Source organism: Streptomyces sp. IBSNAI002, assembly GCF_052244475.1.
GTDB lineage: Bacteria > Actinomycetota > Actinomycetes > Streptomycetales > Streptomycetaceae > Streptomyces.
The window spans coordinates 1,407,217-1,462,911 of record NZ_JBQPXG010000002.1 but is presented as its reverse complement, the minus strand read 5'-3'; the positions used below and the strand labels follow the sequence as shown (position 1 = coordinate 1,462,911).

Below are 55,695 nucleotides of genomic sequence, written 5' to 3'. Positions count from 1 at the left end.
GCCGGCCACCGGCACCACCGAGGAGGAGCTCCTACCAGTACCTGCCGTTGCGAGCTCCTCGTCACTGGCAGACCGCGTTGATGCTGCACGACGGTCGACGAACTCGGCCCTCGCGGCGGGAACGGTCGCCGGCGGGCAGATCGACCTCCTGGACGAGCGACTCCTACTCCTTCGGAGGCAGTACCTGTACACGCCCCCAGAAACCATGCTGACCCAGCTGCTGGAGGAGCTCGACGACGTCGAGGCCCTGGTGCGCGAGCGGCAGACAACCTCCGTACACGTCCGCCTGACCGAGATGACGGCCCTCTTGGCCACGCTGATCGCCGACTCCCTCATGAAACTCGGAGACCTGCGCCGCAGCGGCGTCTGGTACGAGACCGCCCGATTCGCCGCGGAAGAGAGCGGCAACCGGGACCTACGCGCTCGGGTCCGGGCACAAGCCGCGATGCTGCCGTACTACTACGGCCCCCTCGATACCGCCATCGCACTCGCCCGCGAGGCACGACTCCTCACCCGGGGCCGGCCGACCGCAACAGCAGCATTCGCCACGATGGCGGAGGCGAGGGCACTGGCCCAGATCGGCGACGGCGCCCAAGCCGAGCTCCGGCTCCGAGAAGCGGCGACGCTCTACGAACGCCTTGCCACCGGGGCCGATGACGATGCTTTCGCCTTCCCCCGGCGCCGGTACCTGCTCTACCTCAGCGGCACGTACACCGCCCTGGGCCGGAGCTCGGCCGCGATGAAGACCCAGAGCGAGGCCATCGCCCTCTACCCGGTCACGACGGGGATTGACCCAGCCCTCCTGCGACTGGAGACAGCCATCTGCCTTGCCAGAGACCGCAGCGGGACCGAGGCCTGTCAGTTGGCCGCAGCCGTCTTTCTCCAGGTTCCAGAAGAACACCGGACCCCCATCATCAGCGCGCGGGCACGCGGCGTCATCGAGAGCCTTCCAGGGCCGAACGGGAGGACGCGGGCGGCCATGGAGCTGCGTGAACTTCTGGCTATCCCCGGCGGACCGAAGTGACAGCTGGGCCTATCGTCAGACAGATTGACCCCATGACTGCACTGCCGACCGCACCCGGCGGCTACTCCGAAGCGGACATGCGAAGCATCCTGCACCAGGCCTGTACGACGGTCGGCCTGGATGCCGAGGGCGCCCATGTCCTCCGAGGACACACCAACGCCGTCCTGCGCCTCTCCCGCCACCCCGCCGTCGCCAAGATCGCCCGAATCGGCACTCCGCCGGAAGCTGTTGAGCGCACGGTGCGGTTCACTCGCTGGCTGATGGACGCAGGGTTCCCCACAGTGCCTCTTCTCGAATGCGACCAGCCGGTCCTCGTCGACCGACAGCACTCGGTGACGTTTTGGGATTACCTGCCCCAGTCGGGAGCGTCCTTGGCCGCCGAGCAACTTGCCAAACCGCTCCAGATACTTCACACCCTCGACCGTCCACCTTTCGACCTCCCGGAGCACGACAACGTACGCGCGATCCGGCGATCCATCTCGGCCACCACGACGCTGCCGGCCTCCGATCTCCGGTTTCTGTCCTCCCGCGTCGATCAGCTTGAGGAGGCGCTCGGCGGGGTCGTCTTCGAGTGCCAGCCGGGCGTCATCCAAGGGGACCCGCAGCACCGCAACGCCCTCCACGCGGCCGGCGGATCGGTGGTCCTGTGCGACTGGGACACGGCGGCGATCGGCCAACCCGAATGGGACCTCGTCACGGTTGAGGTCCACTCACGCCGATTCGGGTACGGCAAGCCGCACTACGACGATTTCGCCGCAGCATACGGATTCGACGTGACGAAGTGGTCAGGTTACGAAACGCTCCGTGACCTCAGGGAACTCCGCATGATCACGACCAACGCACGAAAGAGTGGTCACACGCCCGGCAGCATCGACGAAGTCGAGCGAAGAATCCGCGCCCTTAGGCGAGGCGAGGAGGACCTCGGGTGGCGGATCCTGTGACGGACCAGGTGCGTCCTGCGCGAGCCACCGAGCACCTAACCCGCGAGGCCGACTCGGGCCCGGTTCGGGGCGACTGCACTGCCAAGCGCGGGAGATGGGCTCGAAAGTGACCCCCACCTGCTGTACGGGTCTCGCCGCGGCGGCAAGGGCAACGTGCGACCAGTGCAAGGTCGGCGGGCTCGGTCGACGATCCTGGCTGCTCCCGGAGCGCTGTTCTCCGTAGGTCAGGCAAGGTGCGGTCTGCTCTGGTGCCAACTTGGCCCGCATCCTGATCAAGGTGCGCGGTTCGGACGTGCAGCGCGGTTACGTGGTGGCGCCGTTGCGCCATTCGACCAGCAGGACCTGGGCCGCGTCGCCGTAGGCACGGGCACGATCCCAAACCCTGTGCCGGTCTGTGTGCAGCTGGCGGGTTTCCTCCTCCTTGCCGGGCCGGATGCGGACGCCGGCGGCCGTTCGGCGACCCTCCGGTCCGACCAGCCTCGTGATCTCGTACAGGGCCGACGAGCCTCGGACGTGCTTGGCCAGACGGCTTGCGCGTAGTTCCTCTGCACGGGTGGTAACGGCAGCGACAGCCGGGTGATCCAACAGAGTCCCCAACTCGAATTCCGGTGCGCACTTGGGGATGCTTCGCCAGACGGCGCCGGGACGCCGGACTATCGCGACCCACCAGGACGGGGCCGAAGGGCCAACGTGCCATGGGCGCGGGAGGTGTGTTGGCGGATGCCGATCCGATGCAGCCCGCCCTAGCAGGCGGGTTGAGGCCCGCAGGTAGGCCACGTCACAGGCCTGGCTGTAGGTCCGAAGCGTCGAGTATGCGGCGATGTGGTCGCTGCGGCCCTGTGACGTGCCCCCGATGGAGGCGAGCACCTCGGGTGCCGCGGCCGCCCGCCCGCGTGCTGCTGCCGAAAGCTGGCCCAGCTTCTGCAGCTGGTGGAGTGACCGCTCCCACTTGCCCTCAGGGGTCCGCATCAATGTGTCCTTCTCGGCGAAGAGGCCCGTTCGGCGTCGGATTCGCCCACGGCAGACGTAGAGATTGCCGAGAAGACTGGAACATTCGGCTAGTGGATGTCAACCTACAACACCCGTCGGAAGATCGGCGTGGATTCCGAGCCGGGCCGGGCGTCTAGCTCCGACTGTTCTCTGCCTCTTGTGCCCACCCGGGGGAGTCTCAGCTGTCTAACGTTGTCCATTTTGCATTTCGCTTGACCGCGCCAGCCCTGTTCGTCATCGGTGCGGGCTGTGCCGTATCTGGGAGTCTCTGCGATGAGTATGCGGTCGTTGCTCTATCGCTTTGTCTCTGCGTGTGCGCGGCCGCACTGTTTGCCGAGGTCCATATTCTGGAGGCGTACCGACGAGACCGAGCGCTCCTGATCTTCGTGGCGGCGTATCCCGGCTCTACCCCGTATCAGTCGGCCCAGGTTCTCGGGGGCGCAGTGCGGCGCGCGACTCAGGACTTCGGCCGGCTCTCCCGGGATGAACTGCTGGTTCCGGTCGTGGTGGGCGCGGACCCCGCTCATCGATCCTATCGGTTGGCGTCGTACGAGCAAGGCCGGGATGCCTGAGCGGCGGCAAACTGGCCACCCCTTCTCTACATAGCAGACGATCCCCGGTCAGCCAAACCGGGGATTCTCCAGATCATTGAAGGAGCTCGCACCGACTACTTGGCGGTGGGTGGTGTGGGCGTGTCGGCAACCTTCTTGATGTTCGTACGCGACTGCGCTTGGCGGTGGGGTTATGGCGAACGGGGTTGCGCGCGACCCGCACGCCCTTGCAGCCCCTGCAGAGAGAACTCCATGTCCATACCCACTCCTACGCATTCGCTACATTCAGCATTGGCTGCATCGGCCTCGGCAGGCGCAGTAGATGCATCATTCCTGAACGTAAGGGCCGCCGCTGCATACCTCGGCCTCTCGCCGCACACACTTTATGTCTGGCGCCACCGAAGGCACGGTCCGCCTAGTTTCCGTATGGGGCCCCGTGGGCGCGTCATGTACCGGCGGCAATCTCTGGACGCTTGGATCAATGAGCAGGAATGCGCGGACTCCCGTTCCAACCCTGCTCTGGACCCGTTGAACTCGCAGCCGCAGCGACGCGCTGGCTCCAGGGCGTGACGACTCGGACTGTTCGACACCCACATCTCAATTGAAAGAGGGCTGGATTGGCCGGCTATATCGAGGACCGTTGGATCAGGAAGACGAAGGATCCCGTTACTGGAAGGCGGGAAAAGACCGCACGCTACGGCAAGGGCAAGCGCTACAAGGTCGCTGGCATACCGGGGGTGCGGGACCGTTCCTTCGATGTGCTTGAGGACGCAAAGGCGTGGCTCCGGCGTACAGCCACAGACGAGGAGCGCGGCGAGTTCGTAGATCCGCGTGACGGGTCCATCACGCTAGCCGACTACATTGCGACGCATTGGGCGCCGGGGCGAGGTGGTGCTCCGAAGACCCAGGACGGCCAAGAGCGTAGAACTCGTCTCCATATCGTCCCGCACCTGGGCGAGATCCCGCTCCGGAACATCGCCGCAACGGATCTACGGGCGTTCATAACCACGCTGGGGTCTACAGTCTCGTCGATCGACTACCAGCGTGGCATCCTTTCGGAGCTTTCCTCCATTCTGGAGGCAGCTGTCGACGACAAGCGTCTCGTGCGCAACCCTATGCGCGCGAAATCTGTCCGGTGGCCCAAGTCGCCACGGGAGCGACGCGACGCGTGGCCGATGGCTACGGCACTTCGAGTCCGCGATGCCATCAACTCGCGGAACAGGATCGCCGTCGTAGTCGGCCTGGGGTGCGGCCTTCGCCAGGGCGAGGTGTTCGGACTGAGCCCGGAGGATATCGACTATGAACGCGGGGTTCTCCACGTTCGGCGGCAGGTGCAGGCCATTCATGGAAGGCTGTACCTCGCCCTGCCGAAGGGGAAGAAGGTCCGCAGCGTCGACATGCCCCGTGCGGTCGCCGAGGAGTTGAAGCGTCACATAGAGGCGTGTCCGCCAGTCGTGGTGGAGCTTCCGTGGGGGAAGCCGGATGGGGCGAGGAGGAAGGTCTCCTTGCTGCTTACTACGCGCTTTGGGAATGCCGTCGCGGTGAACACCTGGAACACCTATACCTGGAAGCCTGCTTTGGCCAAGGCCGGCGTCATCCCGCCACGTGCCGAGGGGGCGAAAGCCTGGCAGTGGGCGGCGGCCCCGAAGGACGGTTTCCACGTGCTTCGGCACACCTACGCTTCGATCATGTTGGAAGCGGGGGAGTCCGTCGTGACCCTGGCTCGGTGGCTCGGACACTCCTCGCCGGCGATCACCCTCGGTTACTATGCTCACTTCATGCCGGAAGCGGGCAGTAAGGGCCGAGGCACGCTCGACGGGCTCCTTGGGGAGCGGGGAGACCGGCCCGCCAGCCGAAACTCCCCAGATTCTCCCCAGCCCCGTTGACTGGTGATTCCTGCCCACGCGCTCCAGAGATGTAGTCCGTTGATTGCAAGGCTGAAAAGATGGGTGGCCTGGGAAAGTGTTGGAAGAGGTCGTAGCAACCCGCTACGTCACGCCCCTGCGTGAGGGCGGCTCGCTCCCGGGAATCGTCGAGGCCGACGATCTCGGGACCTACGTCATGAAATTCACCGGAGCCGGCCAGGGCCGCAAGACCCTGGTCGCCGAGGTCGTCTGCGGCCGCCTGGCCCAGCGGCTGGGCCTGCGGGTCCCGCGGCTGGTGCAGATGCAGCTCGACCCCGTCATCGGGCTCGGCGAGCCCGACCAGGAGGTGCAGGAGCTGCTCAAGGCCAGCGGCGGGCTGAACCTCGGCATGGACTACCTGCCCGGATCGATCGGCTTCGACCCGCTCGCCTACCAGGTGGACCCCGCCGAGGCGGGGCGCGTGGTCTGGTTCGACGCCCTGATCAACAACGTCGACCGGTCCTGGCGCAACCCGAACATGCTGGTCTGGCACGGGGACCTGTGGCTCATCGACCACGGCGCCACCATGATCTGGCACCACAACTGGCCCACCGCCCAGGCCGCCGCGGCCAAGCCCTACAACGCCTCCGACCACGTACTGGCCCCCGTGGGCCCGGACGTCGCGGCGGCGGCCGCCGCCCTCGCGCCGCTGGTCACCGAGGACCTGCTCACCGAGGTCACGGCAGACGTGCCCGACGAGTGGCTGGTGGACGAGCCCGGCTTCGACTCCACCGACGCGCTGCGCCGCGCCTACGTGGAGGCGCTGCTGCCGCGCGCGGCCACGATCCACGAGAGGATCTCGATGGAGGCCGAGGTGAAGCCGCGGTCGGGACCGCCCGGCTGGCTCGCCGAGCGCCTCGCCCCTCAGCCCCACCGGAAGAAGAGCGACAGCGAGTGATCAAGCGGGACGTGTTCGAGTACGCGCTGGTGCGCGTGGTACCCCGGATGGAACGCGGCGAGTGCTTCAACGCCGGCGTGATCGTCTACTGCCGGGCGCATTCCTACGTCGCCGCGCGCACCCACCTCGACGAGGCCAAGCTCCTCGCGCTGGATCCCGGGGCGGACGTGGCCGGGGTACGGGCCGCGCTGCGCGGGGTCGAAGGGCTGTGCAGCGGCGGCGCCGAAGCGGGGCAGGCGGCGGGTGACGACGCCGGCCGCCGCTTCCGCTGGCTGATCGCGCCGCGCAGCACGGTGGTGCAGCCGGGGCCGGTGCACACCGGCCTGACGGCCGATCCCGCAGCAGAGGTCGAGCGGCTGCTGGACCTGCTGGTCCGCTGACCGGGCTGGAACCATCGGCGTTGACACCGGGTGCCAGGGCTCCTAGCGTCTCCTCAGCTGAAGCTACTAAGCGGTTGCTCATTTCTGGGCGGCCGTTTCTCAAGGGCGAGGAGATCCAGCATGTCCACCACCGAGCAGCGCGTCGCGATCGTCACCGGGGCGGCCCGGGGCATCGGCGCGGCCACCGCCGTGCGCCTGGCCGCCGAGGGCCGGGCCGTCGCCGTACTCGACCTCGATGAGGCGGCCTGCAAGGACACCGTCGAGGCGATCACGGCGGCCGGCGGCAAGGCCCTCGCGGTCGGCTGCGACGTCTCGGACGGAGCGCAGGTGGAGGCGGCCGTGGCGCGCGTCGCGAGCGAGCTCGGCGCCCCGACGATCCTGGTCAACAACGCGGGCGTGCTGCGCGACAACCTGCTCTTCAAGATGAGCGAGACCGACTGGGACACGGTCATGAACGTGCACCTGCGCGGCGCCTTCCTGATGTCGAAGGCCTGTCAGAAGTACATGGTGGAGGCCAAGTTCGGCCGCATCGTGAACCTCTCCAGCAGCTCGGCGCTCGGCAACCGCGGCCAGGTCAACTACTCCGCCGCCAAGGCCGGTCTGCAGGGCTTCACCAAGACCCTGGCCATCGAGCTCGGCAAGTTCGGCGTCACCGCCAACGCCGTCGCCCCCGGCTTCATCGTCACCGAGATGACCGCCCAGACGGCCGCCCGCGTCGGCATGGGCTTCGAGGACTTCCAGGCGGCGGCTGCCACCCAGATCCCCGTCCAGCGCGTCGGCCGCCCCGACGACATCGCCAACGCCATCGCCTTCTTCACGGGCGAGGCCGCCGGCTTCGTCTCCGGCCAGGTCATGTACGTGGCCGGCGGCCCGCTCAACTGACGAGCTCACGAGAGGCAGGGCGTACGCCATGACCACGTACAACGGCAGCGACAGTGGCAAGGTCGCGCTGATCACCGGCGCGAGCCGCGGCATCGGATACGGCATCGCCGAGGCGCTGGTCGCCCGCGGCGACCGACTGTGCATCACCGGGCGCAACGAGGAGGCCCTCAAGGAAGCCGTGGAGCGCCTCGGCGCCGACCGGGTGATCGGGGTGGCGGGCAAGGCGCACGACGAGGCCCACCAGGCCGTCGCCGTCGAGCGCGCCATGGAGGCCTTCGGCCGGGTCGATTTCCTGGTGAACAACGCCGGCACCAATCCGGTATTCGGCCCGATCGCGGACCTGGACCTCGGGGTCGCGCGCAAGGTGTTCGAGACGAATGTGATCTCCGCGCTCGGTTTCGCCCAGCGGACCTGGCACGCCTGGCAGAAGGACAACGGCGGGGCGATCGTGAACATCGCCTCGATCGCCGGAGTCTCCGCCTCGCCCTTCATCGGCGCGTACGGGATGAGCAAGGCCGCCATGGTCAACCTCACCCTCCAGCTCGCGCACGAGATGGCGCCCGGGGTCCGGGTCAACGCGATCGCCCCGGCGGTGGTGAAGACGAAGTTCGCACAGGCGCTCTACGAGGGCCGGGAGCAGGAGGCCGCGGCCGCCTATCCGCTCGGCCGGCTCGGGGTCCCGGAGGACATCGGGGGAGCGGCCGCATTTCTCACATCTGCACAAGCGGAATGGATCACAGGGCAAACTCTGGTCGTTGACGGAGGAATGTTCCTCAATGCCGGAGTGCATTGACCGATAGTCGGACGCATTTGCCTCCGAAAGGGTGGCAAATGCATCCCTAATGTGCACGGAACCGGTCAAGTGCCTCACGAAACCTGCCCATTGGATTCGTGGGGCACTGCGGTAGGGTCTGCCGCACCCCTGGCTGATCGAGGAGCGTGCACGTGTTCAACCGGACCAGATGCCTGCAGATCACTGCGGCCCTTGCGTCCATATCCCTGCTCGCCGGTTGCGGCCTGCTTTCGGACGACAGTGCCGCGGATACGAAGCCGATCGTCGTCGGCACCACGAGCGCGCCCAGCACCCTCGACCCCGCAGCGGCATGGGACGGCTCCTGGGAGCTGTACCGGAACGTCTACCAGACCCTGCTGGCCTTCCCCACGGGCTCCACCAAGCCCCAGCCGGACGCCGCCCAGAGCTGCGAGTTCACGGACGCGCAGAACGAGTCGTACCGGTGCACCCTGCGCAAGGGCCTGAAGTTCTCCAACGGGGAGCCGCTCGACGCCAAGGCAGTCAAGCACTCCCTGGACCGGATCCGGACCATCGGCTCGAAGGTCGGTCCCAAGGACCTCTTCGGCTCCCTCGACAAGATCGAGACCCCGGACGCGCTGACCGTCGTCTTCCACCTGAAGACCCCCGACGCCACCTTCCCCTTCGTCCTCGGCTCGCCCGCCGCCTCGCTGGTCGCGCCCGGTGACTACCCGGCCGACAAGGTGCGCGAGGACGGCAAGGTCACCGGATCCGGCCCGTACGTGCTCGACTCCTACAAGGAGGGCAGCGAGGCCGTCCTCGGCCGCAACGGCAGCTACACCGGCTTCGCCAAGCGCCAGAACAACGCCGTGACCATCCGCTACTACACGGACTCGGCGAAGATGGTCTCCGACCTGAAGTCCAAGGGGATCGACGCGATCTACCGAGGCCTCGCGGCCTCCGAGATCACCGCGCTCCAGGGCTCCGACGGCGCCGCGAAGGGCGTTCAGGTCGTCGCGAACGTCGGAGCCGAGATCCGCTACCTGGTGTTCAACCCCAAGGACCCGGCCGTGGCCAAGCCCGCGGTCCGCCAGGCCATCGCCCAGGTCATCGACCGCGGCGCGCTCGTCTCCAAGGTCTACCAGGGCACCGCCGAGCCGCTGTACTCGATGGTTCCCAAGGGCGTAGTCGGCCACAAGACGCCCTTCTACGACAAGTACGGGCACGCGGACGTCGACGAGGCCAGGAAGATCCTCAAGGCGGCCGGGATCAACCAGCCGGTCGAGCTGACCTTCTGGTACACCACCGACCGGTACGGCTCCTCCACCGCCGAGGAGTTCACCGAGATCAAGCGCCAGCTGGACGAGAGCAACCTCTTCAAGATCAATCTGCGCAGCCAGCCCTGGAAGGCCTTCCAGGAGGGCTACAAGAACCAGGAGTACCCGGTCTTTGGCCGAGGCTGGTTCCCCGACTTCCCGGACCCCGACAACTTCATCGCACCGTTCATCGGCAAGGAGAACGCGGTCGGCACCCCGTACGAGCCGAACGAGATCCTGACCGACCTGCTGCCCAAGACCCGGCGCGAGGGCGACCGGTCGGCCGGTGTCCACGAGTTCGAGCGGGCCCAGCAGATCTTCGCCGAGGACGTCCGGCTGCTGCCCCTGTGGCAGGGCAAGCTGTACGTGGCCGCGCGGGACGACATCGCGGGCGCCGAGCGGGCGCTGGACCCGCAGACCGCGATGCAGATGTGGGAGTTCTACCGCAAGACCAGCTGGTAGCGGTGGCGGTGCGGGCGGCCGACGCGGGCGGCCGACGCGTTGTCAGTGGTCCCCGGTAGGTTCTGGAGCAGTTGCACGAACTTGTACCGGAGGTTGTCGCCGTGACCCAGATGCTGCCCGAGTCCTGGCTCCCCGTCCTCGGCGGGGAGCTGGACCAGCCCTACTTCAGGGAACTCACCGAGTTCGTCGAGAAGGAGCGGGCGAACGGGCCGGTCTACCCGCCCCGCGACCAGGTCTTCGCCGCCCTGGAGGCCACCCCCTTCGACCAGGTCAAGGTGCTGGTCCTCGGCCAGGACCCGTACCACGGCGCCGGCCAGGGGCACGGGCTGTGCTTCTCCGTGCAGCCGGGGGTCAAGACCCCGCCTTCGCTGCGCAACATCTACAAGGAGATGAAGGAGGAGCTCGGCCTCCCGGTCCCGGACAACGGGTACCTGATGCCGTGGGCCCGCCAGGGCGTCCTCCTGCTCAACGCGGTGCTCACCGTCCGCGAGGCCGAGCCCAACTCGCACAAGGGCAAGGGCTGGGAGAAGTTCACCGACGCGGTGATCCGTGCGGTGTCCGAGCGCCCCGATCCGGCCGTGTTCGTGCTCTGGGGCGCCTACGCCCAGAAGAAGATCCCGCTCATCGACGAGGAGCGGCACGTGATCGTCAAGGGCGCCCACCCCTCGCCGCTCTCGGCCAAGAAGTTCTTCGGCTCCCGGCCCTTCACCCAGATCGACGAGGCCATCGCCGCGCAGGGCCATGAGCCGATCGACTGGCGGATCCCGGACCTGGGCTGACCGCCCACCGCGCCTCGGCGCCATTGCCGGTGCCTCCGGCTAGCTTCTTGACGACCAGACCTGCGCAGGTCTGGCAGGACGAGCCGGAGGCCGCGGTGACGGAGCAGCAGGAGGCGTCGGAGGACGCCGTCATGACCAGGATCGGCCAGGCGGTCATCCTGCTGCACGCCGGGGACCGCGAGGAGGCCCGCAACCGGCTCGGCGCGATCTGGTCCGAGATCGGCGAGGAGGGCGACTGCCTCCACCGGTGCACGCTCGCCCACTACATGGCCGACGCCCAGGACGACCCCGGCGACGAGCTGGCCTGGGACCTGCGGGCCCTGACCGCCGCCGAGGCGCTGCGGGACGCGCCGCCCGCCTCCCCGGACCAGCATCCGGCGATGCGGGTGTTCTACCCGTCCCTGCACCTCAGCCTGGCCGCCGACTACGTGAAGCTCCAGCGGCCGGAAGCGGCCCGGATCCACCTGGCGCGGGCCCGCGCCGCCACCGGGGCACTGTCCGACGACGGGTACGGCAACGGCGTACGGGCCGCCATCGCCCGGCTGGAGCGGCGGCTCGCCGAGGACCCGGGGACCGGGCCCCGGCCGTTCCCGGAACAGTCCCCCTGAGGCAGGCCCCCGCGGGTCAGTCCCCCTGGACGCCCGCGCAGATGCGGGCCTCCGGGCTGTCGGGCTGCCACCGCCCGTGCCGGCGGCCCAGCGCGCACACGTCGGCGGGCCGTACCGGCAGCTCCTTCACCAGCTCCCGCTCCCGCCCGGCGTCGGGCCGGGGCCGACGGGGCCGGTCGCCGTCCTCACGGCCCGAAGCCGCTTCGGCGGGCCGGCGGGGCTCCGGGATGTCCGGGACCGGCGGCGGCGCATGCACGGGGCCGCCGGAGGCATCCTGGAGGGCGCGCTCGGCGGACCGGCGGGCGGGGGAGGGGGCCGCGGGCCGCGCCGGCTGCTCCGGGACCGTCTTCAGCGCCTCCAGCGCGGGAGCCTGGACCACCACGGGGGCGGGCGCCGGCCCGCCGCGCGGATCGTGGTGCGGCGGCAGCCCCGCGGCAGGGGCCCCGGCCGGCCGCACGGGGGCGGCGCCGGGGCTCACGTTCACGCATCCGGAGACGGCCGAGACGGCACAGGCGACTCCGAGCAGCAGCTTTGTCGTGGTTCGGGTTGGATGCACCCGCGCAACTCTGCTCCGTGAAGACCGCGTTGTGAAAACCCGGAGCCCATATTCACCCCGCACGGGTGACGACTAGTCGCCGGTTGCGCCGTCGATCCGCTCGCGCAGCAGGTCCGCGTGGCCATTGTGCCGCGCGTACTCCTCGATCATGTGGGTGTAGACCCACCGCAGGCTGAACACCTCGCCGCGGTGATGGCTCCCGGCCTCCGACACCAGGTCCAGCGAACGGCCCGCGGCCGCCTGCCGCGCCAGCTCGACCTCGGTCTGCCACACCCGCTCGGCCTCGGCCCAGGTGGCCTCCTCGCCGAAGTGGAAGTCGCCGTCCACGTCCTCGCTCGTGGAGTACAGCTCCGGCAGGTCCTCGCCGAGCAGGATCTCCCGGAACCAGTACCGCTCGACCTCGGCCATGTGCCGTACGAGGCCCAGCAGGCTCAGCTCGGACGGCGCGAGCGGCGTGCGGCGCAGCTGCTCGTCGGCGAGCCCCTCGCACTTCCAGACGAGGGTGGCGCGGTGGTAGTCGAGCCAGCCGTCCAGCATGTCGCGTTCGCCGGCGGTGGTGGAGGGCTCGTCGCGGTGTGATCCGGTGCTCGTGGTCGTCATGACGGCCATCCTCAGCGAACGAGGCCCCCGCCACCAGGGATTAAGCTGCGAGCGTCCCACAAGGAACGAACCAGGAGGCTCCCGGTGAAGGTCGGCTGCATCGGACTCGGCGACATCGCGCAGAAGGCGTACCTGCCCGTCCTCACCACCCGCCCGGAGATCGAGCTGCACCTGCAGACCCGTACCCCGGCCACACTGGAGCGGGTGGGCGCGATCCACCACCTCCCGGCCGGACGGCTGCACGCGGACCTCGACTCGCTGCTCGCCGAAGGGCTCGACGCGGCGTTCGTCCACGCCCCGACCGCCTCGCACCCCGAGATCGTCACGCGGCTGCTGGAGGCCGGCGTCCCGACGTACGTGGACAAGCCGCTCGCCTACGAGCTCGCGGACTCGGCGCGCCTGGTGGAACTGGCCGAGGAGCGCGGGGTTTCCCTGGCCGTCGGCTTCAACCGCCGCCACGCGCCCGGCTACACGCAGTGCGCGGACCACCCGCGCGACCTGATCGTCATGCAGAAGAACCGCGTCGGGCTGCCCGAGGACCCCCGCACGCTCGTGCTGGACGACTTCATCCACGTCGTGGACACCCTGCGCTTCCTGCTGCCGGGCGAAGCCGACCACATCGACGTCCGGGCCGTGGTGCGCGAGGGGCTCATGCACCAGGTGGTGCTCCAGATGTCTGGAGAAGGCTTCACCGCGCTCGGCATCATGAACCGGCAGTCCGGTTCCACCGAGGAGATCCTCGAGGTCTCCGGGCAGGACACCAAGCGGCAGGTCGTCAACCTCGCCGAGGTCATCGACCACAAGGGCCAGCCGACCGTGCGGCGGCGCGGGGACTGGGTGCCGGTCGCCCGCCAGCGCGGCATCGAGCAGGTGGTGGACGCCTTCCTGGAGGCCGTGGAGACGGGCAAGACGCTCAGCGCGCGCGACGCGCTGCTCACCCACGAGCTGTGCGAGCGGGTGGTGGGCTCGGTTCTGGGGCAGGCCTCCTGAGCGACCGGAGCCCTGCCGCGGCGCAGTAGGCCGCCAGCGCGGCGAGGGCCGCGGCCACCGCCCAGTCCCCGTAGCGGACGTAGGCGGTCGTGCCGACGGCGAGCGGGACCTCGTACACCCGCGCCGTGCTCGCGGAGACGGGCAGCGCCGGGCCGATCCGCTCCCCGGAGGGGCCGTGCACCGCGCTGACGCCCGTCAGGGTGGCGTGCACCACCGGGCGGCCGGTCTCGGCCGCCCGCAGCGCGGCCAGCGACGCGTGCTGGGCCGGGGCCCAGCTGTCCTGGAAGCTGGAGGTCGCCGACTGGGCGACGAGAAGCGCGGCCCCCGAGCGGACCAGGTGGCGGCTCATGTCGGGAAAGGCCGACTCGAAGCAGACCAGCGGGCCGAGGCGGACCCCCGGCAGGCCGTCCGGCCGGGCCGGCAGGTCCATCACCACCGGGGTGTCGCCCGGCACCCGGTCCTCGCCGGCCGCCTTGCCGACCGAGGTGGCCCAGCCGAGCAGGGCCCGGGCCGGTACGTACTCTCCGAAGGGGACCAGCCGCATCTTGTCGTAGCGGTCACCGGTCGGTCCCCGCGGGCCCACGAGCACCGCGCTCTTGCGGATCCCGGGGCCGTCGGCCGCGCGCGCGTCCACGTTGACCAGCAGCGGGGCCCCGACCCGCGCGGACAGCGAAGCCAGCCGTCCGGCCAGGTCCGGGCGGGCCGCGAGGTCCGCGCCGACGCTGCTCTCGCCCCACACCACCAGATCGACCTGCTGCCCCGACAGGTCCAGGGTGAGCCGCTCACCGGCGGCGAACCGCCGCTCGGCACTGTCCGGGCCGTCCGGCATCAGGCCCGGCTGTACGACGGCCACCCGCAGCCGCCCCGAGGCCTCGGGACCCGGCACCCACAGCCACACCATCCCCGTCAGCACCGCACACCCCGCCACCCCGGCCACCGCCGGGATCCGGGCCCGGGGCACGGCGATCAGCAGCACCAGCGCGCTGTTCACCGCCACCACCAGGAGGCTCACCAGCCACACCCCGCCCACGGAGGCCAGGCGCAGCGCGGGCGGCACCTGCCACTGGCTGGCCCCGAGCAGCCCCCACGGCCCGCCCAGCCCCTGCCAGGACCGGGCCAGCTCCGACAGCAGCCACCCCGCCGGTACGAGGACGAGCCCGGCCGCGGCCCGGCCCGGCGCCGGGATCCCGCCCAGCAGCTCCCGCACCAGCACGGCCCAGGGGATCCAGAGCAGGCCCAGCAGCGCGGCCACCGGCACCAGGAACACGTGCAGGCTCGGGAGCAGCCAGTGGTGGACGGCCACGATGAAGGCCGCCCCGCCCAGCCAGCCCTCCAGCACGGCCCGCCGCCCGGTGGGGGCCGACCTCAGCAGCAGCATCCAGGGCACGAGGGCCACGTACGCGAACCACCACAGCGCGGGCGCGGGGAAGGCGAGCGCGGGCAGGGCCCCCGCGGCGGCGGCGGCCGGCGCACGCCATCGCGGGGACCACCCTGACCGGATCGGGACCATGGCGCGCCTCCGCTTCCAGTGTGGGCAGTACGGGACGACCGCGCAGTGCCGGACGACCGCGCCCGGCCGGGCTCAGGCGGAGAGGTGCCGCCACTTCTCGTGCACGGTGACGCCGGTGAGCCGCCAGCCGTCGTACGTGCGCGCCAGCGCGAAGGTGTAGCGCCCGGCGGCGACGAAGTTGGGCGCGGTGAGCGTGCCGTCGAACTCCTCCCCCGCGAGCCGCATCGGATTGACGAAGTCCGCCCGCACCTCGGCACGGTCGCCCGGGGAGCCGTCCAGGACCTCCAGCCGCGTCAGCCGGTTGACGATCAGATGCTGACGTACAGGGAAGAGCTTCATGGTCTGCGCGAGCCAGTCGGCGACTTCCCCGGCCGGTCCCTCGATCCCGCCCGCCGAGCTGTAGTCGGCCCGCCCGGACGAGGTGAACAGGGCGCGGTAGGCCGCCCAGTCACCGTCGTCGACGGCCACCGCGTACCCCGAGACCACCTCGTCGATCGCCAGCCGGTCCATGACCGTGGCGAGGTCCACACGCTGCGTCATCGGGCAAGTGTGGGGCTGCGGAGGCACGAGGCCAAGGGGCGTGCGCGGACCGGATCTTCCCGCGGGCCCCTCAGTGTCCGGAATGCACCTCCCGCTGCCGGACCACGACCAGGAACGCGTCGCTGTCCAGATCCATCACCACCTCGGCCGGCACGCCCTCGCGCATCCGCTGGGCCGCGTACTCCTCGGCGGGCCAGCTTCCCCGCGGGCTTCCGGCCGGAAAACGTTCCAGAACCACTCGACGCATGGGACACCCCCTGCTTTTCGCCTTCAGGTCTCTCCTGGCACAACGACGCGGAGGCCGCCCGGGAACGTTCCCGGGCGGCCTCCGGTTCATGTGAAGCGGTGAGCGTGGTCCCTCTACTGGCCGGACTCGCCGGCGTGCGGGCTCAGTACGTCCGTGCCGACCAGCACGAACAGGACGATGCCCAGCAGGATCCGGTAGATCACGAAGGGCATGAAGCTCTTGGTGGAAATGAACTTCATGAACCATGCGATGACCGCGTAGCCGACGAAGAACGCGATGACCGTCGCGAAGATCGTCGGACCCCAGGAGATGTGGCCCGGGTTCTCCGCCACGTCCTTCAACTCGAACGCCCCCGAGGCCAGCACGGCCGGGATCGCCAGGAGGAAGGAGTAACGGGCCGCGGCCTCACGCGTGAAGCCCAGCAGCAGACCGCCGGAGATCGTCGCACCGGAGCGGGAGACGCCCGGGATCAGTGCCATGGCCTGGCACAGGCCGAAGACCAGGCCGTCCTTCACGCCCAGTTCGCTCAGCGTCTTGCGCTCGCGGATGGCGCGGTGCCGGCCGCCCTCCTCGTCCCGGGCCGCCAGCCGGTCGGCGATGCCCAGCACGATGCCCATCACGATCAGCGTGGTGGCGATCAGGCGCAGGTCGCGGAACGGACCCTCGATGTGGTCCTTCAGCGTGATGCCGAGGACGCCGATCGGAATCGAGCCGACGATGACCAGCCAGCCCATCTTGGCGTCCTGCTCGGACCGCAGCGACTTCGTGTACAGCGAGCGGGTCCAGGTGGAGACGATCCGCGCGATGTCCTTGCGGAAGTAGATCAGTACGGCGGCTTCGGTGCCGATCTGCGTGATGGCGGTGAAGGCCGCTCCCGGATCGTGCCAGCCGGCGAAAGCCGCGGTCAGCCGCAGGTGCGCGCTGGAGGAGATCGGGAGGAACTCCGTAAGCCCCTGGACGAGACCGAGGATTAGGGATTCGAACCAGCTCATGTCGGGGTGCGCTCGTCCTTGTGATCGTCGGGCAGTTCGGGTCCGATGCTAGGGCCCGTGCGAGGCGCCGGTGACCACAGGGGGGTGCTGGGGCGCCAGTGCGCACGCCGCCGCGGGGATCTTGGCCGGTGCCAGACGGTGCCGCTTGCGCCACGCGACCGCTCCGGCGCCCACGACGGAGACCACGATGAAGCCGAACGAGACGAGGAAGGCGGGCGACCCGGGGGAGGAGGCACTGGCCCCCGCGACCACGTACGCGGTGGTGTTCGGGACGACCCCCAGCGCCGTGGCGCCCAGGAACGGCAGCCATCCGCAGCGCGACACCGCCGCGCAGTAGTTGGCCACGACGAAGGGCACCCCGGGGAAGAGCCGCACGGCGAGCATCGAACGGAACCCGTGCCGGCTGAGCTGGCCGTCGGCCGCCTGGAGCCAGCGTCCGCGCAGGTACGGGCGCAGCGCCTGCTGGCCCATGACACGGCCCAGGCCGAAGGCGATGCCGGCACCGAGCACGGTGCCGCCGACCGCGGCGACGAGGCCGAACTGGGTGCCGAAGACGGCTCCCGCGGCCAGGTTGAGCAGGGGGCGGGGCACGAAGGCCGCCGCGCACACCCCGTACCCGGCGGCGAACAGCACCACCGCCGTGCCCACCGGCAGGCCCGGGGGCCAGCCCTCCGACAGCACGCGCTGCGGCTCGTACAGCAGCACGCACGCGCCCGCCGCCAGCAGCAGCACGACGAGCAGCGACAGCCGGGTCCACGGCGCGAGGAGGAGGGACATCCCGGGAGACTAGCCCAGGTATGCGGCGGTGCGCCGTAATCTGGGCCTCATGCTGTCGAACGACCGGCGACCTCCCAGCGTGCCGCCGAGCGCCCTCGCGGACACCCTCCTGGAGCGGCTGACCGGGACGTACGCGGCGGCCGCCGACTCCGGCCGGGCACGGGCCATGACCGCCTACATGAAGGACGCCGCGCCCTTCCTCGGCATCCCCACCCCGCTGCGCCGCGAGCTGTCGAAGGCAGTGACCAAGGACACGCCCCGGCCGTCCGAGGCGGACTGCGCGGCGCTCGCGCTGCGCTGCTGGCAGCTCCCGGAGCGTGAGTACCACTACTTCGCGGTGGACTACCTGCGCCGGTACGTCTCCCGCTGCTCCTCCGGACTGCTGCCGGTGGCCCGGCACCTGGTCACCACCGTCCCGTGGTGGGACACGGTCGACCTGCTGGCCGCGCACACGGTGGGCCCGCTGGTGGCCGCCGACCCGGCGCGGGCGGCCGTGATGGACGAGTGGATCGGCGACGAGGACCTCTGGCTCGCCCGCACCGCCCTGCTCCACCAGCTCCGCTACAAGTCCGCCACCGACACCGGCCGGCTCTTCGGCTACTGCCGGGCGCAGGCGGGCCACCCGGACTTCTTCATCCGCAAGGCCATCGGCTGGTGCCTGCGGGAGTACGCGAAGACGGACCCGGACGCGGTGCGGTCGTTCGTCGAGGCCGAACGGGGCTCGCTGTCCCCGCTGTCCGTGCGCGAGGCGCTCAAGAACCTCTGAGCGCGCGGACGTTCGCGCGCCTCCACCCGGGCGGTAATTCATTCGACGGGCCGGGCCCCGTCCGGCAGGATCAGGGGCATGTCCCGGTACGCCTTCCCCGTCGCACCGTCCGCAGTCGCGGACGCGCCGAAGGCTGCCGTGCCCGCAGGGGCGTTCGCAGAGGCATTCCCCTTCGCCGCATTCGACGGCGCACGAAGCTGACCCTTCCCGGATCGTCCGGCGGACCCCACAGGGGGAGGGTCGGCTCGATCCAGGGGTCCCGTTCCGGCTTCGAAGATACGGGAAGACGTCATGGCCAAGACGGCCTTCGTGCGGACCAAGCCGCACCTCAACATCGGCACCATGGGTCACGTCGACCACGGCAAGACCACCCTCACCGCCGCCATCACCAAGGTCCTCGCCGAGCGCGGGGGCGCCTCCTTCGTGCCGTTCGACCGCATCGACCGGGCCCCCGAGGAGGCCCGGCGCGGGATCACCATCAACCTCACGCACGTCGAGTACGAGACGGACACCCGCCACTACGCCCACGTGGACATGCCGGGCCACGCCGACTACATCAAGAACATGGTCACCGGCGCGGCGCAGCTCGACGGGGCGATCCTCGTCGTCTCCGCGCTCGACGGGGTCATGCCCCAGACCGCCGAGCACGTGCTCCTCGCCCGGCAGGTCGGCGTCGACCACATCGTGGTGGCGCTGAACAAGGCCGACGCCGGGGACCCCGAGCTGACCGACCTGGTCGAGCTGGAGGTCCGCGAGCTGCTCAGCTCGCACGGCTACGGCGGCGACGGCGCGCCGGTCGTACGGGTCTCCGGACTCCGGGCGCTCGAGGGCGACCCGCGGTGGACCGGGGCGATCCAGGCGCTGCTGGACGCGGTGGACACGTACGTGCCGACGCCCCAGCGGTACACGGACGCGCCGTTCCTGCTGCCGGTGGAGAACGTGCTCACCATCACCGGCCGCGGCACCGTCGTGACCGGCGCCGTCGAGCGCGGCACCATCCGCCTCGGCGACCGCGTCAGCCTGCTCGGCGGGGACGGCGCCGGTGACCCCGTGGTGGTCACCGGGCTGGAGACCTTCGGCAAGCCGATGGAGTCCGCGGAGGCGGGCGACAACGTCGCCCTGCTGCTGCGCGGGGTGCAACGCGACCAGGTGCGCCGGGGCGACGTGGTGGCGGCGCCGGGCAGCGTGGCGCCCCGGCGGCGCTTCACCGCGCAGGTGTACCTGCTGTCCGCACGCGAGGGCGGGCGCGGCACCCCGGTCGCCACCGGCTACCGGCCGCAGTTCTACGTCCGCACCGCCGACGTGGTCGGGGACGTGGACCTGGGAGAGGCGGGCACGGCCAGGCCGGGGGAGACGGTCACCATGACCGTCGAGCTCGGGCGGGACGTCCCGCTGGAGTCGGGGCTCGGCTTCGCGATCCGCGAGGGCGGGCGGACCGTCGGCGCAGGGACGGTGACGGCCGTGCTCGGCTGATCTCCGCTGATCCGCTGATCTGCGGTCCCGGCCGGTCCCGACCCCGCCGTGGTGGCGGCAGTCCGCTTGCGCGAGACTGCCGTCACCACAGGCGTCGGCGGAGGGGTGGGCGGACATGGGCGGCGACACGGCACTGGTGCTCGGCGGCGGGGGACTGACCGGCATCGGCTGGGAGTGCGGCATGCTCTACGGGCTCGCCCGCGCGGGCGTGGACCTCACCACCGCCGACCTCGTGGTCGGCACCTCGGCGGGATCGGTGGTCGGCGCCCAGATCGGCTCCGGTCTCACCCCGCAGGAGCTGTACGAGCGCCAGCTCGGCGATGCCTCCGGGGAGAGCGCGGCGAAGCTGGGGGCGGGCGTCATCGCCCGCTACGCGCTGGCGATGGCGCGCTCCCGCAGCGACGCGACCGCCTACCGCCGGCGGGTGGGCGCCATGGCCCTGGCCGCGGACACCGGCCCCGAGGCGGAGCGCCGCAAGGTGCTGGCGGCCCGGCTGGTCTCGCACGAGTGGCCCGACCGGCGCCTCGTCGTCACCGCGGTCGACGCGCTGAGCGGTGAGCTCAAGGCCTTCGACCGGGAGAGCGGCGGCGGACTGGTCGACGCGGTCGCGGCGAGCTGCGCCGTGCCCGGGGTGTGGCCCCCGGTGACGGTCGGCGAACGCCGCTTCATCGACGGCGGAATCCGCTCGGCCACCAACGCCGACCTCGCGGCCGGCTACGCGCGCGTGGTCGTCATCGCCCCGATCTCGCTCGGCTCGGGGCTCGTCCCCTCACCCGCCGCGCAGGCCGCGGAGCTGCGCGCGGCCGGCGCCCGGGTGCTGCTGATCACCCCGTCGCCCGCGGCCCGCAAGGCCTTCGGGCGCAACGTCCTGGACCCGGCCCGGCGCGACCCTGCCGCACGGGCCGGGCTGGCGCAGGCCGCCGAGCACGCGGCCGGGGCGGCCGCCGTCTGGTCGGCCTGACAATGGTGCGGTGAGCGACGAACAGATCCCGGTGATCCGGGACGTGGACCAGGGCACCGCCAAGCTGATGCCGGACGTGGACCGGGAGCGGGCCTGGCTGCTGACCGTCGACGGGGCGCCGCAGTCGTACGTGGACCTGGACGACCCGGAGCACCTGGAGTTCGAGTACGTACGCCGCCTCGCACACGTCCTGGACTGCGCGGCCGGGCCGGGGCTCGCGCTGGACCTGCTGCACCTGGGCGGCGGCGCCCTGACCCTGCCCCGCTACGCCGCGGCGACGCGGGCGGGCTCCCGGCAGACGGTGGTGGAGTTCGACACGGGTCTGGTCGAGCTGGTCGCGGGGCACCTGCCGCTGGCGGAGGAGTCGGGTGTCACCGTGCACGCCGCCGACGCCCGGACCTGGCTGGCCGCGGCGCCCGCCGGGAGCACGGACGTGATCGTCGCCGACGTGTTCGGCGGTTCGCGGGTGCCGGCCCAGCTGACGTCGGTGGAGTACGCGCGGGAGGCGGCGCGGGTGCTGAGGCCCGGCGGGGTGTACGCGGCGAACCTGGCCGACGGGGCGCCGTTCGGATTCCTGCGGGCGCAGCTGGCCAATTTCGGCGCCGCGTTCGCGGAGCTCGCGCTGATCGCGGAGCCGGCGGTGCTGCGGGGGCGGCGGTTCGGGAACGCCGTGCTGCTGGCGTCCGACGCCCCCCTCGAAGTGGCCTCGCTGGCCCGGCGGTGTGCGGCGGACGCGTTTCCCGCCCGGGTGGAGCACGGGGATCGGCTGGCGCGGTTCATGCGGGGGGCCCTGCCGGTCGCCGACGCCGACGCGGTACCGTCCCCGGCTCCGCCGGAGGGCGCGTTCAGCCTGGGGTGAGCCGGTGAACCCTTCCGGTCACGGCACTAGGGAGCGACGGCGGGGCTGGGTGCGGCGGAGTCCGGGACCGCGGCGGCCGGGGTCGGGCCCGGGGTGGGCGGGAGGGAGCCGTGGTGCTTGGGTTCCCGGCGGGTCATGTGGCGGACGTCCGGGATCAGCAGGACCAGGGCGGTGGCCAGGACCACCAGGGCCGCGCAGCCCCACAGGGCCTCGGTGCGGCCGAAGGCGGACTCGGCCGGGCCGGCGAGGGCGGTGGCCAGCGGCAGCATCGACACCGAGCCGAACCAGTCGTAGGCGGAGACCCGGGAGAACTTGTCCTCCGGGATCTCCTGGTGCATCGTCGTCATCCAGTTCACGCCGAAGACCTCGATGGCCAGGCCGCTGACCAGCATCACCAGGCACAGGCCCCATACGGGGAGCGGCACGGCGAGGCCCGCCGACGGCAGCGCCAGCGGGAACACGCACAGCGTCCCGACCAGCAGCAGCCGGCGCGGTTTCCAGACCATCATCAGGACGGCGCCCACGATGGTGCCCGCGCCGAAGAAGCCCAGGGCCAGTCCCCAGGGCGCCGGCCCGCCCAGCTGGTCCCGGGCCACGAGCGGACCGTAGACCGCCTCCGCGGCGCCGACGACGGCGACCACGACGGAGAACTGGAGCACGATGCTCCACAGCCAGGGGCGGGTCTTGAACTCCACCCAGCCCTCGCGCAGGTCGGCCAGCAGGCCGCCGCCGGGCGCCCGGTCGGGGACGTGGCCGACGTCGAGGAAGGCCCGCAGGGCTGCCGCGACCGCGAAGGCGGCCGCGTCCACGGCCAGCACCCAGCCCGGACCGATCGCCGCGATCATCGCCCCGCCGAGGGCCGCGCCGCCGATGCCCGCGCCGTTCATCGCCATGCGGAAGAGCGCGAAGGCGCGGTTGGCGTGCTCGCCGGAGACGGTGGACAGGAGCATGCCCTCGGCCGCCGGGTTGAAGAAGGCCGTACCGGTGCCGCACAGCGCGGTCAGCAGCATCATCTGCCACAGCTGGGGGTCACCGGTGAGGACGAGTAGGGCGAACGCGGCCTGGGAGAGGCAGTTCAGGGCGTTGGCCGCGACCATCACGTGGTGGCGCGGCAGCCGGTCGGCGAGCGCGCCGCCGATGAGCAGGAACAGGACGAGCGGCAGCGTGCGGGCGGCGGCGACCAGGCCGACGTCGGAGCCCGATCCGCCGGCCTCCATCACCGCGAAGGCGGCGGCGATGAGCGCTCCGTGGCTGCCGAGGTTCGTCACGACCGCGGCACCCGTCAGCAGGGTGTAGTTGCGGCCGGCCCAGGCGGGCCGACGGCGGGGTGCGGGCGTGCGGGACGGTGCGGCGGGGGGAGAACTCACCCCCGGACTATCCCCGCCCCGGGCCCGGGAATCCAAACGGATTACCGGCCCGGGGGGAGCGGGGAGGGCGTCCCCCGGGGAGGAGAGGGCGATCAGCCGCCGGACAGGCGGACCGTGCTCAGGATCTTCTCCATCGTCTCCTTGCTGACCTCGTCCGGGACTCCGGCGGCGCTGTAGAGGATCCAGCTGGCGAAGTCACCCTTGGCGTTCTTGAAGCTGAACGCGATGGACTTGCCGTCGGACGAGCACTTGTTGGCCTTCGGCTGGCCGGTCACGCTCGCGGTCGCCATGTGGCCCTTGAGGCCCGAAGCGGTCGTGTATTCCTTCGGCTCGGAGACCTTGGTGGTGCCCTGCGGCGCCTTCTGCGCGTATCCGGCGAACGCCCAGTTCCCGGCCTCGTTGCGCACGGCCTCGGCGGTGTCCTTGGCGCCCTGGCCGCCCTTGGTGCCGGTGCCGGCCAGCGAGGTTGTCTCCTCACTGCCGTTCTTGTCGGAGTCGACCTTGCACCAGTCCTCCTTGAGGTAGGCGGGGGCCGACATCATCACGACGGCGGACCCGTCGTTCTTCGCCTCGTCCTCGAAGCCGATGGCCGTGCCGGAGCTCAGCACGTTCCACTCCGGCGGCACGTCGAAGGCGGTGCCGTGCTTGGGGTTGACGACCACCTTCCACCCCGCGACCGTCGGCTTCGCATCGCCCTCGGCCCGCGGGTTCGGGACGCTGGCGGCCGGTGCCGGGGCGGCGTCCGCCGAGGCGGAGGCGGACGGCTTGTCGTCGGCCTCGTTGGTCTTGCCGTCGTCCCGGGTCAGGACGAAGGCGCCGGTCGCGGCGGCCGCCACGATCACCGCGGACGCGGCGACGATGGCGACGGTCTTCGTCTGGAAGGGGCTCCCGCCGCCACCCGGCGGCCGCTGGGGCTGCTGAGGTTGCTGGGGCAGCTGGGGCTGTCCCCACTGCTGGCCGGGAACGGTCGGGGGCTGCTGGTACCCGGGCTGCTGCGGGTATCCGTAACCGGGCTGCTGCTGGTACGGGTTCGGCTGTCCCGACTGCTGCTGGTAGGGGTTCGTCTGCGCGTCCTGGGGGTTCTGATCGCCCCCGGGCGGCTGCTGCTGTCCTGGCCACATGGCCGGTAACGATAGTGGGAGCGGGACCCACGAGCCACGCCCGCCCCCGTCCCGGCCCTGGCCAAGGCATCTACTGGTGGGTAACATCGCGTTCCATGAGCGCAGACCAGATGAACGTGGGCGAACTGCTCGCCGCGACGGTGCCGATGGCCAAGACCCTGAACCTCCAGTTCCTGGAGACCACCCCCGAGCGCGCGGTCGTCCGCCTGCCGGACCAGCCCGACTTTCACAACCACGTGGGCGGCCCGCACGCCGGCGCCATGTTCACCCTCGCCGAGTCCGCGAGCGGCGCGATCGTCCTGGCCGCATTCGGCGACCAGCTCTCCCGCGCCGTGCCCCTCGCGGTCAAGGCCGAGATCGGCTACAAGAAGCTGGCCAAGGGCGTCGTGACCGCCACCGCCACCCTCGGCCGCCCGGTCGCCGATGTCGTCGCCGAACTCGACGCGGGCGGCCGCCCCGAGTTCCCCGTCACCATAGCCATCCAGCGCGAGGACGAGGCCGTCACCGGCGAGATGACCGTCGTCTGGACCCTGCGCCCCAACGCGTGAGTCCGCGCCGGCGCTAGAGTCCCCCGCACGACGATGGAGGGGGTACCCGTGGCCAAGGTCAACATCAGCCTCGACGCCGAGCTCGTGGTGGAGGTGATGGTGCTCGCCGGGGTCGGATCGCCGCAGGACGCGGTCGAGGCCGTCGTACGCGACTACATCGCGCGCGGCCACCGCACCGAGGCCCGCGTCCAGCTGCGGGACGAACCCGAGCGGGAAGCCGACACCGCGCAGCAGCCGCCGCAGGGCTGAAACCGGGCGGCGCGGTGGCGCGTCCCGCCCGGAGCCCCGGGCGGCCCGGCGCACAGTGGGCGGGGGAGCGGTCCGGCGCGGGGCGCTCCCCTCCTCCCCCGGGACTCCGTCCGGGGGTGCCCCAGCCGCCGGGAGCGCCCATGAGCGAGGCCGTGTCCAGACGTTCCGCGATGCGGCTCCTCGCCGTGGTGGGCCTGGGCGCGGGCGGGTGCGTCGCCACCGTGCCGCCCGGAGCGGAACTCCGTACGCGCGCCACCCCCGCGCCGGCCCCCGAGCCCGCGAGCGCCGCCCGCATCGACTCCCTGCTGGAGCGGCTCACCCTCGACGAGAAGACCGCCCTGCTCCACGGCGCCCGGGACCCGGCCCCCCTCGGCCAGGCCGGATACGTCCCCGGGATCCCGCGGCTGGGCATCCCGGCCCTGCGCCTCGCCGACGGGCCCGCCGGGGTACGGGTCGCGCGGCCCGCCACCGCGCTGCCCGCACCCGTCGTGCTCGGCTCCGCCTTCGATCCGGAGCTGGCCCGCGAGTACGGCCGCGTCCTCGGCCGCGAGGGCCGCGCACTCGGCCAGGACGTCCTGCTGGCGCCCATGGCCCACCTCATCCGCACCCCGTACGCGGGCCGGAACTTCGAGACCTTCGCCGAGGATCCGCGGCTCACCGCCGACCTCGTCGCCGGGACGGTCCGCGGGATCCAGGACGAGGGGCTCATCGCCGCCGTCGGGCACTTCGCCCTGGGCGACCAGGAGCACGGCCGCGACACCGTCGACGTCGTGGCCTCCGAGCAGACCCTGCACGAGACCGCGCTACGGGGCTTCGAGGCGGCCGTCGGCGCCGGCGCGGGCGCCGTCACGGGCGCCCGCAACAAGGTCAACGGCCTCTACGCCTGCGAGAGCGAACCCCTGCTCGACCACGTGCTGCGCGGCGGCTGGGGGTTCGAGGGCTGGGTCGTGTCAGACTGGGACGCCACCCGCGGCACCGTCGCCGCCATCGTCGCCGGACTCGACATGGAGATGCCCGGCGGCACCCACTTCGGCGGACCGCTGCGCGAGGCGGTGCGCGCCGGCTCCGTCCCCGAGGGCGCCCTCGACCTCGCCGTACGCCGGATCCTGAGCACCATGGACCGCTTCGGACTGCTGGCGGCCCGGCCCGCGGCACGGCCCGCGCGCGACGCGGCCGCCGGGGCGCGGACCGCCCGCAAGGTGGCCACCGCCGGGGCGGTGCTGCTGCGCAACGAGCGCGCCACCCTGCCGCTGACCGGGGCCGCGGCCCGCTCGATCGCGGTGATCGGACCGACCGGACAGGTCCCCTCCACCGGCGGCGCCGGCAGGGCCCACGTGCTCCCCGACGGGGCGGCCGCCCCGCTCACCGCCATCCGCCAGCGCGCCGGGAACGGCTCGACCGTGCGCTACGCCCTCGGCGAGGACCTGTACGGCAGGGCCCTGCCGGCGGCCCTGCTGACGCCGCCCGCCGCCCTGGACGACCGGGCCGTGGACGCCGGCCGGGACTGGACGTACGAGGGCGGCTTCCGGCTCGCGGCGGACGACGAGTGGACCCTGCTCGTCCACTACACCGGGCAGCGGCCGGCCGTGCGCCTGGACGGGGAGGAGCTGTTCCCCGTCCGGCAGGGCCCGGCCGAGGTCTTCGCGGGCGGACTGCTCGGCTCCGCGCCCGACGGGATGAGCGTCCGGCGCCGCACGCTGCCGCTCAAGGCGGGCGTCCACCGGCTCGCCGTGACCGCCCGGGGCGGGACCGGCGGCCAGCGCTTCCGGTTGCGGCACACCACGAGGGCCACCCGGGCAGCGGACCTCGCCGAGGCGGTGCGGACCGCGAAGGCGGCCCGCAGCGTGGTCCTGTTCGCCTACGAGGACGCCACCGAGGGCAGCGACCGGACCACGCTGGCACTGCCCGGCGGGCAGGCCGCGCTGATCGAGGCGGTCGCCGCCGCCAACCCGCGCACCACGGTCGTCCTCAACACCTCGTCGAGCACCACCATGCCGTGGCTCGCCCGGACCGGCGCGGTGCTCCAGATGTACTACCCCGGCCAGGAGGGCGCGGGAGCCACCGCGGACGTCCTCTTCGGGGACGTGGACCCGGGCGGCCGGCTCACCCAGACCTTCCCGGCCGATGAGCGGGCGACGCCCGTGGCCGGGGACCGGCTCCGCTATCCGGGAGTGGGCGGCCGGCAGGAGTACGGCGAAGGCGTCCACGTCGGCCACCGCTGGTACGACGCACAGCGGGTGGCCCCGCTGTTCCCGTTCGGGCACGGGCTGTCCTACACCACATGGCACTACGAGAAACTGACCGTCCGGCCGGGCGCCGCCCCGGGCGAACCCGACGGCCTGCGCGTGGAGTTCACCGTCCGCAACACCGGCCGCCGCAAGGGCACCGAGGTGGCGCAGGTGTACGTGGGCCCGTCCGCGGCGCTCGAGCTCGACCAGCCGGTGCGCGCGCTGGCCGGCTACCGGCGGCTGACCCTCGCGCCGGGGGAGTCGCAGCGGGTCGTCGTCGACATCGACGCGCGGACGCTGTCGTCGTGGGACCCGGCGCGGCACGCCTGGGTGCTGGGCTCCGGGCGCCGCGAGGTGTTCGCGGGCCGTTCCTCGCGCGAACTGCCGCTGAGGTCAAAGGCGGTGGTGGGGAGCCGATAGGCTGCCCGTCCGGCGTGTCACAGGGGGCGCGCCGGCGACGATTCGGGAGGACGTACCGGTGCACATCCAGGGATGGCTGGAGACGATTCCGGCGGTCAGCATCTATCTCCTCGTGGGTCTGGTCATCGGACTGGAGAGCCTCGGCATCCCGCTGCCCGGCGAGATCATCCTGGTCAGCTCGGCGCTCCTCGCCTCGCAGCACGGGGAGATCGACCCCGTCGTGCTGGCGCTCTGCGCGATCACCGGGGCCATCGTGGGCGACTCGATCGGCTACGCGATCGGGCGCAGGGGCGGCAAGCCGCTGCTGGAGAAGCTCGGCCGGCGCTTCCCCAAGCACTTCGGGCCCGACCAGGTGGCGCTGGCCGAACGCTCCTTCGAGCGGTGGGGCATGTGGGCCGTCTTCTTCGGGCGGTTCGTGGCCCTGCTGCGGATCTTCGCAGGGCCGCTGGCCGGCGTGCTGCACATGCCGTACTGGCGGTTCCTGACCGCCAACATCCTCGGCGGGATCCTCTGGGCGGGCGGCACCACGGCCGTCATCTACTCGGTCGGCATCGTCGCCGAGCCGTGGCTGAAGCGGTTCTCCTGGCTTGCGCTGGGGCTCGCCGTACTGTTCGGCATCACGGTGACGCTGGTGGTGCGCAGCCGGATGAAGAAGGCGGCCGCCGCCGCGTCGGCCGGGGCCGCGGTCCCCGCGCAGCAGGCGGCGCCGGTCACCGTCGGCGACTGACGGTGCAGCGGCCGGAGGGGGGCTGGTCGGCGGAGGGCCGGTCGGAGCAGTACAACCCGCTCGCCAACGGGCTGGGACGGGCGGCCGAGAACGGGGACACGGCCCTGGTGCGAAGCCTGCTGGCCGGGGGAGCCGAGGCCGACGCCCGGGTCCCGGGCGGCAGGCGGGCGCTGGACCTCGCGGTGTGCGCGGGCCACGCGGACGTCGTACGGCTGCTCCTCGCCGCGGGCGCCGACCCCCGGCGCGGCGCCGGCCCCTACGACGAGGCGACGCCGCTGGCCCTGGCGGCGATGCGCGGCCACGTGGACGTGGCCCGGGCCCTCCTCGACGCGGGCGCCGACCCGAACGGCCCCGCGGGGCGGATGCGCTGGGTGCCGCTGGTGCTGGCGGCCACGCCGGACGGGCATCCCGAGCTCGTGGACCTGCTGCTGGAGCGGGGCGCCGACATCGAAGACCGCGGGATGCGGGGCCGCACCGCGCTCGACTGGGCCGCCCGCTTCGGGGCCGCGGCCATGGTGGACCAACTGATCGCGCGCGGCGCCGCCGTCACCGAGGGGACGCTGCGCGAGGCGGCGGAGGGGCACGAGTGGACCGCAGGGACGGACCCCGGCCCGCGCGCCCCGGAGTACGGGGCGGTCCTCTCCGCCCTCCGGGACGCGCCGGCCTCCTAGGCCTCGGGGGTGACGGACGCGCGGTGCTGCTTGGCCAGTTCCACGTACATCTGGGCGTTGATCCGGATGTGCTCGCGCTCCTCCTCGGACAGCTCGCGCCGCACCTTGGCCGGGACGCCCGCGACCAGCGAGCCGGGCGGGACCACCATGCCCTGCGGGACCAGCGCCTGGGCGGCCACCAGCGAGCCGGCGCCGATCACCGCGCCGTTCAGCACGGTGGCGCCCATGCCGATCAGGCAGTCGTCCTCGACGGTGCAGCCGTGCACGACGGCGTTGTGGCCGATGGAGACGCGCTCGCCGATCGACACCGGGAACCCGGGGTCCACGTGGATCGTGCAGTTGTCCTGCACGTTGCTGTCCGCGCCGAGCGTGATCGGGCCGCAGTCGGCGCGCAGCACCGCCGAATACCAGATGCTCGCCCCGGCGGCCAGGGTGACCTCGCCGACGACCACGGAGGTGGGAGCGGCGAAGGCGGTCGGGTCGACGGACGGCTGCCTGCCGCCCACGCCCGCGATGAGTGCCTGGCCCTGCGTCGCGTGCTGCGTCATGATCTCTTCCTCTGTTTCCGGATGCCGCGCTACCGGCACGGTAGGGCACGTGCCCGGCCCGCCCCGCGATGGGGTGAAGATCACAGGATCGCGGTCCGGACGTCCGGCTCCGCGCGGACTACCGTGGCCGGGTGCCGAAGAACCAGAACACGTTCTCATCTCTGACGGCCCTGCGCCGCCGGCTGGCGAACAGGGCGGTCCACGCCGGCTGGCGCTGGATGCAGCGGGCAGGTGCGGTCACCGCGCAGACCCCGGGGCGGCTGCGGTTCGGCGCGATCGGGCCCGCCACCCGGCTGGCCTTCCCGCAGGGCACCATCTTCGGCGAACCGTGGATCCGGCTCGGCGACCACTGCATCATCGGCGAGCAGGTCACCCTCACCGCCGGGATGATGCCGGACCTCGACCTCGGCGCGGAGCCGATGCTCGTCCTCGGAAACGGGGTGGTCATCGGCCGGGACAGCCACGTCATCGCCGACGCCCCGATCCGCATCGGCGACGACACCTTCTGCGGCCCGGGGGTGTACATCACCTCCACGAACCACAGCTACGACGACCCGCACCAGCCCGTCGGCAGGCAGTGGCCGCGCAGCGCGCCGGTGGAGATCGGCCCGGGCTGCTGGCTGGGCACGGGCTCGGTGATCCTGCCGGGCGCGCGGCTGGGCCGCAACGTCGTGGTGGCCGCGGGCGCCGTCGTACGGGGCGAGGTGCCGGACCACGCCGTGGTGGCCGGCGCGCCGGCCCGGGTGGTCCGGCGCTGGGAGCCGGAGACCGGTTGGCAGCCGCCGCTGCGCACGCCCGCGCCGGTGCCGATCCCCGACGGCATCACCCCGGAGCAGCTGCGCGGCCTGGCGGAGCTGACGGAGCAGGAGCTGGCGGAGGCCGGGCTGGCGGAGGCCGGGCTGGCGGAGGCCGAGAAGGCCTAGGGCCTGTCGTCAAACTCCCGTCGTCGCCTGGAGGGCGGCCCTGCGGCGAGAGCGCGTGCCAGGCGTCGCGGGGCAGACGGGAGTTTGACGACAGGCCCTGGGGCCGGCCCGGCCCCCGGCGGGACGTGCGAGCGGTCAGAGCGCCGGGATCTCGATCGCCGGGCAGCGGTCCATGACCATGGTCAGCCCGGCCTCGCGGGTGCGCTCGAAGGCCGCCTCGTCGATCACGCCCAGCTGGAACCAGACGGCATCCGCTCCGACGGCCGCGGCCTGGTCGGCCACCTGGCCGGCCAGCTCGCTGTTCACGAAGACGTCCACCACGTCCACCTTGAAGGGGATCTCCTCCAGCGAGGCGTACCCCTGCTCCCCGTGCACGGTCTCCGCCTTGGGGTGCACGGGGACCACGCGCTTGCCGTACCGCTGGAGGACGCCCGCCACCCCGTAGGCCGCCCGGTCCCGGTTGTTCGAGAGGCCCACCACCGCCCAGGTGTCGCCCAGTTCGGTGAGGATCTTGCGGATGGTCGCCGGATCGCCGTACACGTGTGCCGCCTCCTGCTGGTCAGGCCCTGCTCTTCGGGTGTCGCACGGTGGGGTCCGTGCCCTCCCGGTCAACCGAAAGGACACCTGTCCGATTCCCCGTAGGGTGGAGCGGTGAAGGCAGACCAGTACGTGACGGTGTCCCGCGAGGGCGTGCACGAGTCCGAGATCAACCGCTCGCGCTTCCTGTGCTCGCTCGCGCCCGCCGCGACCGAGCAGGAGGCGCAGGACTTCGTCGCGCGCGTCCGCAAGGAGCACCCCACCGCCTCGCACAACTGCTTCGCCTACGTGATCGGCGCCGACGCGGCCGTCCAGAAGGCCAGCGACGACGGCGAGCCCGGCGGCACCGCCGGGGTGCCCATGCTGCAGATGCTCATGCGCCGGGACATCCGGTACGCGGTCGCCGTCGTCACCCGCTACTACGGCGGCGTGAAACTCGGCGCCGGCGGTCTGATCAGGGCCTACGGCGGGGTCGTGGGCGAGGCCCTCGACGAGCTCGGCACCGTCACCCGCCGCCGCTACCGGCTGGCCACCGTCACCGTCGACCACCAGCGCGCCGGCAAGACCCAGAACGACCTGCGCTCCACCGGCCGGACCGTGGTGGACCTGCGCTACGGGGCCGCGGTCGAGATCGAGGTCGCCCTCCCGGAGGCGGAGCTGCCCGCCTTCGAGGCCTGGCTCGCCGACAGCACGGCGGGCAGCGCCACCCTCACCCCCGGCGGAGAGACGTACGCGCCCTGAGTGACGGGCCGGACGCGTTAGCGTAGAGGGGTTCACGAGCGGGAGACCACCAGGGGGAGACGGTATGTGCGGCGAGGCCGGCGAGTGAAGTTCCTGCACACCTCCGACTGGCACCTCGGCCGGTCCTTCCACCGTGTGAACCTGCTCGGCGCCCAGGCCGCCTTCGTCGACCACCTCGTCGAGACCGTCCGCGAGCGCGGGATCGACGCCGTCCTCGTCGCCGGGGACGTATACGACCGGGCCGTGCCCCCGCTGCCCGCCGTCGAGCTGTTCGACCGGGCCCTGCACCGGCTCGCCGAGCTCGGGGTGCCCACCGTGATGATCTCCGGCAACCACGACTCGGCCCGGCGGCTCGGTGTCGGGGCCGGGCTGATCGACCGGGCCGGGATCCACCTCAGGACCGACCCGGCCGGCTGCGCCGACCCGGTGGTGCTGGCCGACGTACACGGCGAGGTGGCGCTGTACGGGCTGCCGTACCTGGAACCCGCCCTGGTCAAGGACCAGTTCGACGCGGAGAAGGTGAGCCACGAGGCCGTGCTGGGCGCGGCCATGGACCGGATCCGCGCCGACCTCGCCACCCGTGCGCCCGGCACCCGCTCCATCGTCCTCGCCCACGCCTTCGTCACCGGCGGCCAGGCCAGCGACAGCGAGCGCGACATCTCCGTCGGCGGGGTCGAGGCCGTGCCCGCCTCCGTCTTCGACGGGGTGGACTACGCCGCCCTCGGCCACCTCCACGGCTGCCAGACGATCAACGAACGGGTCCGCTACTCCGGTTCCCCGCTCGCCTACTCCTTCTCCGAGACCGACCACCGCAAGAGCATGTGGCTGATCGAGCTGGACGGGGACGGCTCGGTCGCCGCCGCCGAGCGGATCGACACCCCCGTGCCGCGGCCCCTCGCCCGGCTGCGCGGCCCGCTGGAGGACCTGCTGGAGGACCCGGCGCACGCGCGCCACGAGGAGTCCTGGATCGAGGCCACCCTCACCGACCCGGTCCGCCCCGACGACCCCATGGCCCGGCTCGCCACCCGCTACCCGCACACCCTGAGCCTGGCCTTCGACCCCGAGGGCCGCGAGGAGGAGGCCGCCGCCTCCTACGCCCAGCGGCTCAGGGGGCGCAGCGACCAGGAGATCGCCGAGGACTTCGTCGCCCACGTACGCGGCGGCGGCCGGCCGGACGAGGCCGAACGGGCCGTCCTCCAGGGCGCCTTCGACGAGGTGCGGGCCGACGACAGCCGTCAGGAGACGCACCGATGAGGCTGCACCGGCTCGAGGTCACGGCCTTCGGCCCCTTCGCCGAACCCCAGGCCATCGACTTCGACGCGCTCTCCGGAGCCGGGATCTTCCTGCTGCACGGGCCCACCGGCGCCGGGAAGACCTCCGTCCTGGACGCCGTCTGCTACGCCCTGTACGGATCGGTCCCCGGCGCCCGCCAGGCCCCCGGCACCAGCCTGCGCAGCGACCACGCGGCCGCCGGCGCCCCGACCCAGGTCACCCTCGAACTCACCGCGGGCGGCCGCCGCCTGGAGATCACCCGGAGGCCCGAACAGGACCGCCCCAAGAAGCGCGGCACCGGCACCACCAAGGACAAGGCCCAGAGCTGGCTCCGCGAGCACACCGGCGAGGGCTGGCAGCCGCTCAGCCGCTCCCACCAGGAGATCGGCGAGGAGATCGAGCAGCTGCTCGGGATGAGCAGGGAGCAGTTCTGCCAGGTGGTGCTGCTGCCGCAGGGCGAGTTCGCGCGCTTCCTGCGCGCCGACGAGGCGGCACGCGGCCGGCTCCTGGGCCGGCTCTTCGACACCCGCCGCTTCGCCGCCGTCGAGGCCCTGCTCGGCGAACGCCGCCGGGCCGCCGAGGCCAGGGTGCGCGCCGGCGACGAGAAGGTGCTGCACACCGCGCAGCGGCTCGCCCAGGCCGCCGGGGACCCTGCGGACCTCCGGGCCTGGCAGTTGCCCCGGCACCAGCCCGGCGACCCCGGCCTCGCCGAGGCCGTCCGGGCCTGGGCGGCCGTCGCCCGCTGCTCGGCGCGCGAGCGGATGACCGTCGCCGAGTACGCGCTCGCCGCCGTCGAGGGCCGGCACGCCGCCGCCCGGCGGGCCGCCGAGGACGAACGGGAACTGGACCGGCTCCAGCGGCGGCACGCGGAGACCGCCCGCCGGGCCGCCGTCCTCGCCGAGGCGGCCCCCGAGCGCGAACGGGTGCGCGCCCTGCTGGACCGGGCCCGCCGCGGCGCCCTGGTGGCCCCCGGCCTGGAGCTGCGCGGCGCCGCCTCCGCCGGACACCTCGCCGCCGCGCACGCGGAGGCGGCTGCCCGCGCCGCGCTGCCGGCTTCGCTGAAGGAGGCCGGCACCGGGCAGCTGGCCGCCGAGGAGCAGCGGCTGCGCGAGGAGCTCGGCGCACTCGGCGCCGCGCACCGCGCCGAGCAGCGCAGCGCCGAGATCGGCCGCGAACGGGCCGACCTGGAGCGGGAGTCCCGGGCCGCCGAGGAGCAGCACCGGGAGTCCGCCGAGTGGCTGGAGCGCTGGGACGGCACCCGGGCCGCCCTGCACGCCCGTGTGGACGCCGCCCAGCAGGCGGCGACCCTGGCCGAGCAGCTCGCCGGCCGGCTGGAGCCCGCCCGGCTCCAGCTGAACGCCGCCCGGCGGCGCGACGAGCTGGACGCCGCCGCGGAGCGCGCCGAGCGCGAACTGCTCTCCGCGCGCCAGGAGTCGGCCGCGGCCCGGGAGCGCTGGCTGGAGCTCAAGGAGGCCCGGCTGCGCGGGATCGCGGCCGAGCTCGCCGAGGCGCTGGTGGCCGGTGAGGCCTGCGCCGTCTGCGGCTCCTCGCAGCACCCCGCTCCGGCCCGCCCGGCCCCGGGACACGTGGACCGGGCCGCCGAGGACTCCGCCCACGCCCGCTTCGAGCGGACCGAGCAGGCCAAGGCCGCCGTCGAGCGCCGGCTGGCGGCCGACGGGCAGGCCCGCGCCGACGCCGCGGCCGCGGCCGCGGGCGCCACCACCGCCGAACTCCTCGCCCTGACCGCGGACCTGAGCTCCCGGCACGCCGCCGCGCACGCCGCGGCCGCCGGACTCCACGAGGCCCGCGAACGGCTCGCCATCGCCGAGCGGGAGCACACCGCGCGCAGCTCCGACCGGCTCGACGCCGAGCGCCGGGCCGCCGCCAGGGCCACCCTCCGCGAGCAGCTCGACCGGGAACAGGCCGGGCTGGAGGAGGGGCTCGTCCAGGTGCGCGACGGCGCGCCGACCGTGGCGGCCCGGGCCCGGACCCTGGAGGACCGCGTCCGGATGGTCTCGGGGGCGGCGGTCGCGCTGCGCCGGGCCGAGACCACCGCCGCCCGGCTGAAGGAGGCCGACGACCAGCTCGCCGACGCCGCCTTCAAGGCCGGCTTCGACACCATCGAGGAGGCCGCCGACGCGGTGCTCCCCGAGTACGAACGCACCGCGCTCCAGCGCCGGACCGACGCCTGGCAGGCGGAGGAGGCCATGCTGGCGGACCGCCTCGGCGAGACCGACACGGCCGCCGCGGCGGCGCTGCCCCCGGCCGCGCCGGAGCGGGCCGAGGCGTACGCCGCGCAGGCCGCGGCGAAGCTGCGTACCGCCGGGTCGGCCTTCGACGCCGCCCGGGTCCGGTGCGCCGAGCTGGACCGGCTCTCCCGGCAGGCCGAACAGGAACTGCGCGCCCTGGGACCGCTGCGCGAGGCCTACGAACAGGTGGCCCGGCTGGCCGGACTCACCGCCGGCACCTCCGCCGACAACGAGCGCAAGATGCGGCTGGAGGCGTACGTACTGGCCGCCCGCCTGGAGCAGGTCGCCGCCGCCGCGACGGTACGCCTGCTGCGCATGTCCGGCGGCCGCTACACGCTGGTCCACTCCGACGCGCGGGCGGGCGGACGGGGCCGCTCCGGTCTCGGGCTGCACGTGGTCGACGCCTGGACCGGCAGCGAACGCGACACCGCGACCCTCTCGGGCGGCGAGACCTTCTTCGCCTCGCTCGCCCTCGCGCTGGGCCTGGCCGACGTGGTCACCGACGAGGCGGGCGGCATGCGCCTGGACACCCTGTTCATCGACGAGGGCTTCGGCAGCCTCGACGACCAGGCCCTGGACGAGGTGCTCGACGTCCTGGACTCGCTGCGCGAACGGGACCGCAGCGTCGGCATCGTCAGCCACGTGGCCGATCTGCGCACCCGGGTGCAGGCGCAGCTGGAGATCGTCAAACAGCGCGGGGGCTCGGTGGTGCGCCACCGCACCCCGGCGCTCACGGACTGAGCGGCCTGCGGGGGAGCGGCGAGGAGTACACGATGCTGGTGGTCACCGGGCCGAGGCCGGCGATCCGGCCGGTGACCTCCTCCAGGTGCCCCATCGAGCGGGCCGCGACCTTGAGCACGAAGCAGTCGTCGCCCGTGACGTGATGGGCCTCCAGGATCTCGGAGGTGGCGTCGAGGAAGTCGTGGAACGGCTTGTAGTTGCCGTGCGGATAGCGCAGCCGGACCAGGGCCAGGATCGATTTGCCGAGCTTCTCCGGGTCCACCACGGCCGTGTAGCCGGTGATGATGCCCACCTCCTCCATGCGGCGGACGCGCTCGGTGACGGCGCTGGCGGACATGGACACGGAACGGGCCAGCTCGGTGAAGCTGGCGCGGCCGTCCCGTTGGAGGGCTTCGAGAATCCGCCAGTCGGTTGCGTCGGGGGAATAGTCGGTCATGACGGAGGTCTAGCAGGGAAATCCCCGGCGGGACAACAGAAAGGCCGGGGAAAGTCACTTCCGAGGTGGATCAACAGATCGTAGATTTTGAGCCATGACGACGACCCGGAACACCTCGACCGCGACCGCTGCCAACCCCGTCCTGCGGGTGCCCCCGGCTTCCCCGGCCGCGGCCGCCGCCTACTTCGCGGCGAGCCTCGCCTTCCACGCGGACGTGTCGGACGTCGCCGCCGCCTTCAAGGCCCACCGCGAGCAGGGCGCCGAGCTCGGCTTCCAGCTGATCGACTCCCGCTCCACGCCCTCCTGGGACCAGGCGCACGTACCCGGCGCCGTCCACCTGCCCACCGCGCTGATCCCCGAGCAGGCCGAGCGGATCCTCGACAAGAACGTGCCCGTGGTCACCTACTGCTGGGGACCGGGCTGCAACGGAGCCACCCGCTCCGCGCTGGCCCTGGCCGAACTCGGCTTCCAGGTGAAGGAGATGCTCGGCGGTATCGAGTACTGGATCCGCGAGGGCTTCGAGGTCGATACCTGGCAGGGCAGCGAGCAGCGGGCCGAGGCCGACCCGCTGACCGCCCCCACCGACTCGGACGACTGCGGCTGCTGACCGCGTCCGGCATGCCGACGGGCCGCACCCCCTGGGGGAGTACGGCCCGTCCGCGGGGCGGGGATCAGAGCTTCGAGAGCTCGTCCACCAGGTCGTCCAGCCCCAGCGAACCCTGCGACAGCGCCGCCATGTGCCAGGCCTTGAGGTCGAAGGAATCTCCGTGCGCCGCCCGGGCGTTGTCACGGCCCAGCAGCCAGGCGCGCTCGCCCAGCTTGTACCCGATCGCCTGACCGGGCATCGACAGGTACCGGGTCAGCTCGCTCTCGACGAAGTCCGCGGGCCGGCCGCTGTGCAGGCCGAAGAACTCCTGCGCGAGATCAGGGGTCCAGGTCTCGCCCGGGCGGAACGGCGAGTCCGCCGGGATCTCCAGGCCCAGGTGCATGCCGATGTCCACGATGACCCGCGCCGCGCGCATCATCTGGCAGTCCAGGTAGCCCAGACGCTGCTCCGCGTCCTTGAGGTAGCCCAGCTCGTCCATCAGCCGCTCCGCGTACAGCGCCCAGCCCTCGGCGTTGGCACTGACGATGCCGACCGTGGCCTGGTAGCGCGAGAGCCGGTCCGCGACGTGAGTCCACTGCGCGAGCTGCAGGTGGTGACCCGGCACGCCCTCGTGGTACCAGGTGGAGACCAGGTCGTAGACGGGGAAGCGGGTCTGGCCCATGGTGGGCAGCCAGGTGCGGCCCGGACGGGAGAAGTCCTCCGACGGGGAGGTGTAGTACGGGGCGGCGGCGCCGCCCGGCGGGGCGATCCTGGACTCCACCTTGCGTACCCGCTCGGCGAGTTCGAAGTGCGTGCCGTCGAGGTTCTCGATGGCCTCGTCCATGAGGCCCTGGAGCCAGGCCTGGACCTCGTCCACGCCTTCGATGTGGGTGCCGTGCTCGTCGAGGTGGCGCAGCGCGTCCCAGGGGCCGGCGCCGGGCAGGATCTTGGCCGCCTCGGCCTTCATCTCGGCGAGCAGCCGGTGGTACTCGGACCAGCCGTAGGCGTACGCCTCGTCCAGGTCGAGGTCGGTTCCGTTGAAGTACCGGGACCAGCGCGCGTACCGCTCGCGGCCGACGGTGTCCGGCTCGCCCTCGACGGCCGGGGCGTACACCGACTCCATCCAGTCGCGCAGTTCGACGACCGAGGCGGTCGCGGCGGCCGCCGCCCCGTCCAGCTCGGCGCGCAGGGCGGCCGGGCCCGCGGAGGCGAAGTCCTCGAAGAAGGCGGGCTCTTCGCCGTCCTGGCCGGCCCAGGCGGAGAGCTGGCCGATCATGGTGGCGGTGGCGCGCGGGCCGCCGTACAGGCCGCGCTCCAGACCCAGGGCCAGGCTCTCGCGGTAGCCGGCGAGCGAGGCCGGTACGGCGCGCAGCCGCTCGGCGATCGCCGCCCAGTCCTCGTCGGTGTCGGCGGGGGTCAGTGTGAAGACCTCGCGCACGGCGTGCGCGGGGCTGTGGATGTTGCTGACCGCGCAGAGGTCCTCGTCGGCCTCGTGGACGGCGAGTTCGGCCGTGAGGCGCTCGCGCAGCAGGCGGGCGCAGCGCCGCTCGGCGTCGCTGTCGGCGCCGGGGAGCCGCTCGGCCGCGTCGAGGCGGGCGAGGGTGGCGCGCAGGAGCTCGGCGGCGGCCGCGCGGCCGGCCGGGGAGAAGTCCGGGAGTCTGCCCGAGCTCGCGGCGACTCCGAGGTAGGTGCCGGTGATCGGGTCGAGGGCGATCAGGTCGTCGACGTACGCGTCGGCCACCTGGCGGGGCAGCCTGGTGTCGCTGCCGTTGTGGAGGGTCTCTGACATGGGGACATCTTCGTACGCGGGGGCGCGTCACGTCATCACCGTTTGACGCCGTCCTGCTGACGTGAGCGGCGGATCAGGGCGCCGTCGCGGCCCGGTCCGCCGCCCCGGGCGGGGCGACGGACCGGGCGGCGACGGCGCGGGCGCCGGTGTCAGGGCCGGGGGTGCGGGCTCTGCTGCTCGCGCGGGAGCTCGTACGGGAGCCGCGAGACGACCGGGGTGGCACCCAGCCGGGCCGTGATCACCAGCGTGCCCTCCTCGATCTGGTAGTCGAGGGGCAGTCCCAGGCCCCGCATGGCGGCGACCATGCCGGTGTTGGAGGCCCGGGTGACGGCGTACACGCTGTCGCAGCCGGCCTCGACGGCCATGGAGATGAGGCGGCGCAGCAGCTCCGAGCCGATGCCGCGGCGCTGCCATTCGTCCTCGATCAGCAGGGCGACCTCGGTCTCGTCCCCGTCCCACAGCAGGTGGCCGAGGGCGACGAGCCTGCCGGACGCGGTGGTCGCGGCGAGGGTGCGGCCGAAGCGGGGGCTCAGGAGGTGGCCGAGGTAGGCGTCGGCGTCGGAGACCGGGCCGTGGTAGCGCAGGCCGAGGGTGCGTTCGGAGCAGCGGTCGTGCATCGCGCGGGCCGCGGCCTGGTCGGCGGAGTCGGCGCGGCGCACGGTGATCTCGTTGCCCTCGGGCAGGGTCAGCACGTCCTGCCTGCGGGGCACGCGGGGGCCGAGGCGGGCGTCGAGCTCCACCAGGGCGCGGGCGCGGGCGAACTCGGTCGGGGTGAACGGCAGATAGGGGCGCTCCACGGTGATCGCCCCGCCCGAGGGATCGCGCAGCCGCATGACCGTGGCCTCCAGGACCCCCTCGACCGGGGCGTCGGCGGCGGCGTTGGGACGACCCGACAGGGTGGTCGCCGGGATGGAGTGGATCGTGCAGCGGCCCAGGAGCTGGCGCAGCGCGAGCGGGAGCTCGGCGGCGTCCAGGGCCGTCCGGGTGGCCAGGCCCAGGACGCGGGTCGGGGTGTCGACCAGGTCGTGGGCGTCGGCTCGCTCGATCCAGGTGCTGTGGCCGCCGGCCCGGGCGACCGTGCGGGTCAGCTCGGAGGAGGGCAGCTGGTGCGGGGCGCGCAGCAGGAACTCGTCGACGGTGCCGCCCTCGGGGAGCGGGTGCGTCTGGAGGGTGAGGATGTCGACGCCGCGGCGGGCGAGGGCGGTGCACAGCGCGGCCAGCGAGCCGGGCTCGTCGCGCACGGTGGTGCGCATCCGCCACAGGGCGGAGGTCGCCGCGGTGGCCCCGGGGGCGGGGGCCACGGACTCGGCGGGGGCCACGGACCGGGCGGGGCCCTCGGACCGGGCGGTGTCGCCGGGCGCCGTGCCGTCCGGCGGGGGCGCATGGCTGTGCCGCCTTGCCCACCATGTGTGGAACGCGGCTGTGACCAGGAGTGCGACGGCCGAGGCGACCAGCAGGATCGGGCCCCTCGGGCCGTGCACGACGAGATTGGCGATGGCGTCGGCGACCGCGACGGCGCAGAAGAGCGCGGCGAGTTCGACGACGTCGCGACGCCAGTGGTGGCGGTGGAGACGCTGGGCAGAGGGAACACTACGGTCAGTCATGCAGACCACTGTGACGCAGGGGTGTTGCGTGATCACGAACGATCTGTGACCGACTGGTTAAGTATCCATCTGGTCGATTTCACCCAGTTTTCCGCGCCATTTCCGGATTCCCGGGGCGGTGCGGTCGGGCCGGAGCCCCGCCCGTCTCCTGGTCACTGGCCCACGCGGCCGGGCTGGAGCGTCCGGGTGAACAGTACGCCGCCGCCCTGGCGGCGCAGCCGGACGGTCAGCTCTCCGCTGCCGCCGTCGATGTCGACCTCCCCGTAGTAGGGCGGGTTCTCCGAGGGCGACATGTTGGCGAGCGGGGCCGACTGCACGTACGCCGTCTCCGGGCCGAAGGTGGCGTCGAGCCGCCCGGCCGGGAAGCCGCCGGCGCCGATCGGCCCGGAGACGAACTCCCAGAACGGCGCGAAATCGGTGAAGGCCGCCCGCTCGGGCGCGTAGTGGTTCGCGGCCGTGTAGTGGACGTCGGCGGTGAGCCACACGGTGCCGGTGATGCGGTGGTGCTTGATGTGGCGCAGCAGTTCGGCGAGCTGGAGCTCGCGGCCCAGCGGGGCTCCGGGGTCGCCCTGGGCCACGGCCTCGAAGTTCACCGCGCCGTCGGCGACGACGATCCCCAGCGGCATGTCGGCGGCGATCACCTTCCAGGTGGCGCGGGAACGCGACAGCTCGCGCTTGATCCAGGCCAGCTGCTCGGGGCCGAGGATGCCGACGGGGTCCTCGGTCTGGGTACCGGGGGAGTTCGCGTTCCGGTAGGTGCGCATGTCGAGCACGAACACGTCCAGCAGCGGGCCGTACCGCATCACGCGGTACATCCGGCCCTCGGCGCGGCCGCCGCGCAGGTCGGTGACGGGGAAGTACTCGCCGAAGGCCTGACGGGCCCGGGCGGCGAGGACGTCGGCCTCCCTCACGGTGTAGCGGGGGTCCTCGATCAGCTGGCCCGGGTACCAGTTGTTGCGCACCTCGTGGTCGTCCCACTGCGCGAGGACGGGCACCTGGGCGTTGAAGTCGCGCAGGTTGCGGTCCAGCAGGTTGTAACGGAAGTTCCCGCGGAACTCCGCGAGGGTCTCGGCGACCTTCGACTTCTCCTCGGTGGTGACGTTGTGCCAGACGCTGCCGTCGCGCAGCGGGACGGCGGCCTGGATCGGCCCGTCGGCGTAGATCGTGTCCCCGCTGAAGAGGAAGAAGTCGGGGTCCCGCAGCCGCATTTCCTCGAAGACGCGGTAGCCGCCGAGGTCGGGGTTGATGCCCCAGCCCTGGCCCGCCAGGTCCCCCGACCACAGGAAGCGCACGTCGTGGCGGCGGGAGACGGGGGTGGTGCGGAAGCTGCCGCAGACCGGCTCGCCCGCGCGGCGCGGGTCGTCGGCGTCGGCCAGGACCACCCGGTAGTGGATCTGCTGCCCGGGCGGCAGGTCGCGCAGGACGGCGGTACCGGTGAAATCGCCGGACGGGCCGAGCAGCGGGCCGCGGTGGCGGCGTACGGCGTAGCGGAACGCCTCGCTAGGGGAGGTCTCCACGTACATCCGGGCGGGGCGGTCCGAGCGGGTCCAGACCGTGGCCGAGTGCGCGGTGATCTCGCCGGACTGCACGCCCCACAGCGCCTGAGGGCGCCCCGAGCGGGCGAAGGCGGGGGCGGCGAGTGCCGGGGCGGCGAGCAGCGCGGAGGACAGGGCGAGGGAACCGCCGAGGAGGGTCCGCCGGGTGTGCGGGTTCGATGCCATCGGTGCGTCTCCAGGGGCCGGCGAGATCGGGCCGCACCAGCGTGCCGCCGCACCCCGGCCCGGCCGCGTCTCCCACGCGAACCCAGGATGAACAGCCGTCAGCAGCTCAGGCGGCCGTACGGATCGCCGCGCTGCGGGCCGTGTCCAGGACGACCCGGGCGACCAGCGCGGGATCGTCGCTCATCGGTACGTGGCCGCAGCCCGGCAGCCGCACCAGCCGGGCGCCGGGGACGGTCTGCTTGGCGCGCACGCCCTGGCGGCGCAGGAGCAGCCGGTCGCGGGTGCCCCAGGCGATGGTGACCGGCAGGCCGGGCACGTCCTCGGTGAACCGGACGGAACCGCCGGCGGCCAGGGTCTTCTCGAACCCGGTGGCATCGCGCAGGGCGAGGGTCTCGGCGACCACGGCGTCGGGCGAACGGCGGGCCGGGCGGGCGTAGATGGTGCCGGTCAGGGCGGCCCGGCCGGCCGGGGCCTGTGAGAGCCGCTCCAGCAGGGGGCGGGGCAGCGCCTTGGCGCCGGCGCGCATCGCGAGGAGGGTGGCGAAGGCGTAGCGGCGCTCGCCCTCGGTCCAGAAGCCGGCGGGGGAGAGCGCCGTGACCGAGCGGGCCAGGCCGGTCCGGCCCATTTCGAGCGCGAGCAGACCGCCGAGCGAGTTGCCCGCCACGTGCGGCCGCTCGACACCGAGCGCGGCGCACAGCGCCCCGAGGGCGGGGGCGACGGTGTCCAGGTCGTACGGGACCCCCTCGGGCAGCGGCTCCGAGACGCCGAAGCCGGGCAGGTCTACGGCGATCACGTCGTACTCGGCGGCCAGGATGCCGGTCACCGGGTGCCATGCCTGGAGGTGGTGGCCGATGCCGTGCAGCAGGAGGAGCGGTTCGCCCGCGCCCTTGCGCTCATAGGCGACGGTGGCGGTGCGCGGGCCGAGCGGCGAATCGATGGTGAACGAGACCGTGGCGGTCATGCTGCTCCTCGTCGGGTGGACGCGTGCGAGACAGGCTGTCAGTAGTGCCCAACGCCATGATTACCGCCCGGTAGCCCTTGACTACAAGCCTTTGGGGCCTTCCGGGTGCACGAGAACATCCCGTGAACGGCTTGATACCCATGCCCGATCTGCCCGGCAAAGGGCTGAGCATTGGTCTTGACCAAGGGGGTGCACCGTCCTATCGTCGCAGGGGATAGTGCAGGAACCTTTAATAAACAAGGGCGCGGAACTGCCGCTGGAACACACGGCGAGTGCAGCGATGGCAGGAGGATTCAGGGTGGGGACCACGCAGCTCGAAACGGTGCCGGAGCCGAAGTACTGGCACCTCAAGACCGTCCTCAGCGAAGCGCTCGACCAGGACTTCGCCGTCGGCGAGGTGCTGCCCAACGAGCGTGAACTCGCGGCCCGTTTCGGAGTCGCCCGCGCGACCCTGCGCCAGGCGCTGGAGCAGCTCGAGCTCGAAGGCCGCCTTCAGCGGCGCCGCGGCGTCGGCACCACCGTCGCCCCGCCGCGCGTCGGCGTCGCCGTCGGCAGCACGCAGCACGGTTGGCCGGCCGAGGACACCGACGGCTGGGAGCCGGTGGACGCGGGCGAGGGCCTCCCGTCGGCCGCGGTCCTCAAGCTGCTCGGCTCGGGCGGCGCCTTCGCCGCCGAACAGACCGTCCACACCGTCCGCCGGACCCGGGTCAACCAGGGGCAGGTCGTCGCCGCCGAACTGCTCTACGTGCCGGCCGCCTCCGTGCCCGGACTTCCCGCCATCGAGGCCCCGAGCGGGCCCGCCCGCGCCCGCGCCGTCCTGCGCGAACTCCAGCGGCTGGCCCTGGACGGCCAGGACCGCTCGGTGGAGCTCGGTTCCGCCCGGGCCGACGACGCCAAGGAGCTGGACCGGCTGCCGGGCGCCCCGGTCCTGCTGGTCACCACGCGCTACTTCACCGAGGCGGGCACGGCCGCGGCCTCGGTGGCCACCTACCGCGCCGACACCTGCCGCCTGACCTTCGGCGACTCGGGCGACGTCGAGATCACGCACGAGTCGCGCGTCGCCTCCTGAACCGCGGGAGACGGGCCGGAACCGGGCACTCTGCCCGGTTCCGGCGCGGGCGCTGTCATCTCGCCGTCGCCGTCGCCGAGGGCACGCTGAAGCCTGGGCGGCCTTTCGCGGGCCTGAGCGGGTCCGGACCGGGCTGAGCCCGGCCGGGGCGTGCTGAGGCGCGTGCCCGGCCGGAGTGTGCCGAGGCGCGCGCGCCCGGCGGCAGCCTCAGCGGCGGCGGGTCGTGACCGTCTTCTCCACCGCGAAGAGCTCTTCCTCCACATGGTCCAGGGCCAGCCGCAGCGCCCCGGTGGCCACCGCGGCCTCGCCCAGCATGGACAGGGCCACCCTCGGCGGACGCAGGCAGTAGCGCTCCAGCTCCTGGCGGAGGGGGCCCAGCACCCCGTCCAGTCCGGCCGCCCAGCCGCCGACGACGACCAGCTCCGGATCCATCGCCAGGACCAGCGCGGCCACGTCGTGGACCAGGCGCTGGATGAACCGCTGCACGGCCGCCACCGCCCGCTCGTCGCCCCGCCGGGCCATCGCGAAGACCTCGGCGACGGCCGGTTCGTCCAGCGGGTGCAGGGGCTCGCCGGTGGTGGACAGCAGCTTCTCGGGAGTGACCTCACGGCCCAGCAGGTGCAGGGCGCCGATCTCACCGGCCGCCCCGCCGAACCCCCGGTGCAGGCGGCCGCCGATCAGCGAGCCCGCGCCCGGGCTGAGCCCCGCCATCACGAACACCATGTCGTCCGTGTCCCGCGCGGCCCCCTTCCAGTGCTCGGCGACTGCCGCCGCGTTGGCGTCGTTCTCCACCTGCACCGGGCAGCGGAACGAACGCCGCAGCCGGTCACCGAGCGGCAGCCCGGTCCAGCCGGGCAGCGCCGTGCCGAGGCGGACCGTGCCGTCGGCCTCCACGATGCCGGGGCTGCCTACCCCGACCGCCCGCAGCGAGTCGCGCGGAACCCCGGCCCGGCGCAGCAGGTCCGCGACCGCAGCACGCACCCGCTCCAGCCGCTCGTCGGCCGAGGCCGCCTCGGCGACGTCCTTGGTACCGGCGCCGATGACCCGCCCGTCCAGCCCGGACAGCAGTACCGCGACCCGGTGCGAGCCGATCTCGATGCCCAGCAGATGCCCCGCCTCGGCCCGGAAGCGGAACCTCCGCGCAGGACGCCCCTGCCGCCGCGCGCCTTCCTCGGCATCGGCCTCGACGACGAGCCCGGTCCCGATCAGCCCTTCGACGACTCCCTCGACGGTGGGCCGGGACAGCCCGGTGACCCGGGTGAGGTCGGTGAGGGTCGGCGACTGGGCCGCGCGCAGTGCCCGAAGCACCACGGCGGAATTGATCCGCCGGAGCAGGGAGGGATCCCCGCCGGTCAGCTGCCCCAACGTGTGTCCTCCCAGCGGGTGAGCCTGTCAGCCGGATCGTACTGCGCACCCGTCACAGCGGCGAGAAGCGGCCCCCCATCGGCCGGAAAGCGCCCCGCCCTCAGGCAGGGGCGACGAAGCCCGACTCGTACGCCGTGATCACCGCCTGGGTGCGGTCCCGCGCGCCCAGCTTGGCCAAGATCGCACTGACGTGCGACTTCACCGTCTCGGCGCCGATGATCAGCTCGCCCGCGATCTCCACGTTGGTCAGGCCCCGCGCCATGAGCCGCAGCACCGACTCCTCCCGCTCGGTCAGGGCCGCCCGCTCCAGCGCGGCCCGGGCCTGCCGGTTGCCGTACTCCGCCGCCAGCGCCCGCACCGCTGCCGGGAAGAGCAGCGTCTCGCCCTCCGCGACCAGCCGTACCGCGTGCACGATCTCCGAGGGCCGCGCCCGCTTGAGCAGGAACCCGTCCGCCCCGGCGCGCAGCGCCTGGTAGACGTACTCGTCGTTCTCGAAGGTCGTGACCACGAGGATCTTCGGGGGCGAATCCACCGTCCGCAGGACCGCCCGGGTGGCCTCGATCCCGTCGAGCAGCGGCATCCGCACGTCCATCGCCACCACGTCGGGACGCAGTTGCCGTACGAGCGGCACGACCGACGCCCCGTCGGCCGCCTCACCCACCACTTCGATGTCGGGCTGGGCTTCCAGGACGGCGCGCAGACCCGCGCGCACCAGGGGTTCGTCGTCGACGAGCAGTACGGTAACCGGCATCCCGTCAGCGTATTCGCTCCAGCGGAAGCCGGGCGCGCACCCTCCAACTGCCGTCGTACGGACCGGTCTCGGCCTCCCCGCCCAGCAGCGCGGCGCGCTCGCGCATGCCGCGCAGCCCGCCGCCCGTTCCCGTCATCAGTGCCGGGCCCTCCGGCAGCGGATTGATCACCTCCAGGTCCAGCCGCCCGACCGCAGCCTCGATCCGCACCCGGACCGGCACCGGGCCGCAGTGCCGCAGCACGTTGGTCAGCGCCTCCTGAAGGATCCGGTACCCCTCACGGGTGACGGGCCCCGGCAACTGCTCCAGTGGGCCGAACAGTTCGGCGTCCACCGTGGAACCGGAGGCACGTGCGGACTGCAACAGCCGGTCGGCGTCGGCGAGGGTGGGCCGTTGCGAGGGCGGCTGCGCGGACTCCCGCAGCACCAGCAGCACCCGCTCCAGGTCGTCCATCGCGGCCCGGCCGGTCTCCTCGATCGCGCACAGCGCCCGCTCCGTGAACTCCGGGTCCCCGGCGGCCCGGGCCGCACCCGCCTGGACGACCGCCACGGTCAGCGCGTGCCCGATGGAGTCGTGCAACTCCCGGGCGATCCTCGTCCGTTCCAGCAGCTGCTCGGTACGGGCCTCCAGCGCGCTGAGCCGCTCGGCGGCCGAAGGCCCCAGCAGCCTGCCCGCGATGGCCGTGACGGCCTCGCCCAGCAGGACCACGATGATCACCAGCAGAACCACCGGCACCGGCACGAGGAGGACGGCCGCCCAGCGGGGCGGGGCGAACGGCAGGATCACGTCGTCCCCGCCCAGCGGTTGCCCCGCCGCGGTGAGGACGAGCTCCAGCGTCATCACGGGGAGCCATACCGTGGCCAAAATCGCCGCACCCGCCAGCACGAGACGTATCTCCAGCCAGACGACCGTCCGCCAGCGGTCCCCCCACCGGGCCGACGGGGCCGTACTGATGGACCCGTCGTGGCCGCCGCGCTCGTGCGGCGCCAGCAGGAACTGGGCCTGCAGACCCTCGGCCACCCGCACCCACGGGATCAACCCGAAGGGCGCGACGATCAAGGCAGGCATCCACGGCCACGCCGGCTCTATGAACATCCATATGGACACGATGAGGATGGGCACGAGCAGGTGCAGCCAGCGGGTGTACGTGATCCCGCGAAGGGGAGCACGAAGCAGTCGGTACATGTCCTCATCCTGGCAGTTGGCCCTCGGGTGACGTCTCCCCCGTGCGGGGGAGACGATCCCCCCGCACGGGGGAGGGCAGGGGGTGGGCCCGGCGGCGAACGTTGAGGCATGAACACGATCGAGATCCGAGAGCTCACCAAGGAGTACGGCGCCCACCGTGCGGTGGACGGCCTGACCTTCGACGTCCTGCCGGGGCGGGTCACGGGATTCCTGGGCCCCAACGGCGCCGGCAAGTCCACGACGATGCGTCTGCTGCTGGGCCTGGACCGGGCCACATCGGGCACGGCCACCATCGGAGGCCGGAGTTACCCGGACTTCCCCGACCCCCTGCACCGGGTCGGCGCGCTGCTGGACGCGCAGGCGGCGCACGGCGGCCGCACCGCCCGGGACCACCTCCGATTCCTCGCCGCGGCCGGCCGGGTGCCGATGCGCCGGGTGGACGAGGTCCTGGAGCAGACCGGAATGGCCTCCGTGGCCAAGCGGCGGATCAAGTCCTTCTCGCTCGGCATGCGTCAGCGCCTCGGCATAGCCGCCGCGTTGCTGGGCGACCCCGGAGTGCTCCTGCTGGACGAGCCGACCAACGGCCTCGACCCCGAGGGCATCATCTGGATCCGCGAGCTGATGCGCGGCTTCGCCGCCGACGGACGCACCGTACTGGTCTCCAGCCACCTGATGTCGGAGACCTCGGCGCTCGCCGACCATCTGATCGTGCTCGGCAACGGCAAGCTGCTGGCCGACACCTCGGTGAAGCAGTTCATCGACGCCCGAAGCACCCGGCGGGTGAGGCTGCGCACGTCCGACCCGGTCCGGCTGCGGGCCGCCCTGGCCCGGGAGGGCTTCGAGCTGGCGACCGCCGAGGACGGGCGGTGGACCGTCGAGGGCCTGCGGGCCGAACAGCTCGGCAGCCTGGCCGCCCGCGAGGGCATCCCCATGCTGGAACTCTCCGACGAGCGCGCCTCGCTGGAGCAGGCCTACCTCGACCTCACCGCCGATCACGCGCAGTTCACCGCAACCCGCTGACTCACCCCTACCTTCCCTGCCGTCAGGAGGCACCGCCATGCGCGCCGCTCTGCCCACCGTCCCCGCCCTGCACTCGGAATGGATCAAGATACGGTCCCTGCGCGGCTCCGTCGGGGCGCTGATAGCCGTCTTCGTGGCCACCGCGGGCATACAGGTGCTCACGGCCGCGGCGATCGGCACGGCCGAGGCCGGCAGCATGGGACCGGACCCGCTCTACGCGGCGTACTACGGCCTCGTGTTCGGCCAGATCGCCGCCATGACCTTCGGTGCGGGCGCCCTGTCCTGCGAGTTCCAGAACGGCGCGCTGCGCACCTCACTGGCCGCCGTACCGAACCGCACCCGGTTCTACCTGTCGAAGATGGCGATGGTCGGTGGACTTACCCTGCTCGTCGGTCAGATCACCGGGCTGGTCACCTTCCTCGGCGGCCAGGCCTTCATGGGCCCCTACGCCCTTCGGCTCGGCGACCCGGGTACCTACCGTGCCATCGTCGGCTGCGGGCTCTACCTGGCGCTGATGGCTTTGTTCGCCGCTGGGCTGGCCGCTGTGCTGCGGAGCGGAACGGCCGTGCTGAGCCTGCTCATACCCTTCGTCATGCTGGTCTCGTTCATCGTCGGAGAGGCCACGGGCGGCATGGACCGGTTCCTGCCGGACCGTGCCGGGCAGATGGTGATGCACTCGCAGGGGCAGGAGGGCCTCGGCACCTGGGCCGGGCTCGGCGTGATGGCGCTGTGGGCGGGAGCGGCGGTGTTCGGCGGCTGGCTGGCGGTGCGGCGCCGGGACGCGTGACCCCGGGCCAGTTGTCAGTGGCGGTCGGGATACTGACGGTATGACCACGGCAGAGCATCTCGACACGATCGACCGGCTCCGGGTGCGGGAGTTCCCCACCGAGCCGGTCTGGTCCGGCGGGCGGAGCAGCGGCCCGGGTTACCACCTCGTCCCGGTCGGCCGGACCGCGGACTTCTGGGAGGACGGCGGCGCGGGCCGCACCGAGGCGGCCGACCAGATCAGCGCCGAGTACGGGGCGCTCACCCAGGCCCTGTCCGACCGGTGGGGAGAGCCGCAGGTCTTCAGCCTGGGATCGCTGAGGGACCGGGGGTTCGACGGCGAGGAGATACCCGAGCCGTGGGACGAGCTGAGCAACACCACCGATCACGTCCACCTGTGGCGGGCCGGGGAGCAGTGGCTGGTGGCCTACGTGGCCCGGTGGGACGAGGGCGACCCCTACCAGTTGATGGCAGGGGTCACCGTCGTCGACCCGCCCTAGGTTCCGGGGGGCTCGGGGGCGTCGGCGGCCGTGCGGAGGCGGGCGTACTCCTGGGCCATGGACTCGGCCGTCCAGTGGGCGTTGAGGCCGCTGGGGTTGGGCAGGGCCCAGAGCCGGGTGGAGCCGATGGTCCGCTCCTGGGGGCCGATCTGCGCCTTCCGCTCGCCGAAGGCGGTGCGGTAGGCGGTGACGCCGACCACGGCCAGCCACTGGGGGCGCAGCAGTTCCACCTTGGCCGTCAGGATGCGGCCGCCCTCGCGGAACTCCTCAGCGGTGAGCTCGTCGGCGCGGGCCGTGGCGCGGGCGACGACGTTGGTGATGCCGAGGCGGTAGGCCAGCAGTTCTTCCTGCTCCGCAGGGTCAAGGCGGCGGGGGGTGAAGCCGGACAGATGCAGGACGGGCCAGAAGCGGTTGCCGGGGCGGGCGAAGTGGTGGCCCGTGGCGGCGGAGAGGAGACCGGGGTTGATGCCACAGAAGAGCACGCGCAGACCGCCCGTGACCACGTCCGGGATGACGCGGTCACGGGCGGCGTTCAGCTCGTCGGGGGTCAGAGGATCGACCCCGGCGCGTATCCGGCGGCCTCCGGGTGCTGCTTGGCGATGGCCTCGATGCGGGAGACCACCGCCGCGACCTGGTCACCCGCTGCGCCGGTGAAGGACAGCTTGTCGGCCATCAGGGCGTCGAGCTGGGCACGGTCCAGCGGCATCCGGTCGTCGGCGGCCAGCTTGTCCAGCAGCTCGTTGCGCTCGGCGCCCTGCTCGCGCATGGCGAGCGCGGAGGCGACCGCGTGCTCCTTGATGACCTCGTGGGCGGCCTCGCGGCCGACCCCGGCCCGCACCGCGCCCATCAGGACCTTGGTGGTCGCGAGGAACGGCAGGTAGCGGTCCAGCTCGCGGGCGACGACCGCCGGGAAGGCGCCGAACTCGTCCAGGACCGTCAGGAAGGTCTCCAGCAGGCCGTCGAAGGCGAAGAACGCGTCCGGCAGGGCCACGCGGCGGACCACGGAGCAGGAGACGTCGCCTTCGTTCCACTGGTCGCCGGCCAGCTCGCCGGTCATCGAGGCGTAGCCGCGCAGGATGACCATCAGGCCGTTCACACGCTCGCAGGAGCGGGTGTTCATCTTGTGCGGCATCGCGGAGGAGCCGACCTGGCCCGGCTTGAAGCCTTCGGTGACCAGCTCGTGGCCGGCCATCAGGCGGATCGTCTTGGCGATCGACGACGGGGCGGCGGCCAGTTGCACCAGGGCGGTGACCACGTCGTAGTCGAGGGAGCGGGGGTAGACCTGGCCGACCGAGGTGAAGGCCTGGGCGAAGCCGAGGTGGGTGGCGATCCGCTGCTCCAGGTCGGCGAGCTTGGCCGCGTCGCCGCCGAGCAGGTCGAGCATGTCCTGGGCGGTGCCCACCGGGCCCTTGATCCCGCGCAGCGGGTAGCGCTCCAGGAGGTTCTCCAGGCGGTCGTAGGCGACCAGCAGCTCATCGGCGGCCGTTGCGAAGCGCTTGCCCAGGGTGGTCGCCTGCGCGGCGACGTTGTGGGAGCGGCCGGCCATGACCAGCTCGGCGTGCTCGCCGGCCAGCTTGCCCAGGCGGGCCAGGACGGCGACCGCACGGTCGCGGGCCAGCTCCAGCGAGAGCCGGATCTGGAGCTGCTCGACGTTCTCGGTGAGGTCGCGGGAGGTCATGCCCTTGTGGACGTGCTCGTGACCGGCGAGGGCGTTGAACTCCTCGATGCGGGCCTTCACGTCGTGCCGGGTGACCTTCTCGCGCTCGGCGATGGAGGCGAGGTCGACCGTCTCCAGGACGCGCTCGTAGTCGGCGAGGGCCGCGTCGGGGACCTCGATGCCGAGGTCCTTCTGGGCGCGCAGCACGGCGAGCCACAGCCGCCGCTCCAGCGTCACCTTGTACTCGGGGGACCACAGGACGGCGAGCTCCGCGGAGGCGTAGCGGCCGGCCAGGACATTGGGGATGCGGGGCTTGGCAGTCACGTAGAGGGATTCTACTTGGGCCGCCGCTGTGTGTTTACGCAGGTAGGGACCCCGGCTCCGATTGTGCCTTGCTACGAGAGCCGATCCTGCGGTGCGGGCTCGTACGGGAGGAGTTCCGGACGCTTGGCCGGGCGGCCGTCTCCGGAGGAGCGGCCCGTCAGGCGGCGGCCGACCCAGGGGAGCAGGTGCTGACGGGCGAAGCTCAGGTCCTGGGAGCGGCGTACCGTCCAGCCGGGGGGCGGCGTCGCGGGCAGTTCCGTGCGCCAGTCCTGCTCCGCGGGCAGGCCGAGGGTCTGCCAGACGGCCTCGGCCACCCGTCGGTGGCCCTCGGCCGTCAGGTGCAGCCGGTCCACGTCCCACATGCGGGGGTCGCCGAGCGCGGGAGCCCCGTACAGGTCGACCACGAGGGCGCCGTGCCGCGCGGCGAGCTCCTCGATGATCGTGAAGAGCTCCTCCATGCGCGGACGGAACCGCTCCATGACCGGCCCGTTGCGCCCGGGGGAGCGCATCAGGACGAGGTGCTTGCACGACGGGGCGAGGAGCTCCACGGCCGCCTCCAGGTGACCCCGGACCCGGCCCATGTCCACCTTGGGGCGCAGGGTGTCGTTCAGCCCGCCGACCAGCGTGACCACGTCGGCGCCCATGGCCGCCGCGGCCGGAGCCTGCTCCTCGGCGATCTGCCCGATCAGCTTCCCGCGGACCGCGAGGTTCGCGTAGCGGAAGCCCGGCTCGCGCGCCGCGAGGCGGGCGGCCAGCAGGTCGGCCCAGCCCCGGTAGGAGCCGCTGGGCAGCAGGTCGGACAAGCCCTCGGTGAAGGAGTCGCCGACCGCGACAAAACTGGTGTAAGAGGCATTCATCTCCATGGCGGGAGAGATGCTACCGCGCAGTACCCCGGCCCCGCAGGGCCGGGGACCGCAACCGTCAGGCGGAAGCCGGCCTGCCGAACAGCTCGCGCAGCACGTCCTCCATGGTCACCAGGCCCGTCATGGCACCGTCCGGCCCCAGGACGGCGGCCAGGTGCGTCCGGCTGCGCCGCATGGCGGTCAGCACGTCGTCCAGCGGGGTCTCCGCCCGCACCTGGGCGATCGGCCGCAGCGCCGGCACCGGGAAGGGCTCGTCGCGGTACTCCGCCTCCGCGTCCAGGGCGTCCTTGACGTGCAGGTAGCCCAGGATCCGGTGCTGGGCGTCGATGACCGGGAAACGCGAGTAGCCGGTCTGCGCCGACATCCGCTCCAGGCCCGCCGGGGTGATGCCCTCCCGCGCCGACACCACCAGGTCCGCCGGCAGCACCACATCGGTGACCGGGCGGCGGCCCAGTTCCAGGGCGTCGTGCAGGCGCTCGCTCGCCCGGTCGTCAAGGAGCCCCGCATTGCTGGAGTCCTTGACCATCCGGGCCAGCTCGTTGTCCGAGAAGCTCGCCGCGACCTCGTCCTTCACCTCGACCCGCAGCAGTCGCAGCAGGGTGTTGGCGAAGGTGTTGATCGTGAAGATCACCGGCCGCAGCCCCCGCGTGAGGGTCACCAGCGGCGGCCCCAGCAGCAGGGCGGTGCGGACCGGTTCGGCCAGCGCCACGTTCTTCGGCACCATCTCGCCGAACAGCATGTGCAGGTACGTCGCCAGCGCCAGCGCCACCGCGAAGGAGATCGCGTGTGTCAGGGCGGACGGCACCCCGACCGCGTCGAAGAGCGGCGTGAGCAGGTGCGCGATGGCCGGTTCGGCCACCACACCCAGCACCAGGGTGCACAGGGTGATGCCGAGCTGGGCCGCCGCCATCAGGGCCGAGACGTGCTCCAGACCCCACAGCACCGCCCGGGCCCGCCGGTCGCCCTGCTCGGCGTACGGCTCGATCTGGCTGCGCCGGACCGAGATCAGCGCGAACTCCGCGCCGACGAAGAAGGCGTTGACGACCAGGGTCGCCAGGCCGATCAGCAGCTGGATCGCGATCATCGGCCCTTCTCCCCGTCCTTCTCGTCCTTCTCGGTGTTCTTCGCGCTTTTCGTGCTCTTCTTGTTTGTTTCGTCCGCTTCGACGTCCGGCTCGGACGGCACGTGCAGCAGCACCCGGGCGGCCCGTCGGCCGCCGGCGTCCACCACGTCCAGTCGCCAGCCGTCCAGCTCGAGGGTGTCGCCGACGGACGGGATCCGGCCCAGCTCGGTCGCTATCAGCCCGGCCAGGGTCTCGTACGGGCCCTCCGGCACGCGCAGTCCGATCCGCTGGAGCTGGTCGGTGCGGGCCGAGCCGTCGGCGGAGTAGAGCCGGCGCCCGTCCTCGTCGGTACCGGCCGGGGCCAGGTCCGCGGTCTCGTGCGGGTCGTGCTCGTCGCGGACCTCGCCGACGACCTCCTCGACGATGTCCTCGAGGGTCGCGACGCCGGCCGTGCCGCCGTACTCGTCGATGACCACGGCCATCGTCTGCTTGCCGGACAGCCGGTCCAGCAGCCGGTCCACGGTCAGGGACTCCGGTACCAGGAGCGGCTCGCGCAGCAGCTGCGACACCGAGCGCCGGTGGCGCTCCTCGGCGGGCAGCGCCAGCACGTCCTTGATGTGGACCGTGCCCACGACCGTGTCGAGGCTGCCCCGGTAGACCGGGAAGCGGGACAGGCCGGTGGCCAGCGTCGCGTTCGCCACGTCCTCGGCCGTCGCCTGCACGTCGAGGGCGGTGACCTGGACGCGCGGGGTCATCACGTTCTCCGCGGTCAGGTCGGCGAGGTTCAGGGTCCGCACGAACAGTTCGGCGGTGTCCTTCTCCAGTGCGCCCGACTTGGCGGAGTGCCGCGCCAGGGCGATCAGCTCCTGCGGGGTGCGGGCGGAGGCCAGCTCCTCGGCCGGCTCCATCCCGAGGCGGCGCACCATGTGGTTCGCGGTGGTGTTGAGGTGGCTGATCAGGGGCCTGAAGGCCCGGCTGAAGACCCGCTGGAGCGTCGCCACGCGTTTGGCGATCGCCAGCGGGGAGGAGATGGCCCAGTTCTTGGGCACGAGCTCGCCCACGACCATCAGGACGATGGTCGACAGGACCGTGCCGAGGACCAGGGCGGTGGAGGAGGCGGCACCGGCCGACAGCCCCATGTCCTTGAAGGGGCCCTCGAGCAGGGCGGCGATCGAGGGCTTGGAGATCATACCGATGACCAGGCCGGTCACGGTGATGCCGAGCTGGGCACCGGAAAGCTGGAACGTCAGGGTCCGGACGGCGGCCAGAGCGCTGTCGGCTCCGCGCTCACCTCGCTCGACGGCCTCTTCGAGCTCGCTGCGCTCGACCGTGGTCAGCGAGAACTCGGCCGCGACGAAGACTCCGCAGGCAAGGCAGAGCAGCAGTGCCACGACGAGCAGGAGCACTTCGGTCATCGCTCGATCACCTCCGTCCCATGATCGGCCAGGAGGCGGGGTGCCGCGCGATGTCGCGAACGGGAGGAGCGGGAATGTCGTGGACTGGGAGGCTCGCCCATGGGCGGACGCTCACACCTTTCACTCAGGAGGATCTTTGCCCTCCATGGTAAAGGACGGGCAAAGGAGGGGGATCACACTTTTGGTGGAGCGGCCCGGATGATGGGATCCGGACATGAGTGATCTTCACGTCGGCCCCGCCGCGGCGACCGATCTCCCCGACGTACTGGACTTCTGGAAGGCCGCCGCCGAGGGCACGAGTATCAGCGACGATCTCGCGGGGGTCGAGCGGCTCCACGTGCGCGACCCGCAGGCGCTACTGCTCGCCCGCCGTGACGGGGAGCTGGTCGGCACCGTGATCGCCGGCTTCGACGGCTGGCGCTGCCACCTGTACCGGCTCGCCGTGCACCCCGGACACCGCAGGCAGGGCATCGGTACGGCCCTGCTGGCGGCGGCCGAGGAGCGGTTCGAGGCGCTCGGGGGGC

55 protein-coding genes (2 of these 55 cut by a window edge) are annotated in these 55,695 nt (G+C 72.5%); 31 read left to right on the top strand and 24 right to left on the bottom strand.

Features of this window, described 5'->3' with window-relative positions; all coding sequences use genetic code 11:
- From ACTVZO_RS07090 to ACTVZO_RS07040, 11 genes are all read left to right on the top strand, one after another.
- Window positions 1-1,024, top strand: partial view of a helix-turn-helix domain-containing protein gene (locus ACTVZO_RS07090; RefSeq protein ID WP_443297559.1) — the 3' portion only. 284 nt of this gene lie to the left of the window's left edge; only the last 1,024 of its 1,308 coding nucleotides appear in the window; its start codon lies off the left edge, out of view; its stop codon occupies window positions 1,022-1,024.
- Between the two features lie 32 nt (window positions 1,025-1,056).
- Window positions 1,057-1,965 (top strand): phosphotransferase family protein, encoded by a 909-nt coding sequence (locus tag ACTVZO_RS07085; RefSeq protein WP_443297558.1) that lies wholly within the window; start codon window positions 1,057-1,059, stop codon window positions 1,963-1,965.
- Window positions 1,966-3,665: 1,700 nt separating this feature from the next.
- Window positions 3,666-4,076, top strand: a complete 411-nt coding sequence (locus ACTVZO_RS07080; protein ID WP_365953927.1) for a helix-turn-helix transcriptional regulator — start codon at window positions 3,666-3,668, stop codon at window positions 4,074-4,076.
- A 188-nt stretch (window positions 4,077-4,264) separates the two neighbouring features.
- Window positions 4,265-5,392, top strand: a complete 1,128-nt coding sequence (locus tag ACTVZO_RS07075) for a tyrosine-type recombinase/integrase (RefSeq protein ID WP_443303071.1) — start codon at window positions 4,265-4,267, stop codon at window positions 5,390-5,392.
- A gap of 79 nt (window positions 5,393-5,471) precedes the next feature.
- Window positions 5,472-6,308, top strand: a complete 837-nt coding sequence (locus ACTVZO_RS07070; protein WP_443303070.1) for a HipA family kinase — start codon at window positions 5,472-5,474, stop codon at window positions 6,306-6,308.
- Window positions 6,305-6,688 carry a DUF3037 domain-containing protein gene (locus ACTVZO_RS07065; protein ID WP_443297557.1) on the top strand — a complete coding sequence of 128 codons (384 nt, stop codon included), beginning with the start codon at window positions 6,305-6,307 and terminating at the stop codon, window positions 6,686-6,688. Before ACTVZO_RS07070 ends, ACTVZO_RS07065 begins: the two co-directional genes overlap by 4 nt.
- Window positions 6,689-6,808: 120 nt before the next feature.
- Window positions 6,809-7,570: a 3-oxoacyl-ACP reductase FabG gene (gene fabG, locus ACTVZO_RS07060; RefSeq protein ID WP_266610951.1), complete on the top strand. Its 762-nt coding sequence runs from the start codon at window positions 6,809-6,811 to the stop codon at window positions 7,568-7,570.
- A gap of 28 nt (window positions 7,571-7,598) precedes the next feature.
- Complete coding sequence (locus ACTVZO_RS07055) at window positions 7,599-8,363, top strand: SDR family oxidoreductase (RefSeq protein ID WP_443297556.1); 765 nt, start codon at window positions 7,599-7,601, stop codon at window positions 8,361-8,363.
- A gap of 152 nt (window positions 8,364-8,515) precedes the next feature.
- Window positions 8,516-10,099 carry an ABC transporter substrate-binding protein gene (locus ACTVZO_RS07050; protein WP_443297555.1) on the top strand — a complete coding sequence of 528 codons (1,584 nt, stop codon included), beginning with the start codon at window positions 8,516-8,518 and terminating at the stop codon, window positions 10,097-10,099.
- 110 nt (window positions 10,100-10,209) lie between these two features.
- Window positions 10,210-10,878, top strand: a complete 669-nt coding sequence (locus ACTVZO_RS07045) for a uracil-DNA glycosylase (RefSeq protein ID WP_443303069.1) — start codon at window positions 10,210-10,212, stop codon at window positions 10,876-10,878.
- Window positions 10,879-10,973: 95 nt separating this feature from the next.
- The gene (locus ACTVZO_RS07040; protein WP_443303068.1) at window positions 10,974-11,486 is read left to right on the top strand and encodes a hypothetical protein; all 513 of its coding nucleotides are present in this window, start codon (window positions 10,974-10,976) and stop codon (window positions 11,484-11,486) included.
- A 16-nt stretch (window positions 11,487-11,502) separates the two neighbouring features.
- Here ACTVZO_RS07040 and ACTVZO_RS07035 read toward each other — a convergent pair whose 3' ends face one another.
- Window positions 11,503-12,042: a hypothetical protein gene (locus tag ACTVZO_RS07035; RefSeq protein WP_443297554.1), complete on the bottom strand. Its 540-nt coding sequence runs from the start codon at window positions 12,040-12,042 to the stop codon at window positions 11,503-11,505.
- A gap of 72 nt (window positions 12,043-12,114) precedes the next feature.
- Window positions 12,115-12,642 (bottom strand): DinB family protein, encoded by a 528-nt coding sequence (locus ACTVZO_RS07030; RefSeq protein WP_443297553.1) that lies wholly within the window; start codon window positions 12,640-12,642, stop codon window positions 12,115-12,117.
- A gap of 84 nt (window positions 12,643-12,726) precedes the next feature.
- Here ACTVZO_RS07030 and ACTVZO_RS07025 point away from each other — a divergent pair, with 84 nt between their 5' ends.
- On the top strand, window positions 12,727-13,632 hold the full coding sequence (locus ACTVZO_RS07025) for a Gfo/Idh/MocA family protein (RefSeq protein ID WP_443297552.1): 906 nt from the start codon (window positions 12,727-12,729) through the stop codon (window positions 13,630-13,632).
- Here ACTVZO_RS07025 and lnt read toward each other — a convergent pair.
- From lnt to ACTVZO_RS07000, 5 genes are all read right to left on the bottom strand, one after another.
- Window positions 13,577-15,142: an apolipoprotein N-acyltransferase gene (lnt, locus tag ACTVZO_RS07020; RefSeq protein WP_443297551.1), complete on the bottom strand. Its 1,566-nt coding sequence runs from the start codon at window positions 15,140-15,142 to the stop codon at window positions 13,577-13,579. The genes ACTVZO_RS07025 and lnt overlap by 56 nt on opposite strands.
- 72 nt (window positions 15,143-15,214) lie before the next feature.
- Window positions 15,215-15,682 (bottom strand): nuclear transport factor 2 family protein, encoded by a 468-nt coding sequence (locus ACTVZO_RS07015; protein ID WP_443297550.1) that lies wholly within the window; start codon window positions 15,680-15,682, stop codon window positions 15,215-15,217.
- A 70-nt stretch (window positions 15,683-15,752) separates the two neighbouring features.
- Window positions 15,753-15,929 (bottom strand): hypothetical protein, encoded by a 177-nt coding sequence (locus tag ACTVZO_RS07010; RefSeq protein ID WP_443297549.1) that lies wholly within the window; start codon window positions 15,927-15,929, stop codon window positions 15,753-15,755.
- Between the two features lie 113 nt (window positions 15,930-16,042).
- On the bottom strand, window positions 16,043-16,921 hold the full coding sequence (locus ACTVZO_RS07005) for an undecaprenyl-diphosphate phosphatase (RefSeq protein WP_443297548.1): 879 nt from the start codon (window positions 16,919-16,921) through the stop codon (window positions 16,043-16,045).
- A gap of 48 nt (window positions 16,922-16,969) precedes the next feature.
- Entirely contained in the window at window positions 16,970-17,698 is a 729-nt protein-coding gene (locus tag ACTVZO_RS07000; RefSeq protein WP_443297547.1) for a TVP38/TMEM64 family protein, read from the bottom strand.
- A 49-nt stretch (window positions 17,699-17,747) separates the two neighbouring features.
- On the opposite strand from ACTVZO_RS07000, the gene ACTVZO_RS06995 reads away from it, so the two are divergent.
- From ACTVZO_RS06995 to ACTVZO_RS06980, 4 genes are all read left to right on the top strand, one after another.
- A complete protein-coding gene (locus tag ACTVZO_RS06995; RefSeq protein ID WP_443297546.1) occupies window positions 17,748-18,464 on the top strand; it encodes a DNA alkylation repair protein in 717 nt (238 codons plus the stop codon).
- 291 nt (window positions 18,465-18,755) lie between these two features.
- Complete coding sequence (gene tuf / locus ACTVZO_RS06990) at window positions 18,756-19,937, top strand: elongation factor Tu (RefSeq protein ID WP_443297545.1); 1,182 nt, start codon at window positions 18,756-18,758, stop codon at window positions 19,935-19,937.
- 115 nt (window positions 19,938-20,052) lie between these two features.
- The gene (locus ACTVZO_RS06985; protein WP_443297544.1) at window positions 20,053-20,898 is read left to right on the top strand and encodes a patatin-like phospholipase family protein; all 846 of its coding nucleotides are present in this window, start codon (window positions 20,053-20,055) and stop codon (window positions 20,896-20,898) included.
- Window positions 20,899-20,965: 67 nt separating this feature from the next.
- The gene (locus ACTVZO_RS06980) at window positions 20,966-21,757 is read left to right on the top strand and encodes a spermidine synthase (protein WP_443303067.1); all 792 of its coding nucleotides are present in this window, start codon (window positions 20,966-20,968) and stop codon (window positions 21,755-21,757) included.
- 26 nt (window positions 21,758-21,783) lie between these two features.
- Here the strand turns inward: ACTVZO_RS06980 and ACTVZO_RS06975 are convergent, their stop codons facing one another.
- Window positions 21,784-23,124, bottom strand: coding sequence for an MFS transporter (locus ACTVZO_RS06975; protein WP_443297543.1), 1,341 nt, complete (start codon window positions 23,122-23,124; stop codon window positions 21,784-21,786).
- A 92-nt stretch (window positions 23,125-23,216) separates the two neighbouring features.
- Entirely contained in the window at window positions 23,217-24,245 is a 1,029-nt protein-coding gene (locus tag ACTVZO_RS06970; protein WP_443297542.1) for a hypothetical protein, read from the bottom strand.
- A 110-nt stretch (window positions 24,246-24,355) separates the two neighbouring features.
- Between ACTVZO_RS06970 and ACTVZO_RS06965 the strand changes: the two genes are divergently transcribed.
- The 5 genes from ACTVZO_RS06965 (at window position 24,356) to ACTVZO_RS06945 (ending at window position 29,088) form a co-directional block, all read left to right on the top strand.
- Complete coding sequence (locus ACTVZO_RS06965) at window positions 24,356-24,793, top strand: DUF4442 domain-containing protein (protein ID WP_443303065.1); 438 nt, start codon at window positions 24,356-24,358, stop codon at window positions 24,791-24,793.
- Window positions 24,794-24,841: 48 nt separating this feature from the next.
- The gene (locus ACTVZO_RS06960; protein WP_384225597.1) at window positions 24,842-25,042 is read left to right on the top strand and encodes a type II toxin-antitoxin system VapB family antitoxin; all 201 of its coding nucleotides are present in this window, start codon (window positions 24,842-24,844) and stop codon (window positions 25,040-25,042) included.
- Between the two features lie 140 nt (window positions 25,043-25,182).
- Window positions 25,183-27,690: a beta-glucosidase family protein gene (locus ACTVZO_RS06955; RefSeq protein WP_443297541.1), complete on the top strand. Its 2,508-nt coding sequence runs from the start codon at window positions 25,183-25,185 to the stop codon at window positions 27,688-27,690.
- A 58-nt stretch (window positions 27,691-27,748) separates the two neighbouring features.
- A complete protein-coding gene (locus ACTVZO_RS06950) occupies window positions 27,749-28,417 on the top strand; it encodes a DedA family protein (RefSeq protein WP_443297540.1) in 669 nt (222 codons plus the stop codon).
- Between the two features lie 2 nt (window positions 28,418-28,419).
- A complete protein-coding gene (locus ACTVZO_RS06945; RefSeq protein ID WP_443297539.1) occupies window positions 28,420-29,088 on the top strand; it encodes an ankyrin repeat domain-containing protein in 669 nt (222 codons plus the stop codon).
- On the opposite strand, the gene ACTVZO_RS06940 is transcribed toward ACTVZO_RS06945, so the two are convergent.
- Complete coding sequence (locus ACTVZO_RS06940; protein WP_443297538.1) at window positions 29,085-29,636, bottom strand: gamma carbonic anhydrase family protein; 552 nt, start codon at window positions 29,634-29,636, stop codon at window positions 29,085-29,087. The genes ACTVZO_RS06945 and ACTVZO_RS06940 overlap by 4 nt on opposite strands.
- 131 nt (window positions 29,637-29,767) lie before the next feature.
- Here ACTVZO_RS06940 and ACTVZO_RS06935 point away from each other — a divergent pair, with 131 nt between their 5' ends.
- Window positions 29,768-30,559 carry an acyltransferase gene (locus ACTVZO_RS06935; RefSeq protein WP_443297537.1) on the top strand — a complete coding sequence of 264 codons (792 nt, stop codon included), beginning with the start codon at window positions 29,768-29,770 and terminating at the stop codon, window positions 30,557-30,559.
- Between the two features lie 135 nt (window positions 30,560-30,694).
- Here ACTVZO_RS06935 and ACTVZO_RS06930 read toward each other — a convergent pair whose 3' ends face one another.
- Window positions 30,695-31,099 (bottom strand): CoA-binding protein, encoded by a 405-nt coding sequence (locus ACTVZO_RS06930; protein ID WP_443297536.1) that lies wholly within the window; start codon window positions 31,097-31,099, stop codon window positions 30,695-30,697.
- 111 nt (window positions 31,100-31,210) lie between these two features.
- Between ACTVZO_RS06930 and ACTVZO_RS06925 the strand changes: the two genes are divergently transcribed.
- The 3 genes from ACTVZO_RS06925 to ACTVZO_RS06915 all read left to right on the top strand — a co-directional run bounded on the left by ACTVZO_RS06925 (window position 31,211) and on the right by ACTVZO_RS06915 (window position 36,099).
- Window positions 31,211-31,837 (top strand): YigZ family protein, encoded by a 627-nt coding sequence (locus ACTVZO_RS06925; RefSeq protein WP_443297535.1) that lies wholly within the window; start codon window positions 31,211-31,213, stop codon window positions 31,835-31,837.
- An 84-nt stretch (window positions 31,838-31,921) separates the two neighbouring features.
- Entirely contained in the window at window positions 31,922-33,091 is a 1,170-nt protein-coding gene (locus ACTVZO_RS06920; protein ID WP_443297534.1) for an exonuclease SbcCD subunit D, read from the top strand.
- Entirely contained in the window at window positions 33,088-36,099 is a 3,012-nt protein-coding gene (locus tag ACTVZO_RS06915) for an AAA family ATPase (protein ID WP_443297533.1), read from the top strand. The genes ACTVZO_RS06920 and ACTVZO_RS06915 overlap by 4 nt, the downstream gene beginning before the upstream one ends.
- On the opposite strand, the gene ACTVZO_RS06910 is transcribed toward ACTVZO_RS06915, so the two are convergent.
- On the bottom strand, window positions 36,089-36,535 hold the full coding sequence (locus ACTVZO_RS06910) for an Lrp/AsnC family transcriptional regulator (RefSeq protein ID WP_443297532.1): 447 nt from the start codon (window positions 36,533-36,535) through the stop codon (window positions 36,089-36,091). The two genes, ACTVZO_RS06915 and ACTVZO_RS06910, sit on opposite strands and share 11 nt — an antisense overlap.
- A gap of 94 nt (window positions 36,536-36,629) precedes the next feature.
- Between ACTVZO_RS06910 and ACTVZO_RS06905 the strand changes: the two genes are divergently transcribed.
- Window positions 36,630-37,142, top strand: a complete 513-nt coding sequence (locus ACTVZO_RS06905) for a rhodanese-like domain-containing protein (RefSeq protein ID WP_443297531.1) — start codon at window positions 36,630-36,632, stop codon at window positions 37,140-37,142.
- A 64-nt stretch (window positions 37,143-37,206) separates the two neighbouring features.
- On the opposite strand, the gene ACTVZO_RS06900 is transcribed toward ACTVZO_RS06905, so the two are convergent.
- The 4 genes from ACTVZO_RS06900 to ACTVZO_RS06885 all read right to left on the bottom strand — a co-directional run bounded on the left by ACTVZO_RS06900 (window position 37,207) and on the right by ACTVZO_RS06885 (window position 43,196).
- A complete protein-coding gene (locus ACTVZO_RS06900; RefSeq protein WP_443297530.1) occupies window positions 37,207-38,910 on the bottom strand; it encodes a DUF885 domain-containing protein in 1,704 nt (567 codons plus the stop codon).
- Window positions 38,911-39,059: 149 nt separating this feature from the next.
- Window positions 39,060-40,514 (bottom strand): GNAT family N-acetyltransferase, encoded by a 1,455-nt coding sequence (locus ACTVZO_RS06895; RefSeq protein ID WP_443297529.1) that lies wholly within the window; start codon window positions 40,512-40,514, stop codon window positions 39,060-39,062.
- 152 nt (window positions 40,515-40,666) lie between these two features.
- Window positions 40,667-42,235: an alkaline phosphatase D family protein gene (locus ACTVZO_RS06890; protein WP_443297528.1), complete on the bottom strand. Its 1,569-nt coding sequence runs from the start codon at window positions 42,233-42,235 to the stop codon at window positions 40,667-40,669.
- A gap of 106 nt (window positions 42,236-42,341) precedes the next feature.
- Window positions 42,342-43,196 (bottom strand): alpha/beta fold hydrolase, encoded by an 855-nt coding sequence (locus ACTVZO_RS06885; protein WP_443297527.1) that lies wholly within the window; start codon window positions 43,194-43,196, stop codon window positions 42,342-42,344.
- A gap of 298 nt (window positions 43,197-43,494) precedes the next feature.
- Between ACTVZO_RS06885 and ACTVZO_RS06880 the strand changes: the two genes are divergently transcribed.
- Window positions 43,495-44,265, top strand: coding sequence for a GntR family transcriptional regulator (locus tag ACTVZO_RS06880; protein ID WP_443297526.1), 771 nt, complete (start codon window positions 43,495-43,497; stop codon window positions 44,263-44,265).
- Window positions 44,266-44,472: 207 nt separating this feature from the next.
- On the opposite strand, the gene ACTVZO_RS06875 is transcribed toward ACTVZO_RS06880, so the two are convergent.
- The 3 genes from ACTVZO_RS06875 to ACTVZO_RS06865 all read right to left on the bottom strand — a co-directional run bounded on the left by ACTVZO_RS06875 (window position 44,473) and on the right by ACTVZO_RS06865 (window position 47,564).
- Window positions 44,473-45,630, bottom strand: a complete 1,158-nt coding sequence (locus tag ACTVZO_RS06875) for an ROK family transcriptional regulator (RefSeq protein WP_443297525.1) — start codon at window positions 45,628-45,630, stop codon at window positions 44,473-44,475.
- 100 nt (window positions 45,631-45,730) lie between these two features.
- Entirely contained in the window at window positions 45,731-46,381 is a 651-nt protein-coding gene (locus tag ACTVZO_RS06870; RefSeq protein ID WP_069919119.1) for a response regulator transcription factor, read from the bottom strand.
- Between the two features lie 4 nt (window positions 46,382-46,385).
- Window positions 46,386-47,564, bottom strand: coding sequence for a sensor histidine kinase (locus ACTVZO_RS06865; RefSeq protein WP_443297524.1), 1,179 nt, complete (start codon window positions 47,562-47,564; stop codon window positions 46,386-46,388).
- Between the two features lie 108 nt (window positions 47,565-47,672).
- On the opposite strand from ACTVZO_RS06865, the gene ACTVZO_RS06860 reads away from it, so the two are divergent.
- Genes ACTVZO_RS06860 through ACTVZO_RS06850 form a run of 3 tightly spaced genes read left to right on the top strand, consistent with a single transcriptional unit; the run spans window position 47,673 to window position 49,849 of the window.
- Window positions 47,673-48,584: an ABC transporter ATP-binding protein gene (locus ACTVZO_RS06860; protein WP_443297523.1), complete on the top strand. Its 912-nt coding sequence runs from the start codon at window positions 47,673-47,675 to the stop codon at window positions 48,582-48,584.
- A gap of 37 nt (window positions 48,585-48,621) precedes the next feature.
- Complete coding sequence (locus tag ACTVZO_RS06855; protein ID WP_443297522.1) at window positions 48,622-49,371, top strand: ABC transporter permease; 750 nt, start codon at window positions 48,622-48,624, stop codon at window positions 49,369-49,371.
- 40 nt (window positions 49,372-49,411) lie between these two features.
- Window positions 49,412-49,849 carry a hypothetical protein gene (locus tag ACTVZO_RS06850; protein ID WP_443297521.1) on the top strand — a complete coding sequence of 146 codons (438 nt, stop codon included), beginning with the start codon at window positions 49,412-49,414 and terminating at the stop codon, window positions 49,847-49,849.
- Here ACTVZO_RS06850 and mug read toward each other — a convergent pair.
- From mug to ACTVZO_RS06825, 5 genes are all read right to left on the bottom strand, one after another.
- Window positions 49,846-50,400, bottom strand: coding sequence for a G/U mismatch-specific DNA glycosylase (gene mug, locus ACTVZO_RS06845; protein WP_443303063.1), 555 nt, complete (start codon window positions 50,398-50,400; stop codon window positions 49,846-49,848). The genes ACTVZO_RS06850 and mug overlap by 4 nt on opposite strands.
- Window positions 50,397-51,830, bottom strand: coding sequence for an adenylosuccinate lyase (gene purB / locus ACTVZO_RS06840; protein ID WP_443297520.1), 1,434 nt, complete (start codon window positions 51,828-51,830; stop codon window positions 50,397-50,399). The genes mug and purB overlap by 4 nt, the downstream gene beginning before the upstream one ends.
- A gap of 71 nt (window positions 51,831-51,901) precedes the next feature.
- Window positions 51,902-52,693, bottom strand: a complete 792-nt coding sequence (locus ACTVZO_RS06835) for an SGNH/GDSL hydrolase family protein (RefSeq protein ID WP_443297519.1) — start codon at window positions 52,691-52,693, stop codon at window positions 51,902-51,904.
- Between the two features lie 58 nt (window positions 52,694-52,751).
- The gene (locus tag ACTVZO_RS06830) at window positions 52,752-53,777 is read right to left on the bottom strand and encodes a hemolysin family protein (RefSeq protein ID WP_443297518.1); all 1,026 of its coding nucleotides are present in this window, start codon (window positions 53,775-53,777) and stop codon (window positions 52,752-52,754) included.
- Window positions 53,774-55,171, bottom strand: a complete 1,398-nt coding sequence (locus tag ACTVZO_RS06825) for a hemolysin family protein (RefSeq protein WP_443297517.1) — start codon at window positions 55,169-55,171, stop codon at window positions 53,774-53,776. Before ACTVZO_RS06825 ends, ACTVZO_RS06830 begins: the two co-directional genes overlap by 4 nt.
- Before the next feature lie 214 nt (window positions 55,172-55,385).
- Here ACTVZO_RS06825 and ACTVZO_RS06820 point away from each other — a divergent pair, with 214 nt between their 5' ends.
- On the top strand, window positions 55,386-55,695 hold the 5' portion of the coding sequence (locus ACTVZO_RS06820) for a GNAT family N-acetyltransferase (protein WP_443297516.1). Its footprint extends 125 nt past the window's final position; 310 of the gene's 435 nt are visible here — the first part of the coding sequence; its start codon is at window positions 55,386-55,388; its stop codon lies beyond the right edge, outside the window.

What these genes read in the sequence shown, in the direction of transcription:
- ACTVZO_RS07085 (WP_443297558.1), top strand. Translation starts at nt 1,057, where the DNA reads ATGACTGCACTGCCGACCGCACCCGGCGGCTACTCCGAAGCGGACATG.
- ACTVZO_RS07080 (WP_365953927.1), top strand. Translation starts at nt 3,666, where the DNA reads ATGTTCGTACGCGACTGCGCTTGGCGGTGGGGTTATGGCGAACGGGGT.
- fabG (WP_266610951.1), top strand. Translation starts at nt 6,809, where the DNA reads ATGTCCACCACCGAGCAGCGCGTCGCGATCGTCACCGGGGCGGCCCGG.
- ACTVZO_RS07055 (WP_443297556.1), top strand. Translation starts at nt 7,599, where the DNA reads ATGACCACGTACAACGGCAGCGACAGTGGCAAGGTCGCGCTGATCACC.
- ACTVZO_RS07045 (WP_443303069.1), top strand. Translation starts at nt 10,210, where the DNA reads ATGCTGCCCGAGTCCTGGCTCCCCGTCCTCGGCGGGGAGCTGGACCAG.
- ACTVZO_RS07030 (WP_443297553.1), bottom strand. Translation starts at nt 12,642, where the DNA reads ATGACGACCACGAGCACCGGATCACACCGCGACGAGCCCTCCACCACC.
- lnt (WP_443297551.1), bottom strand. Translation starts at nt 15,142, where the DNA reads ATGGTCCCGATCCGGTCAGGGTGGTCCCCGCGATGGCGTGCGCCGGCC.
- ACTVZO_RS07015 (WP_443297550.1), bottom strand. Translation starts at nt 15,682, where the DNA reads ATGACGCAGCGTGTGGACCTCGCCACGGTCATGGACCGGCTGGCGATC.
- ACTVZO_RS07010 (WP_443297549.1), bottom strand. Translation starts at nt 15,929, where the DNA reads ATGCGTCGAGTGGTTCTGGAACGTTTTCCGGCCGGAAGCCCGCGGGGA.
- ACTVZO_RS07005 (WP_443297548.1), bottom strand. Translation starts at nt 16,921, where the DNA reads ATGAGCTGGTTCGAATCCCTAATCCTCGGTCTCGTCCAGGGGCTTACG.
- ACTVZO_RS07000 (WP_443297547.1), bottom strand. Translation starts at nt 17,698, where the DNA reads ATGTCCCTCCTCCTCGCGCCGTGGACCCGGCTGTCGCTGCTCGTCGTG.
- ACTVZO_RS06995 (WP_443297546.1), top strand. Translation starts at nt 17,748, where the DNA reads ATGCTGTCGAACGACCGGCGACCTCCCAGCGTGCCGCCGAGCGCCCTC.
- tuf (WP_443297545.1), top strand. Translation starts at nt 18,756, where the DNA reads ATGGCCAAGACGGCCTTCGTGCGGACCAAGCCGCACCTCAACATCGGC.
- ACTVZO_RS06985 (WP_443297544.1), top strand. Translation starts at nt 20,053, where the DNA reads ATGGGCGGCGACACGGCACTGGTGCTCGGCGGCGGGGGACTGACCGGC.
- ACTVZO_RS06980 (WP_443303067.1), top strand. Translation starts at nt 20,966, where the DNA reads ATGCCGGACGTGGACCGGGAGCGGGCCTGGCTGCTGACCGTCGACGGG.
- ACTVZO_RS06970 (WP_443297542.1), bottom strand. Translation starts at nt 24,245, where the DNA reads ATGTGGCCAGGACAGCAGCAGCCGCCCGGGGGCGATCAGAACCCCCAG.
- ACTVZO_RS06965 (WP_443303065.1), top strand. Translation starts at nt 24,356, where the DNA reads ATGAACGTGGGCGAACTGCTCGCCGCGACGGTGCCGATGGCCAAGACC.
- ACTVZO_RS06955 (WP_443297541.1), top strand. Translation starts at nt 25,183, where the DNA reads ATGAGCGAGGCCGTGTCCAGACGTTCCGCGATGCGGCTCCTCGCCGTG.
- ACTVZO_RS06940 (WP_443297538.1), bottom strand. Translation starts at nt 29,636, where the DNA reads ATGACGCAGCACGCGACGCAGGGCCAGGCACTCATCGCGGGCGTGGGC.
- ACTVZO_RS06915 (WP_443297533.1), top strand. Translation starts at nt 33,088, where the DNA reads ATGAGGCTGCACCGGCTCGAGGTCACGGCCTTCGGCCCCTTCGCCGAA.
- ACTVZO_RS06910 (WP_443297532.1), bottom strand. Translation starts at nt 36,535, where the DNA reads ATGACCGACTATTCCCCCGACGCAACCGACTGGCGGATTCTCGAAGCC.
- ACTVZO_RS06905 (WP_443297531.1), top strand. Translation starts at nt 36,630, where the DNA reads ATGACGACGACCCGGAACACCTCGACCGCGACCGCTGCCAACCCCGTC.
- ACTVZO_RS06900 (WP_443297530.1), bottom strand. Translation starts at nt 38,910, where the DNA reads ATGTCAGAGACCCTCCACAACGGCAGCGACACCAGGCTGCCCCGCCAG.
- ACTVZO_RS06895 (WP_443297529.1), bottom strand. Translation starts at nt 40,514, where the DNA reads ATGACTGACCGTAGTGTTCCCTCTGCCCAGCGTCTCCACCGCCACCAC.
- ACTVZO_RS06890 (WP_443297528.1), bottom strand. Translation starts at nt 42,235, where the DNA reads ATGGCATCGAACCCGCACACCCGGCGGACCCTCCTCGGCGGTTCCCTC.
- ACTVZO_RS06885 (WP_443297527.1), bottom strand. Translation starts at nt 43,196, where the DNA reads ATGACCGCCACGGTCTCGTTCACCATCGATTCGCCGCTCGGCCCGCGC.
- ACTVZO_RS06870 (WP_069919119.1), bottom strand. Translation starts at nt 46,381, where the DNA reads ATGCCGGTTACCGTACTGCTCGTCGACGACGAACCCCTGGTGCGCGCG.
- ACTVZO_RS06865 (WP_443297524.1), bottom strand. Translation starts at nt 47,564, where the DNA reads ATGTACCGACTGCTTCGTGCTCCCCTTCGCGGGATCACGTACACCCGC.
- ACTVZO_RS06860 (WP_443297523.1), top strand. Translation starts at nt 47,673, where the DNA reads ATGAACACGATCGAGATCCGAGAGCTCACCAAGGAGTACGGCGCCCAC.
- ACTVZO_RS06855 (WP_443297522.1), top strand. Translation starts at nt 48,622, where the DNA reads ATGCGCGCCGCTCTGCCCACCGTCCCCGCCCTGCACTCGGAATGGATC.
- ACTVZO_RS06850 (WP_443297521.1), top strand. Translation starts at nt 49,412, where the DNA reads ATGACCACGGCAGAGCATCTCGACACGATCGACCGGCTCCGGGTGCGG.
- ACTVZO_RS06835 (WP_443297519.1), bottom strand. Translation starts at nt 52,693, where the DNA reads ATGGAGATGAATGCCTCTTACACCAGTTTTGTCGCGGTCGGCGACTCC.
- ACTVZO_RS06830 (WP_443297518.1), bottom strand. Translation starts at nt 53,777, where the DNA reads ATGATCGCGATCCAGCTGCTGATCGGCCTGGCGACCCTGGTCGTCAAC.
- ACTVZO_RS06825 (WP_443297517.1), bottom strand. Translation starts at nt 55,171, where the DNA reads ATGACCGAAGTGCTCCTGCTCGTCGTGGCACTGCTGCTCTGCCTTGCC.